The following is a 57,671-nucleotide window of genomic DNA, read 5'->3' as shown; positions in this document are numbered from 1 at the left end:
TTCTCCATGTTTAATGGCTAAATCAATGTATTTGTTTAACAGTTCGCTCATTATCGGGTATAATTAAGTTCCTTTTTCAATTATTCGAAAAGGTAAAAACAATTGGACAAATTCCATAATTATCAATCATTTCCAGTGTCCGAGAAATGAATCCTGTCAAATTAGTATGTGGATATGATTTGCAATCTTCTGGTCTATCCAAATATATTGAACAACTCTTGCCTTTAAGATATTTACATGGGGTATCCTTTAAATATACTATTTCCTCATAATTGTCTTTCTCAACAAATCGAGATACAAAATCTGCTGATGTTAGTTTTTCCATTTCAGATAACCTCTCTATTTCTGAATTAGTCAAACATGGTCTTAAAGATTTACAGCAATTACCACATTTTTGACAATCAATCAGGTAAGTAATATCTTTGTTTAATCGGTGAACATTTTATCAACTTTTTTAAAATCCTGTCCTTTAAGATAAGCTCTGAAATCAAAGTTTTCTTCTTCGTTTTGTACTCCAAGTTGAGCAATCTTTACTATATCCAATTCCAAATGTTTCATTTTAGTAGAATGTTCTTTGCGCTTGCATACAACGTTGTGCGCAGCGCCCTGGGCCGGGTTAATTTGCACGGCTAGGTGGGCGCCGGTTTGCGTAAAGTTAATAAATCAAGGATCTCGGTACCATATCGCCCACCTGGACGGGCAAAATTTTAATGTCCGGCCTGGGCACTGCGCGTTCGTTATAAGCCGGGCAAATATTTATTTTATTTCAAACCTTGCAAGAACAGAGTACTGAAGTTTGATTTTTTCAAATTCTATTGTTGGTAGACGTGTTTCAACCCCATTTGCACTTTTAACAATAATATTAGCTGATACTACTGCAGCTTTCCCTGATAATCTATTTATTATCTGCAAATTATCTAATTCTTGAATATATAAAGCCCTACCCAAAGACTGATCGATAGCCATTACTAATTCATTCGCCTTTTCTTTTGCTATTTTAACTGCATTCAATTTAACTTGTCGCTGTAATTCCTTGATATTTGAGTGATCAACTCTGGAAACAGATACATTCGAAATGCCAAGTTCTGCTAATTTTTGGATTACTTCACCAGCAGTTGCAGCGTCTTTGACTTTAAGTTCATATTCTTTTGATTGGTATATTTTATTTTCCTTAATAAAATAATATTTAAAGTTACTTGCCAGGTCGATGATTGCTAAATCTTTATCTAAATCAATTCCCAAGGTATCCAATCCCTTAATCATTGATTTCTCAAGATTATCAAGGGTGATTTTACCCTTTATATCACTTTCATTCAGAGTTATATTCAGATAAATTTGATCTGGAACTATCTCAATTTCAGCAGTACCGGTGACTTCAATATAATTTTGATCAATAAAATTCTTTTCTCCTGTTTGTGAGAAAGCTAAAATTGAAATGAATAAGCTTAAAATGGTTAAAGTCGGTTTCATTGTTTTCTTCATAATTTGCATGGCTTATAACGTTTTGCAGCTTGCCGAAGGCGGGGCTTTCGTAGCACCAACCTGTCAAGCTACTACTAATGTTTATTCGGAGCCGAAAAGTTTCTTTAACCACGACTGCCCCGCTTTTGGCAAGGTGCTGTTATGGGGCGTAATTTTCAGCTCTACGTTTTTTCTTTTTGCAAAGTCCTCAAGTCTACCAACCCATTCTTTATTTACAGTCGGCTCAGATTCAGTTCTAATTATTTCTCCATTCTTTGTGTGAATCTCGCTTACGCTTGGCTTTGGTGTCAATGCTTCATTATACAGTTTATTCCAAAATATCTCCGCTTTTTCGCGTTGTCCATATCGTTCTAAAATTAAAAACTTTCCTATGGGACTTGTAAGGGGTTCATACTTCCATTCAAAGAATTCAAGCCATTTTTTTGGGTCTGAATACTTTTCATAAAAGGGAACTGCAAAAGTTACAAGGTCTTGATTAATTTGTTCTTTGAGTTTTGAAAAGTCAGTTCGCTTATTCAAGTCATACCATTTGTCACCTTTGTTCATTAAGTGTCCTAGACGTAGCCTAATTTCGCAGTCGTATTCTTTTGGGAATTTAGAGAGTTCTTTGTTGTAAATTTCATAGTAGGTTTCTTTGTCAATTAGTCCAAGATTAAAAACAAAAGTCTTGTCGACTTTAGAGTTCCATTGGCTTTGCTGAACATTAAAGGCTTGTCCGATTCCGTTTATTTCTCTATAATTCCCCCTATTCTTAGGACAGTATTTAATAAATATGTTGTTATTGTTAATATGAGGGGGGTCTGGGGGGAGACTCATAACTTGCCTTTTTTGTTGATAATCCCTGTATGCCTTGATAATCCTCATGCTGCGACCTCCCTTACTTGTTGATAGACGGTAGATGGCGTTTGATCATCAAGGCTTTGGTGCCTTCGTTCGTCATTGTAGTACCGGAAATATTCCTTCAACCCCTGGTAACATTCCAACCCATCGGATGCCGGAAACAGGTACACATGCTCATACTTGACACTGCGCCACAGGCGTTCGATAAAAATATTATCAATGGCTCTTCCCTTTCCATCCATGCTCAGCCGGATCTGAAGCTCGTTCACTACGTACTGGGTAAATTCAGCTGCCGTGAACTGGCTGCCCTGATCCGTATTGATGATCTCCGGCTTGCCGTTTTGCCGTATGGCTTCAGCAAGGGTTTGCCGGCACCATTGGGATGTCATCGTATTGCTTAAGGACCAGTTCACCACATAGCGGCTGAACAGATCGATCACAGCCACCAGATAGAGGTATCCACCCTGGACCGGGATATAGGTGATATCCATGGCCCACACCTGGTTGGGGTGGTCAATCACAAGATTCCTTAGCAAATATGGGTATACATTATGTCCCTTGCTGGGTTTGGACGTATTGGGCCTGGGGCACATCGCCTGTATGCCCAGCAATCCATACAGGCGCTCCACCCGTTTGTGGTTCACCGTATAGCCCTTGTCTTTGCACAGCCATTGGGTCATCCGGGGTACACCCAGCCAGGGATGGAGCATGTGCTTCTCGTCGATCATGCGCATCAGCTCCAGGTTAAGGGGTGTCTCCGGCATGGGATGATAATACAATCCGCTGCGATGGATCTCCAGCAGCTCACATTGCCTGACAACACTCAGGGGATGCGCCTTGTCAACATGCTCTCTTCGCTGAACAGCATCCTGATTCATGACAAGGCTTTTTTTAAAAAATCAATCTCCACTTTCTGCTGTCCAATGATCTTGTACAGCCGCTCTTCTTCTCCTTCTTTCTTCCTGGCTGAATCAGTCCCGTTGCCGAAAATACCACTGGCATGCTCCATAAAGTAACTCTTCCACCGATTGATCTGATTGGGGTGGATCTCATATTTTCTGCCCAATTCCTGGATCGTGTAGCGCTCGCTCAAGGCTTCCAGGACCACCTTGGTCTTAAAATCCGCGCTGTGCTTCTTTCGTGTTTTCATGACCGTGAATTTAAGTAAAATCTACCTTAACTCACTGTCCTAATTTTGGGGGGAATTATACTCTGTAGAAATTATTTCCGTTTTTCTTAAACCCAAGTCCTTGGAAAATAGGTACAACTATTTCCTTTAATAAAGCTTCAAATTCTATTTTAAAGTCTCGGTCTGTCATTTCTTATTATGCCCCATAACGTCTGTGTATATTCATTGAATTTATTTTCAATTTATCAGTATCACAACTGAATATACACACCCAAATATCGGTGTATAAATGCAGTTAATACATTGATAAAATCCCTTCCAAAAAAATATACCATCAACATTTATTCAACAAATGTGAGAGTGAATTTAAAAGAATTTGTCGATAATTTGAAATTTCTTCTCAAAGCCTTAAAGATACAAAAAATTAGATGAAGTGCGAATAAAAAAAGGGAGCCTTTCGGCTCTCCTTTTTCATGCCATCAGGTTTTCATCGGCGAAGGAAAAGTAGGTGCCGTCCGGAGTAATGATCAAATGGTCGAGTACCTGAATGTCTAGCAGGGATCCGGCCTGAATGGCCTTCTTGGTCAGGGTAATGTCAGCCTGGGAGGGTTCATGGTTTCCTGAGGGGTGGTTGTGCGCCAGGATTATTGAACTAGCCGCAGCCAGCAGGGCTGTTGAGAAGATCACCTTGGGATCGGCCACCGTACCGGAAAGGCCACCGATGGAGATCAGGGCGTAGCCGATGACTTTGTTGGCCCGGTTCAGGCAGAGGATGTAGAAGGCTTCACGGTGAGAGAGGTCGGAGCCCCATACATCCCGCAGGATGTTGCTGGCATCCAGGCTGGAGGAGACCTTGTTGCAGTTGGTGTAGGAAACTACTCCGTAGTTCACGCGAAGCTCGCGCACAAAAGTTTTGAATAAGGGCAACAGATAAATATCCAACATTCGAACATACGAAGGCGAGGGTGATTTGAAGGGCGAAGGAGATAGATAAATGGAATTACGAAATCTGATTTCTGCGATCAATTCTACTTTCGCCCTCGCCTTTCAGTTCTACTTCCACTTCGAATGTTCGAATGATCTGAGATCTTCTCCCCGTCCTTTACCGATTTTTCGACGGCGAAGTAACTTTGCGTAGAAATTTTGAATGATGAACAGAAAATGAGGGGTATTGGAAAATGAAGGTTATCCTTTTGGAAGGGCACTAACGTTCCGCGAATATGTGAAGTTGGCCGATTGCATATTTAAGTGAAGGCGGAGCCGGAACCGCATATTCGCTGTTAAATGTAGTGCCAGACCTCCTTGTTTGCCCCCATTCAAAAGTACACGGATGTACTTTTGGGGATTTAATTTAACGACCGACCTCATCTGACGAAATATGCAGAGAAGTTCTTGCTCAGGTAGTATTTTTATTATGTGGTACATCGACTAACTCTTTTGACTATTTTTTTACCCGAAAAGCAGTTGTCCTATCAACCAAATTGATTGTCCAAAATTTGAGATTAATTGCTCGCCCTGTCTCAGGAAGGACTTGCTATCGTCAATGCCAGCGAGGTTTAAAGCATCTTTTATCTTCGAGCTGGTGGGGTGCGCATCACCAATCCGCATATCATATGCACCTACAATTGGACCAAAGACAAGTCGAGCTTTGTCAGACCCTACTTTCTGGGATAATACGTCCTCAAGAAGCTTATTCGAACCGAGTTTTTCCTTCTCTGCATGCATTGAAAGCTTACGGAGTTCACGTACATTGAGCCTATCCGAGAAAACGCGAACAAGTTCTTTCGCTAATCTAAGTAATGATGCCTGATCTCTGCTAGCGAATCGAGAAACGTTTTGCATGATCGAGGCATCAACTATATCGTGAGTAAATAGAGAAATGTGAAACTCTTGATGGAATCCCGCTTCTATCATCCGCAAACTCTCGATAAGCAACCCTTCAACTGCATGTGTAGATGCTGGTTGAGCTTTCACCTGGGCTGATATCAACTCAAATGAAACCTTTCCATCAGGCACTACGTTATTAGCAGACCAAATGTGTTGCTCCCATGCGTCAAGGCGGGCAATATCATAGGCGTATACCGTAATTAAATCCGAGTTGTTAATTCCAAAGTGCGTTACATACCCAGAGGTGGAGCAAATACCGCCTGTTTCCGCCGTATACCATTCAAGAGAAAAGCCTCGAAAACCGAGAAGCTCGTTGACTACGCTAGCGCGGAACCACAACCATCGGCCAATGTTTTCATTGTCTAAATCGGCAGAAGCCATACGCGTTCCGTCAGTCTCTACGATGAATTGCGGAAGAGTCTTATCAGCATCCCCTCGAACACGCACGCTTTGCCCTTGGTGTTCAATCCATTCGTCTCGCCAAAACTCGCCCTCCACCCGTAAACCTTGATAACCACTCCTATATCCCTGTGAGCTTTCATAGTCAGTATTGTCATCGCTTTCCGGACACATCACTGGGGCGTCTTCGTCTTCATCAATATCAGTTCGCCAAACCCGTAATGAAGCCCAACTTCCCCCAAAGACATCTTCCAGACTGCGAATTAGGAGCTCAAATCGCCCGCCGTCTCGTTGTACTTGTAGATCCTTTAGACTCGCGTAAGTGCTGCCTTCAAGTGTCGCGATATTTTCTACTCTTTGACGGTAGTAAGAGAGGCGAAGTGAAAGGTTCCTTGCTGCCAAATAGTCTAGGAGAAATTCTCGCTTGATCTCGATAAGGCGATGATTTCCTTTTTCATCAAGAACCTCACGAGCCACGACAACGAAATTTTCTTCCGGCCTTACCCAGTTTGTCCCATCCTTTATCAGATGAAGCGCAACAACTATATCAGGATTCAGTATCCATAGCCTTCCTCCAACAACCGGTTGAGGATGCTCGAAGACAAGGTGCACTCCGATTGGTTCTTTGTCGCTGTATTGATACTGTTCGATGGACGAGTAGTAACCATCCTCGTAAGCATGCGGCTGCACACTGCAACCGATTCCAATATTACTCCAGTCAAGTCGTTCCACTACTTCCCGATGCTCCGGTGGGAACGCAACAGACCCACATCCAAAAAATTCGCTGACGTAACCTATATCTCGAACCTCACCCTGCTCGTCATTACAGGATGCTCTCAAGGGAACCCAGGTCGCACTAGAAAAGGCTCGGCGAGTTTCTTTTTTTTGGAGAATCCAGTCTTGATTCATCGATAATGATTTATCATCAGCATAGCATCATATTAAGAACTTATTTATAGTAAATCGTAGTATTTGTACATTTCCATCCTCTTCCTTATGTCGAACCTTGAAGGGTTAGACACTACAAATCCGTCTGGCATCACATTTAACACTATAGGATTATATCTGCAAGATTCTCTAAAAGTATATATTTAGCAATACTTCATAAAAATTGCAGATAGAATCGAGTTGTACTAAGCCGCCTGAAGATCAGGATTTACTGTCAGGTCCTTAGTAAATTTTATATATTCAATAGTTGTCCTTTAAATATTGTTCGATGTATTTCAACTTTCTTCTTATAAATTCGACGTCATCACTATCAAGATCTAACTCGTAACTTTCAGAAAGCTTTTTCTTGTATCTATTTTGAACATCAAGGATACTTTCATATACCTCCTTAGGTGTCGCAGGATAATTTGTCTTTTCCATAAGTTACTTATTTAAAACGACATATAAAAAATATTTACTTGATTCTTCCATTTCGCCACCACCTGATTGATCGTTTTTACAAATTTTGGGATAAAGTTTTGAGAATTTATCAATCATTTGATTTTCCAAATCTGTAATTGATCTTTCATTTGAAGATGAACAGATGGGAATGATTTTATCAAATTTATCTTTATAATCTGGCATTTCCAATCGTTCGCTAGGTTTTTTGCCAGTCATTCCAATTTTAAAAGTTTTTGAATCTTTGACCAGTTCATCAATTTTTGTAATTATTTCTTCTTTTGTCATAATGATGTAATTTAATTTGATTAATTAATCTGTTAGAAATTTAAAAACACTACTGCCAACTTCCTAGCGTAGCGCCTTAGCCCGGATTATGAATGCTCCATACGGAGGGATTCGGCGCTCAACGGATTAAGGTTTAAATTCGTATTTCAAAGAGCACCAGCCCTAATTGAGTAACTTGTAAAGTAATCCCGGGCTGTATACTGCGCGTTCGTTATGCATAAACATCTTGATAATAATCTAGAAAAAAGTCATATACTTCTTGCTTAAGAATACTTTTATTCTCTATATCGATCACTCCTCCAACTAAAAATAAGACCTCTTGTTCATATATAGGATGACCACTAACATCAAAGGTATTAGTACTAAGTACGCCATGCTCAATTTCCCAATCTTTCAATTTGGATAGATCAGGTTTATAATTTGCAGGTAGTCCAAATGTTAGCAATGGTTTACATATTACATGAGCAAGGAATTTATATTGCTTATCTTCTGGATCTATATATGTGTAAAACTTATCGACTCTTTTGAATTCTATTTCCTTTCGGAGTAATTTCACTTTGCCTGTATAATGCCAAAATTCAGTACTAACATAAGATAATATATCAACTGGACGTTCAAATAGGTCCTTAATAATCTGTTGATAATTGATTTTTTCCTCAAGGTATTGTTTGTCAATAAAATCAATTTTAAAGCCATTGATAAAAAGGAAATCTGATATTGAATTATATATTTCTATTCTGTCTAGTATTTTTTTCTCTATTCCTTTACGAAGAAACTGGTTTTCCTTAAATATGTTGTCGTTTGAAATAAGACAGACTTTATCTCCGTAATTATATCTTTCCTGTGCAACGGCGACTAATGAATTCCAAATCAAATAATCTCTTGTGTAGTCTTTTGAGGATTTATTTTCCACAAGAAATTCAGTCAACTTTATTGCATCTGTTTTTTTTGATTTAATCTTAAAATGTGGACTGTTTAACTTAGATTCAAATTCGGAAAGTGCATTCCGCTTTTTAGTTTCCAAATTAGGTAATTTGATATCCTTAAAATAAGGTATAGTATTCAAGGACCTTACTATTTGTTTTAGCCTATCAATTCTTTCATTTAAAATTTCTTTAGAAAAATAGTACTTAAATTCTATTGCGACAATATCACTTATAGACATCTCATAGCCAGATGCATAACAAAAATTTGACAGATTAACATAATCAATATGTTCGAAAAACTTAATTCCAAGTTGTCTATAGATATTTGTGTCGAGTACAATAAATCCTGTCATATTAAATATAGGTGGTTATGCATATTACTCTAGGGTTTTATCTGCAAGATACTCAAAAATTAGACATTGAGCAAAACTAAATACAAAATTGCAGATAATATCGAGTTGAACCAAGTTGATTAAGCATCAAGAATAACCGTGGTGGGTATTCAATATATTTTCCACGTTGAAGAAAAGAAAATCCGATTATGATCAGATGATAACCAGGTCAAGCATGGGCGCCATTAATACTAATCAATGATAGGTGTACGCGGTAATTAATAATGAATATCTAAGCTATACGAATAAAAAAAGGGAGCCTCGCGGCTCCTCTTTTTATGCCATCAGATTTTCATCGGCGAAGGACAGGTAGGAATCCGGAGTGATGATCAGGTGGTCCAGCACCTGGATATCCAGGAAACAACCTGCCTGGATCAGCTTTTTGGTCAGGGCTTGATCCGCGGCAGAGGGTTCGGTGTTTCCGGAGGGGTGGTTATGAGCCAGGATGATCGAGCTGGCGTTGGCCAATAATGCGGTTGAGAAAATCACTTTGGGATCTGCCACCGTACCGGAAACACCACCCAGGGAGATCAGGGCGTATCCGATGACCTTGTTGGCACGGTTCAGACAGAGAATGTAGAAGGCTTCACGGTGCGAGAGGTCGGAGCCCCAGACATCACGCAGGATGTTGCTGGCATCCAGGCTGGAGGAAACCTTGTTGCACTCGGTGTAGGAAACTGCTCCGTAGTTCATGCGAAGCTCGCGCACAAAAGTTTTGAATAAGGGTTGTGTGTTCATGGCTAGAAGTTTTGTGCAGCCCGTGAGAGCTGCTGGTTAAAAAAAAATTCAGCCGGAACGACCACGAGCAGGATAACATTAGGTCAAGGAGATGGGTCAGGTTTCGAAGTCATGAGAAAATGAACAGACCCAAGGGGCGGGAATCCAGATGAACATCCATTAACGATTAACGAGGTAGAGGTGAAAGTAGAAATCGAAGACGAGGGTCGAAAGGAATTATGAGTTCAGAAATATTTCTTATCTCGCCATTCCTATGGTAAATCTCCTTCGCCTTTCACCTGGACTTCTACCTCGGCAATCGGTAATGGCTATTCGTCCCGTCCTTGACGAAATTTTAGACTGCGAAGTAACTTTGCAGGATTTTATGAGTAACAAGCAGCGACAAGTTGGCATCAGGAGGGCAACAAGGGAAAACCTGATGGGCAGGAAATTACCAATGGCTGTTTATAATAAGCGGATAATCAGCGCATAGCAACGGGCAAGAATCCTGGGTAAAGGCTCTTTTTGCTTCTTTTTCTGCTCAGAAAAAGAAGTCGCCAGGATTTCGGATCCGGAATTCCAAAAAATAAGCGGCTAAATTCCTCGAATTTAGACGCTTCCGCTGGTTTAAAAGGACTGCAAGTCCTTTTTTATATCCTGATCCCCCGCGCCGCCCTGAGCAGAAACGGTAATTTCCTGGATGAAATTTGCGTGTTATATGTAAACGGGCACAAACCTTCTATTCACAAATTTACCCTCAAATAGCTATATTATATAAAATATTTCTTTGCTATCTTTCTTACTCTTTGAGAAGAGCAGAATTGGGCTTATTGACATTCTGGATGAGGATGGCAGCACTACATTTTATATGGATTATTGGTATGTAGAACTAGCTAATCATCATCCTCAGCCACTTTGATCGGCAACTTAATAAAGAATAATGATGAGAAAGTTTGAGATATTTTAGAAGGCAGCGTCGAAAAAGTAATGACATTATATGACAAAGGGTGTCATTTATTAATGATTAAATCCGGACTGCCATTTATCATAAATATCAATGAATCGAAGAAGAGGAACCAAAAGATCAGTATTTAGCCCCATTAATATTCATAAGAGAACCAACATTGATTTGTAATTCTAGTCCTAGCCTTTTGAGGAGGAATCACGAACAATGATTATTGACGAAAAACTTTTAGGCTAAGATAAGTCGAGAAAATGGGACTACCCAGAACTGCAGGAAGCCATGTGTTAACAAGTCTTTGTATAACTGAAGGGAAAAGTCTCATTATTTAAGGGTCATATTGATATTATATTGTTTACTCCTCTACTTAACAAAGCCACTTCATCATGGTTCTCCCTAAACATCTTTTTTATCAGTATATTTGACTGATAGATTAATTGGACAGTTGTTTTTCTGTTTAATCGTATACAAATGAATCAATTAATACCTCAAACTGGTCAAACTGTAATCATCCGTAACAGACCTGGAATTATTAGAGATGTTGAAAAGTCAAGAACAACCAGTCAAGAAGAAATCCATGGTGTTTGGGTAGATTATATTGACGGTTACACTATACCTGAATCAGAATATATAATCTGGGAAATTGAACACAATCCGAAGATTATTTCCGGATCAAATCTTCCTGATGTCGCTTCCTTGAATATGGTTGATCCCCCAGACTTTTTTCATGCTTATCTCAATAGCATTAGATGGAATGCCATAAATAGAATTGAAAATTTATTTTCAAATTCGGTCGAAGATTATCGTTTGATATCTCCTTGGTATAGTGCTGTTCAGGTTGAGCAATATCAGTTATTGCCAGTAGTAAAGGCGCTTAATATGCCCAGGATCACGATGCTTCTTGCAGATGACGTCGGCTTAGGTAAAACGATTGAAGCAGGCCTAGTTGTGAATGAGTTAATTGCCAGAGGGAAATTACATAGAATATTAATTATTTGTCCAGCTTCATTACAAAACCAATGGGCGGAGGAGATGGAGGAAAAATTTTACCTGGATTTTCAGATTCTAACCCGAAATACAACATTTAATTATCAAAAGGATTTTGGAATTGATAGTAATGCTTGGTCAAGCTTTCCAAGGATAATAACTTCTATTGATTATCTAAGACAAGGCGATGTGCTCGAAAGTTTTCGGTCTGCATCAGATACTTTTAGCAGGGAACATGAAGCTTCTCTACCATGGGATCTACTTATTATTGATGAAGCTCATAATATTTCTTCTCTATATTTTGGGGAAGAAACCGAACGGCTACGAATGATTAAACAAGTTCTGCCATATTTCGAAAATCGCTTGTTTTTGACCGCAACGCCACATAACGGATATACAGAGTCATTTTCAGGTATACTAGAGTTACTAAATCCTTTGGTCTTTGAACAAAAAAGGAAATTAGAAGACAATGATTTCAGGTTTATTGATAAATACGTTGTTAGAAGATTAAAGTCTGATTTTATTGATACTGGGTTGATTAACAAGTTTAAAAAACGTTACATTAATAGGATTGATGATCACTACAAGCTTAATGATTCTGAAAAGGAATTATATGAGGCTCTGAAGCGCTATAAAAATAAAGCTCTATCAATAGTACCTCAAGACTCTCCTAAAAGATTAATGGTGGTTAAATTTCTTTTGACACTTCTAACAAAAAGGTTATTGTCAAGCGTTTACGCTTTTTCAATAACCTGGTGGAATCATTTTGCCGGATCACAGAGTGATGAAATAGATGAAAGAGACATTGACTTGGTATTAAAAAGAGTAGATGAGGATATTTCAGATGATATTGAAAAAGCAAATAGGGAAAATGAAGCGGTCCGAAAAATAGGTTCATGGTTGGCACAAAACAAAGAATTATTAAAAAAAGAAATTAATGAGATTAATGAATTATTAAATCAATTGGGCTGGAATGAGAAAATAATAAATACAGATATATCCAAGGTAAAAATCTTTTCGGAAGATTCGAAATGGATAACCCTTTTGCAGTGGTTGAATAAACGGCTTAAATCGGAAGGAAAATTTAGGGAGGATGAAAGAGTGATAATTTTCACAGAATACAAAAACACTTTAGATTATTTATTACAAAAATTCAAAATTGATGGATTAGAGGAACCAGTAATATCATCGCTTTTTGGAGGCACTGATCAAACTGATAGAAATGATATTAAAACCTATTTTAATGATCCGGAAAGTCCATTAAAAATATTAGCAGCTACGGATGCTGCCTCAGAAGGTTTAAACCTCCAAAAAAATTGTCGCTATGTGATCCATTATGATATTCCATGGAATCCAATTCGATTAGAACAAAGAAATGGCCGTGTCGATCGATTTGGACAAAACAGGGATGTGGAAATTTTTCACTATGCCTCAGATGAGGAAGAAGATCTTCAATTTTTAGAAAGGATTGTGAAAAAAATTCAACAAATTAGAGAAGATCTTGGAAGTGCAGGTGAATTGATCGATAGAAATATTGAAAAGCACTTCATGGGCAATCCTGAGGATAGAGCATCCGCAGGAAAAGATATCGAAGCAATCCAACCAGAATTATTACTCAACGATGATTTAAAGAAAATAACTTCAATCACCGATGAAGAATATACCAGAGTATTTCAAAAATTAAAAGCCACAGAAAAGGAATTGAACCTTACACCGGCTAACGTTGCATATATTGTACAGAATTCTTTTGAACTGGAAGGTGGAAAACTAAGTAAACATCCGATCGAAAATGATGTATATCAAATTGATTCAGTACCCCCAAAGTGGGACAATATCATCAGCAAAACTCTTAAAATAAAGAAGGGAAAGCACGCTGGTGCTCTTTATAAGTTGGTTTTCAATCCTGCTTATTTTGAAAAAGTTGAACACGGATTAATGATTTATTTAAATAAACCGGATGCAAAACTTTTACGTTTAGGCCATCCAATAGTTAAACGGGCCATAGGTTTATTTAAACGTAAAATGTGGAGTGTACCAGAACTTAAATATGAAGAGGGACACTTGAATAAATTCACTGTCAAGAAAGCTGAATTAGTTTCCGGAATTGATCACATCGTTGTAATTCATTGCCTTATTGAATCAACTAATGAATTAAAAGAAACAATTCACCAGGAAGTCATATCAATCCCTGGAGTAATTGAAAGAGATAAGTTTAAAAATATTAACGAGGAACTTTGGAATAATCTAAAATCCAATCAAGGATTGGAACTACGTTCAGATCAATTAAGCGACTGGTTACCACAAATTAAAAATTTATGGATAAATGCTGAAAATGATATAAAATCATACTTAGAAAACCGGGGAAATGAAATTAAAAAAGATTTCGAAAAAAAGCTTCAACAGAATCTTGAAACAGTTAAAAAAGATACTTCTAAACTATATGATGAAAGACTTAAGGAATTAAAAGAAAGACGTGGAGCTAAATACTTGATTAAATTAAAAGGACAAATTGAACAAGAAAAATTAAAGCTCCAACAACAAGTATTATTTGAGGATTTTAATTGGGCCCGCTTAGATAAAATAAGGGAAATGGAAATTGACCTCGAGAAGATTATCAGCGATAGAGTACAATATCTGGAACAAATAATTCAGAGTGAAAAAGATAAAATGATCAAAATAGTAATTCCCCGAAAATATAAGATGCAGTTCTTCAAGCTCTATCCATTAGGGATTGAATTTTTATTGAATAGTAATTTGATGAGATCATAAACAATGGAAGACCTGAATTTTACGTGGTGGACAAAATTACAACATGGTGGAATGATAATTTCACCTGCTGTCTTAAAGGAACTTATACCTCAAGGTTATATATTACCTCCTAAACAGGATTATTATTATTTAAGGGACCATTTCCTCAAATTTAAATCCTGGCATAACAGTACCACCCCAGACAAAAACCTAGCCCCCTTATATAAATGGCTGGATGTTTTATTAGAATCATTTCTTAAACTAAATAACGAACACTGGGAAAAGGAATCACAAATTGCTTTGGGATTTTCATATCAAACATTAATTGGCGAAAATATCAAACCTAACCGCATTTTCTTTCGAAATAACGATGATAAAAAACCAGCTATTGTGCTGTTCATAGATAGAAATCCTAGGATAGGAATGGGTAAGAGCCGGAAGCAATATGGTAAGACCCTGGAATATCTTAGAAACAAGAAAATTAAGCTAGGAATATTGACAAACGGCATTCAAATCAGACTTTGTTATGCAGGTCTTGATCACGACAGTTGGGTAGAATGGAATATCGAAAACTGGTTTGAAGGAACTGAATTTTTAACTGAACTATATGGTTTTTATACACTTTTAGGAGAAAAAGGAATTTATGGAGAAAATGAAAAAGTCTTTCCCTTATTAGATGCAATTGAAAGTTCCAGATCCAGGCAGGGAGAATTATCAGCAATTTTAGGGGAACAGGTTAGACAATCTATTGAACTATTATTGAAAGAATTCAGTAATACCAGGGAAAGATATCCTGATATTACACAAATAGTCAGGAAAAATCCCGATAGGAGTCTTATCAGCGAAGAGGCTGAACTTTCTGCAATTTTTCAGGCTGCAGTGAGGATTATAATGAGGATTGTAGTTATACTATTTGCTGAAGCAAGGCATCTTTTACCAAGAAGTAATGAACTTTATCATCTCAATTATGGTATTGAAGGTTTATTTGAGCAATTGAATAAAGCCAAATCTAATGAATCATCCGACTTCTTAGAACAGAATTCAAACGGCTGGTATCGGCTACTAAGTTTATTTAAGCTGATCTATTATGGCTCACCTTTGCCATCGTTGCAAGTAAGGGAATATCGCGGACAATTATTTCAATCGGGAATTGCAGAAAGCTATGATCCTGTAATAAGAGCATTAACAATATTTGAAGATCAACGTTTTGATTTACCAAATGCTGCTTTATTAAAAATTCTTGAAAAACTAAAATATGGTAAAATAAAGATTAGACAAGGCAGGAAGGCCACTTTTGTTAAAGGACCTGTTGATTTCAGAGAGTTGCGAACAGAATATATCGGGATGATTTATGAAGGTATTTTGGATTATGAGTTAAAAGCTGCTGCGGAACCTATGTTGCTTTTAAACTTTGGATTGCAACCAATTTTACCACTTTCGGTCTTGGAAGGATTATCAGAATCCCAAATTAAAGATTTGTTCGAGAAAATGAAAGAAAAAAACAAAACTGTCACCGAAGAGGAAGAAGAAGAATTGGACGAGCAGGAGGCCGAAGCTAATGATGAAGAAAATGAGGAAGATGAAGTTGAAGGTGTACTAGAGGAAGAGGATCTGGATGAAATAATTAGAACAAATGAAGTTGATGATATTTCGAAAAGAACACAAGCCTGGGCTGAAAAAGCAGTTCTTGCTGTAAAATTGCTTAAAAAGCCTAAACGCGGAGATGATCAATATCTGTTTAACATACATTTGAAGGAAAAAGCAAGTGCCTTAATTATAGAAAGTTTTCGTACAGGTAATTATTATATCAGTCGTTGGGGTGGAACTAGGAAAGGAACCGGAACATTTTATACTCGTCCTCAATTAGCTGTTCCTACAGTCATAAGAACATTAGAACCATTATGCTATACGAATGAAAAGCCACATATTTTGGTTAATTCTTCTTCAGCTATTTCAGAAATCGTTTCGGAAAGGATTGAAAAGTATGAGGCCAAAGCTATTTATCCACGTAAACCTGAAGAAATATTGGGTTTAAAAGTATGTGATCCTGCTTGCGGTTCAGGATCATTTTTAGTGGCTGCAACCAACTATATTACTGAGGCATTATTTGATTCATTGCTGATCAATGCTGATCTTATGAATCCGATAACAGCCAAGAGGAAAATCCTTCCTTTCGGGAAAATCATTGAAAAGCCTGATCCCTTCCATTTTTTACCCTGTCCACCAGATGATGACTTTTTTGAAATAAGGGTTAAAGCAAAACTTAAAAGGTATGTAGTTGAAAACTGCATTTATGGGGTAGATTACAATTCTACTGCTGTCGAATTAGCTAAAATGAGTTTATGGGTAGAAACCATGGACAGAGATTTGCCCTTTGAATTCCTTGACCATAAAATAAAGAATGGCAATAGCCTTGTTGGTGCATGGCTTGATACCTTTCATGAATACCCTTTAGCAGCCTGGTTAAGAGATGGGGGAGATATAAATCACAACACCTCCGTCCATTATGAAAAAGAAGCATGGACAAAAGCCATAAAAAAAAGGTTTAATAGTGTGATTAAAGCCAAAATGGTCGAATTGATTGCAATCAGAGCTGGTCAAAAACAATTCGAATTTGTTGAGGACATTATTAATCCTATTAATGAACACGCTGAGATACTTAAAAATTATAATAGGTTACATACTGCTGACGTATCTATTCATGGATTGGAAGAAAAACAAAAACATTACGAAGAATTATTGAACAGTGCATCATACAAGAAAATAAAATCAAGAATGAATCTTTGGTGTGCATTGTGGTTTTGGCCTGGAGATAAAATCGACTTAGCTCCTGATCCAGTTCATTATTATAATTTATCTGAAGAACAAAATAATCTAACTGGAGTCATTTCCCAGGAGCATAAATTTTTTCATTGGGAAATTGAATTCCCTGATGTTTTTAATGAAACTAGAAGTGGGTTTGATGCAATAGTTGGGAATCCTCCTTGGGAAATAAGCAAACCAAATTCGAAGGAGTTTTTTTCAAATATTGATCCAATATATAGAACTTATAGTAAACAAGAGGCATTAAAACATCAGATTAGGTTATTTTCAAGCAATAAAATCGTTGAATACAATTGGTTGATTTACTCTTCAAACTTCAAAGCATTAAGCAATTACGTGAAGAATACCACAAATCCTTTTGGTGATCAAGATGAACAAGATAATTATAAAATCCCCTTGGCCTCTGGGAAAATAAACCAAACTCATCATTCTACGTGGAGAAAACAAAGAAAAAAGCACATTATTATTACAAAATCATTGCATCCGTATAAGTATCAAGGTAGTGCAGATTTGAATACCTATAAAATGTTCCTGGAATACTTTCTCGCCTTAAAACATATCAATGGGAGGATTGGGACAATATTACCTTCATCAGTTCATAGAGATGATGGAACTTATAATCTTAGGCGCCTATTTCTGGACAACCTTGAATTATTAGTGAAATTTGATAATGAAAAATTGATTTTTAGAGATTTAGAGCATAATTCCAAATTTGATATAATAATCATAGGGAGTGATAAATCCAATTTCTTTTATGGAGCGTTTTTTAGTTGGAAAGACACATCTGTTCTTGAGAATGTTTATGATTTTGCTATTCAGATTCAAAAAAGTGATATTTGTAAAATATCACCTTCAACACTATCAATACCTGATTTGCCTACCTTAAGTGATTATGCGATTGTTAAAAAATTGTATAAAACTGGAAAATTAATTGATCCAAATATTAAACTTGAATCAGAGTTTCATCTGACAAATGATTCAAAACTTTTTACTCAAAGAGGAAAATTGCCAGTTTATCAGGGTAGTATGTTATGGTTATTTGATTATAGATATAATTATTTCGATAACGAGAATAGGAGATATAAGAGAGGAAAACTTGAGACAACAGAGTTTAGACCATATTATCCAATTAATCCAAAGTATTGGGTCAATGAGGAGTCCTATGTAAATAAGTTCCAGAAAAGGCAAATTAATGAGGTTTATCATTATGAATATTACAGAATAGCCTTTAGAATTCAATCTTCATTTTCTAATCAAAGAACTTTTGTGAACTCAATCATTCCAAAGAACTGCTCTGCAGGTAATTCACTGGGCTTAATTTTAATTGAAGATTATTCCAAACTATTGTTACTTTCAATACTATTATCCTCTTTAGTAAATGACTTTAATGTAAGAACAAAAATTTCTTCAAATATTAATAGTTTCTATATTCCTCAATTAGTTCTTCCTGAGTTTTCGCTAATTGAAGAAAAAACAAAATTTATCATTAAAAACGGCTTAAAATTATACGTTACCTCTGAACACTTAGCAGAACTTTGGCAGATAGTTGTTGAATCATTAAACTTAAATCTGCCGAAAACGTGGAACTTAAGTGATTCTGCAATTAATCATTCAGAGAGATTGAAACTACAATCAGAGATTGATGCGGTATGTTTCCATCAAATGAAATTAAATTTTGATGAGGTAAATCATATTCTTTCCACTTTTAAATCTTTGGACAAAAGAGTTCCAGAAGAATATAGATATCAGAACATTGTAAGAACCGCTTTTAATGAATTACAAAATATAGGTATATCAAAATTTATTGTAAATGGGTCACAAGATGTTATACGATTAATTAATGACTTTACGAAAACTGAATATTATAGGATAATTGAATCTAAATCAAATGGAACATACAAGACTCCATCATCAATAAATATAGTGAATGAACCCTTTTCCTCAATTAGTAATAATAAAAGTACTCAGGAGAGTAAAAGTAAAAAATCTGGTCAATTAAAAATGTTCTAAATAGTATGGAAATGGACATTTTCAATCCTATAAAATTCGCGAATAATGTCAACTCCAAGTTTCTTAACTACCAGTTGACAGCTTTCCCTTTATCTGATCCTGATCTTTCTGAACAGGCAAGGCAATTGCTTAAAGGCGGAATCGACTTTAAACCACTGATCAAAGGACCTTATGTTTCTATCAGTCGTTCTTTTAAATGGGGTAGAAACCTGAAAGACCTTGCAAATAAAGGATATGTACATCCGGCTCTACCAGGTTTATCTGATTATCCACAAATGTTCATGCACCAGGACAAAGCTTTGCAGGAAATTTCAAAAGGCCGGCATTGCCTGATTTCCACAGGAACCGGTTCTGGGAAGACAGAAGCATTTTTATTTCCGATTCTTAACCACTGTTTAAAGCTGAGAGATGAAAATGCTTCTGACGGAATTGTGGCCGTGTTGGTTTACCCGATGAATGCACTTGCAAAAGACCAACTGGATAGGTTAAGGTACATGCTTGCCGGTTCGGGAATTACTTTCGGAATGTACATTGGCACTACAGCTATAAATGCAGGGAATATTAAAAATATCCATCGCATGGAAAATGGACAGGGAAAATTAGATTTTCTTGCCCTGAAAACTAAATATCGTGAAATGGAAATGATGCAGGTTTCCCCTGCCGAAGAAAGGCTTACAGAAGCAGAAATTGCTGAACACCCACCCCGCATACTAATTACAAACGTTAAACAATTGGAACTATTGATGACCCGTCCTAAGGACATTAAGATGTTCCTTAATTCTCAACTTCAATTTTTGGTTTTTGATGAAGCACACACCTATTCAGGTATTGCAGGTGCTGAAGTCTCATGCTTAATCAGGAGATTAAGAACATTGGCAGGAAAAGCCGCTGATGAAGTTTGTTGTATTGGCACATCTGCAACAATTGTCGATCCGGATTTAGGTGATACTGCGGGTAAGATATTCGCCCACAGATTCTTTGGAATAGATACCGACAAAATTTCTGTAATCGAAGAGGAGTACGAAACTGAAAAATTCCCGTTGGAGAGGTATAATCCTAACTCACCTAGCCAGGATACCATTTTAATCCTTGAGAAAATACAACTTGCCCTAGAACAATCTAATGATACTCTGTTAGCTGAAGCATATAAAGACTTAACAGGTTCAATATTGTCATTGTCAAACAATGTATATGAATCTCTATTTAATGATTTAAAATCAAATAATTACATCTATTCTTTGTTTACACAACTAGAAAAACCTTTAGGAATAAATGATGTAATTCAGCGTGTTTTAACTCTACTTCTAAGAAAAGACAGAAGTTCAACGGAAAAAAACCGGGCTGAATTATTATGTTATCTGGCACTTGGTTCAGCTGCAGTAAAAGATGACAATCCATTATTAAAGCCCAAATTACATTATTTTGTCAAAGGTTTGGAAGGTGCAGTAATTGCTTTTGAAAAGACATCACCTAATTCCGGCCATAAAATCAGACTATTTCTTTCAAAGCAAGAAGCATCAGAATTCCTAGGATATGACGAAAAAGCTTACCTCCCATTATTCGTTTGTAAAACCTGTGGCCAGCATTATTTTGAATCCTATCACCAATATCTCGATATTGATGGAAAAAATATTAAAGGAGGTCAAGCTGAAGGCAATAATGTTATGTGGGTACCTGCTAATGAACTGCCTGAAAATAGGGTTATTTTAACTGATCGTTTTGTTTCAGAAATTGATGATATTGATGGGAATATTGGGGCACGTCTTGAAAAATCTAGAGAGGAAATATTCTTCTGCCATCATTGCGGAACGCTACAAAAAGACAGGGAAGATAAATGTGCTAATCCTAAATGTAAAAGATATGGTACGATAGTAAAACTTTATATTTTACCAACAGAAAATGGTAAATTAATCGCATGTCCTTCCTGCAAATCAAGAGCAAAAGCTTTTGGTAGAAACATTGAACCCATCCGACCTCTACGAGCTGTAACCGTCTCAGATGTTCATATTTTAAGCCAGAATATGATCAATGCAACAAGAAAAGACAATCAGAAATTAATTGTTTTTTCCGATAATCGTCAGGATGCTGCCTTCCAGGCTGGTTGGACACAAGATCATGCCAGAAGATACCGATTTAGACACTTGATATATCAGTTTTTAAAGGAAAGTAAACAACCAGTATCAATTGGAGATATCGCTGATTATTTATTTCAATTATTCATAGTTGATAAAAGTGTAGGAGTAATCCTGGCTCCCGAAGTTTATGAATTATATAAGCCCGAAGATTATGGGACAAGATTTCCAAACGAATTAAAGTATTATCTCCGAATACAAATTCTAAGGGAATTAGGAACAAGCTTTAATCAAAAAGAGGGACTAGAAGGATGGGGATTACTGAAAGTTCTTTATTCAGGATTGACTTCAGAAAACAATTGGATAAATGAATGGGCTGAGAAATTAGATATCGATGTTATTAAACTTATTGAAGGAATCGCAAGTCTTTTAGATGTTTTTCGAAGAAACCGTTATTTATATGACATCAATGCACCGATATTCAGTAAATCATGGAATGAAGGCGATCTCGAAATTCAGCAAGGATATTTACCCTTAATAATAGGACCCACAAATAGACCGATACCTCCAAAAGGTATTATTGAAAGATCAGTGAATTTTAAAAATCCATACCAGGCAAATTTTAGATCAAAAAGGGGTCAGTCGTTGCCTGAAAATTTCATAAATAAATGGCAAATAAACAGCAATGAGCTTAAAGAGAGCTTCTTAGATGAACTTTGGCAATTTTTAGCACATGATTTAAAATTATTAAAGCCTGTAACATTTTATGGAAAAAATAGTCGCGTATTGGAAGCAAATATTTATCAGTTAGATGCTTCCAGAATAGGCTTAATATCTCAATGGGAAACATATGAGTGTAATGTTTGTCATCGTATCCACTCCCGTTTAAATCCTTCAAACGCTTGTACTACTATGCACTGCAGGGGATCAATAACTATAAAAGAGCCCTCCTTAGAGAACTACAATATTGATTTAATCACTGGTGAATTTTCTATGTTAAAACCTCATGAACATACGGCACAGATACCAGCAGAAATAAGGGAGAAAATCATTGAGCCTGAATTCAAAAAAGTTAACGGTAAATACAATACCCTGTTTGCAACACCCACCTTAGAACTTGGTGTTGACATAGGTGCCCTGGATATGGTCTTAATGAGAAATATGCCCCCAACACCAGCAAATTATTGGCAAAGAGCAGGAAGAGCAGGAAGAAGACATAGGTTAGCGGTTGTTTTCACTTATGCAAGAAGAAGCAAACATGACCTATATTACTTTGAAGAACCAAATTTCATGCTGGATGGAATCGTAACTACACCAAAATTCAATCTTAGAAATGAGGTAATGGTGCGTAAGCATGTTCATGCAGTAATTCTATCTGAAATGTTGAGGCTTTTACAATTGGAAAATCTTCCTAACGGATTTGAAGAAAATGATATTGCTGAAATTGAAAGCAATTTATTTCAAGCTTTCCCACATTTTATAAAGAAATATTTATTTGATACAGCAGGAAATTACTTGATGAAACCTGTAAATGTTGGTTCGCTAAAAAATTTCATTTCAAAGCATGTTGATCATTTCAACATAATTATTAGAAAGGTTTTTGATCAATACTGGCCTGAAAAGGATCGTGAAATAATTAATAATGCAACTTTAACAACCTTCATTCTAGAACTTGGAGATAAACTTCAGGATTTAATCGATCTTCTTCATTTGAGAATGAAGTGGGCAGTAAATCTTCAGGAAAAATACATCCAGTACCAGGCTCAACGATTACTAAATCCTGAAGAGGAGAAAATACTTCAGCGATGTAAATACTACCTGAAAGAGTTAAATCAGGAAAATCAAGATAACTATACTTTAAATGTTCTTGCCAATGAAGGATTCTTACCAGGATATGGACTTTATGATACGGGTATTAAAGCTTTTGCCCATCAATCATTCGTAGCAGAAGGGAATAAACCAGATTTTGATTTATCAAGGCCGTCATTCATAGCACTACGTGAATTTATTCCCGGAAATTTGATATATGCCAATGGTGGGCGATTTCGCAACGTGCTCTACAGGATACAGGCAAACGACAACAAAGACTTTATTAAAACTGTTTCCGTTAATCTTGATAAAAAAGTCATAAATTTTGAATCTGAATCGCAAAATATTATTGCTTATAGTGATCCGAAGTCATTCAATATTCAATCAATTCCAATTAGTGATTCAGATATCCAATATATCTCAAGAATAAGCGACGAAGAAATAAACCGGTTTCAACTGCCAGTAGTAATATTGGGAAAACCTTCTAAATCCAGGAGAAGCGGGAAGGTATTTTCCTGCAATAATTCATCAATTCAACTTCTTTATGGTCAGAGGATCAGCTTGTTTAATTTAGGGCCAAGTGAGCTAATTGTAAAGCAAAAAGGGTATCCCATTTGCACTGTTTGTGGTGCAACACGTTCACCATTTGCATCAAAAGCCGAGATAGATCATTTCCAGGATTTTCATAAAGGACGATGTGGGAAGATTCCTCAATATGTAGCATTCAGAGCTGAGGACAACGTAGATGGAATTCTGCTGCATTATTTTAATGATGAAAAATCAGCGATTAATGTTATAGAAGGGATAATTATGGGTGCTTCCATAAAGCTAGAAATGGAGCGAAATGACCTTTACACTATGATTTTCCGAAATAATGATGACACATATAATGCACTACTTTACGATCCAATGCCAGGTGGATCAGGATTGCTTGATCAGATAATGGACAATTGGAAAGATATAATAGAAATCTCAATTAGATTACTTGAAAACTGCTCCAATAAATGTGAAGAAAGTTGTTATACCTGCATGAGAACATATACCAATAGCTTTTATCACAATATATTAGACAGGCATCTGACCATTACATTGCTCAGTGAATATAATTATAAAGCAATTTTCGAACATGATCTTGAACCACAAGAAGACATCTCTGAAACAGCAAAGGAAAATAAAGGGACTAATAAAGCGGAGTATGATTTGATTAAAATTTTAAAACAATACGGTTTCCCGGAATTCGAAACTCAAAAAAGGATTCAAATTGGTCCCCCATATAACTCGACAGTACCCGATCTCTATTATGAAGATCAAGCCAAAGAAATCTTCCTTGCAATTTATCTTGATGGGCTCTCAAAACGAATTCACGGCAATGAAGACAGAAGAAAAATCGACTTGGTAATTCGTCAACAATTAGAAGCCATAGGGTATGATGTGATTGAAATTGCTACGTCTGATCTTGGAGATCCAGAAGCATTCAAATTAAGTCTAAAAAGGATTGCATCAAAGATGAAGAGAAAGGATATATTGGAAAATTTATCGACAAAATAGTCTTCAATTTAAATATTCGAAAAATTCATAATATGCCAAATTCATTAGAATTTCAGAGATCTATAACTTAAGAACTTAATATCATTAAACACCGAGTTTCAAAGCTTATTGGAAACAACCATCATCCAGGTGAGATTGGAATGTATCGAGAAGCTATCCTGAAAAACATATTAAGGAAGTATCTTCCATCTAATATCTCTGTAGGTACAGGCTTTATTGTTTCAGGATCAGAGGAAAATCAAGTATCAAGACAATTGGATAATATGCTGTAAGTTTTGGGAGGTGAGATATGAGGTGGTGGAGGTGGGGTGAAAAACCATGAGATTATTTTCATTATTATAATACGCCATGTCTGAATTAAAAACCTGTTTCAAGAAGGTCGACTACGAACTGAGCGGCCTGCTGCACTATATCGAAATTGGGGATATCGGGCTGCCGGATATCCAGCGACCCTTCGTGTGGGAAAACACCAAAGTGAGGGACCTCTTTGATTCGATGTACAGGGGATTCCCGGTTGGGTATTTATTGTTCTGGGAAAATGTGGTAGCAAACGGAGTACGTCAGATCGGTAGCGGAGAAAAGGCCCATGTCATTCCAAACCGCCTTATCGTGGATGGTCAACAGCGTCTGACTTCCTTATATGCCGTGATAAAAGGAAAGAAGGTTCTGGATGCCAGTTACAAGTATAGGTACGTTGAAATTGCTTTCAGGCCTCGGGATGGGAAGTTCAGTGTCACTGATGCAGCTATTCGAAGGGATCCTGAGTGGATTAATAACATTTCGGAGATTTGGGCATCGGGAAAATCAAGCCATAAGATCGTCAAAGAATACATCGAGAAAATCAACCAAAGAACGACACTTACTGATGATGAAGAAGAGCTGATCAGCAATAACCTGGACCGGTTGTTTGATATTCAAAAGTACCCATTCACTGCTCTGGAGATATCTTCGATCGTTGATGAAGAAGAAGTGGCCGATATTTTCGTCCGTATCAACAGCGAAGGAGTTACTCTGAACCAGGCGGATTTTATCCTTACACTCTTATCTGTATTCTGGGATGAAGGACGAAAAGCCCTGGAAGACTTTTCACGATTCTCCAGGATTGTTCCTGAATCCGGTACGCCGTCCCCATACAATTATTTTATTAAACCCTACCCTGATCAACTATTGAGGGTGGCCATTGCCCTTGGATTTGGCCGTGGGAAACTGAAAAGTGTTTACCAGATCCTTCGGGGAAAAGATCCGGAGACAGGAGCCTATTCCACACAAAAAAGGGACGAACAATTTGAGATCCTTCAAAAGGCCCAGGATCAGGTTCTGAATCTGACAAACTGGCACCAGTTCATGAGTTGCCTGATTGGGGCAGGATTCCGGGGAGAGGAAATGATCTCTTCGCAAAATGCTCTGTTGTATGCGTATGCGTTTTACCTGATGGGGCGGACCAGATTTCATATCCCGGAACATATCCTGCAAAAGCTTATTGGACGGTGGTTCTTCGCCTCCAGCCTGACAGCCCGATATTCGATGGCACCGGAATCCACAATGGACAGCGACCTTATTCATTTGAAGGATTTGCAGTCCGGGGACCTTTTCATTCAGGAGTTAGAAGAAATGATAGCAGGGGCATTGACTAATGATTTCTGGAATATCACCTTGCCCATGGGCCTGGAAAGTTCCTCCTCACGAAGCCCCATCTATTTCGCATACCTTTCTTCACAGATTCTGCTGCATGCCCCGGTTTTGTTTTCTCATAAAATAATCGCCGATTTGATGGATCCAATGCTCAAGACAGTGAAGAAGCCATTGGAGAAACATCATCTGTTTCCCCGTGCCTGGCTGGAGAATAATGAGAAGATTAAAGACATCAGGATGATCAACCAGATCGCCAATTTCGCATTGATCGAGTGGCCCGACAACATTGACATTAGCGATGGGGATCCCAGAAGATATATACCTGAGATCAGGGGACACGTCAAGGATGAAAACGCCTGGAAGAAAATGTTGGAGTTGCATGCTCTGCCAGAACAGTGGGAAAACATGACCTATCTTGAATTTCTGGCAAAGCGCCGCTATTTGATGGCTCAGATCATCAGGAAAGGATACGAATGTTTATTGTAAATCCTCTCAAACGCTATTTTCCGCCATGAAAACCCTGAAGAAATTACTGCTGAACGATGGATTCATCCTAGTCTTGATCATAATCAATGCCATCGTCTTATTCCTGCAGGGCTTTGACTTTCCGGTACATGTACTAAAAGTTTTATCCATCATTGACAACATTATCACGATGATCTTCGTGGCTGAGTTGTGTGTCAAGCTGATCCAGTACGGGCCTGCAAATTTCTTCAAATCTGCCTGGAACATTTTCGATGCAGTCATCATCCTGCTGGCCGTTCCGTCGCTCTTTGAGTGGTTTACCGGTTTTGGCGGCAGGCCGACTGAATATATCCTGGTGTTAAGGGTGCTGCGGGTATTCAAATTCTTTCGGTTCATCCGCTTCCTGCCAGACGTCCACAAGGTACTGACCGGTTTTAAGAGGGCTATGAAAACTTCAATGGTTATTATCCTGGGATTCTTTGTCTACGGATTTATCGTGGCAGTGCTCTCCTGCTATCTGTACCGCAATACAGCACCCGAATATTTTCATACCCCGCTGAGCTCGTTTTATTCCATATTCAAAATATTCACGATAGAAGGCTGGTATGCAATCCCTGATCTGATAGCAGGACGAACAAACGAAGCTGCCGCAGTCCTAACAAGAATATACTTTGTTTTCATCCTCGTGACAGGGGGTATTTTTGGTCTGTCGCTGGTTAACTCCGTCTTTGTCGACGCCATGGTCAGTGATAACACAGATCCGTTGGAACGAAAAGTTGATGAATTAGAGAAGAAGATTGATAAGCTGCTGGAAATGCAAGGAAAAAGGAAGAATGAAAAAAATTAAAAGGCCACAACGGACGATGCTGTAGCGCTTAATAAGCGGTGGGTAGCGAGCGGTTGACCAGGCCTTTTAATTGATTATTTTGATCAATTCGATTTTCCTTTATTTACGTCTTTGATCACTCGAACTTATTTCTAAATTGCAGCATTGTTTGCATATCCCATGAACCAAACCTACATCTCAAACCTGACCCACTTTCTCGATGAAAACGGCAATATCCCGGAAGTCATCCCTAAAAAGCACAGGCAGTTCGCCTACTTCCTGGCGATGATCGTGGACAATCTGACACATTCCATACTTGATCATACACAGCCACCTCCGGATCCGATACGATGCCATGCCCGGGGATGCAAAGGAATAATCCATAGCACGCTTGATTTGGACGATGATTCAATTGTATGGGAGTGTGATCAGTGTGGGGACTACGGAAGGATATCAGGCTGGCAGAAAACGAAATGGGATAATCTGTGATGATCATCTCACGAACACAAGTGAGTGGCTCTTTTCTGTGATTTAAGTTGTTTTTTTGTACTTGACTTGCAAGAAAAAGAAAATCAATGAGTTATAAACCTGATATCAGTACAAAATGAATTTATCACTTTGTACTGATCCGTTTGAATTTGTGCTGCTTTTATCCTTGGATTGGCCTAAAGGATTGTATCGGTTGTTATAAATTGCACTGGCTTGTACTGGTTTGTACTGATTTTGTACTTTATAAATTATTGAATATTAACAGATTAAAGATTAAAGTACAAAATAACAAAAGAAATAAGAGTTTTTAGGTATACTCTATTTGAAGCGGCTAAAATCAAATTGTCCGATGTACTCTGAGAAAGTCCTGATTTTCAAAATATCATTCCTGTCGAATAACATGTATTCGCTATCATAGACTATAGATTTTTTGCACGAGCCTGATCCTTCGCTCAAGGGCTTTGTTGTTAAATCTTACGAGGTAACTTTCCATCCTTTCCCAATTTACATCCTCCTCCAGGACCACTTCGTTGAAACGAATCTCCGCAATATCCTGCTCTGTATTATAGAAATTATAAATGTAAAGAAAATCCAGGATGGCCTTCTCTCTGTCGGCGATCAGAAAATTCCTGGTCATTCCGTTTACGGTCATTTCTTTTAACTCATATCCGAAATAATATGCCGGGCTTATTGAATAATACTTGTAGGTCCTGCCCAAACAGATGAAGCTTGCTGTCTTTTTGGTGGTGATGGAAGTGGAATCCAGCACATGCTCGGGAATCAATCCGTAAAACAGAAGCGCTTCCTGATGACTGATATAGGAGGGAGCATAAATCGTATTGGCAACAAGATATTGAAAGTCGGTAATAGTGATAAATTCCTTGAAGCAGTACCAGCTGTTCCTCAGCTTCAATATGTATCCCTTTCTTTGCCAGTGCAACAGATTGTCACTGTTAAATCGAGGGAACACCAAACGGATGTGGTAAACAGAAAAAATTCCCTGCTGGGAAAAAGCTTCCCTAAATTGAAGAAAACTTAAATTCATATTAACATATTCCAAAATATCCGCAAATATACGGATAAAATGGAATAAAGTGTTTTGACTAACAGTAAATATTTACCTGATCAGTAGAAAGAATGATCTCAAATGAGGAGGCGGGTATTAATAAATCAATCCTATAGCCAATTCTACTTCTAAAAGGGTACTTCTTCGGTGGGTATTAATTCCTCCGGCTCTTTCACCGTTTCTTTTTTGGAAACTTCAATGTACTCCATCCCATTTTTAATGATCCGCTCGCCATTGAAGCTTTGATTGAAAAAATAATCCTTAAACTGACTAAACGCCTTGAGCTTCTTTTTGAATCGCTGGGCGGAAATAGAAGTCAGATGGATGGATTTAACATCTTCCTTATAATTGTCAAATACTTCTCCTTTAGGTATTTCAACGTTCAGATTCCTGTCATCACTGAAGAATTTTTCTGCCCAGTCAAAGAACGGTTCTCCCATTTCCTGGCGTAACCGCCTTTTTATTAGGTTCAGACCGGGGGCTTCTACTTTTCCGTACTTCATGTAAAACTGGACTGCCCGTGCCATGACATTGTAGAATAAATTCCACTGTTCCTCACCCCATTTGGAGGAGAAGAGATTTACATTGAATTCATCGGCAGGTGAGAATTTTTTATGATAATAGTCTGAAAATGCAATTTTAAACTGCCTCCGTTCATCGGACTCACCATTTCCGTGAAGCGCATGATTGGTGGATAGATAAATCTTTGGCGTCTTTTCTTTAGGCAGGATAAATGCCTGAATGTTCTTTTGATTCACACTAACCTTACCGGTGATTACGGTATAAAAGAATTCAAAATCAACATCCATTCGTACATCGTCAATAAAGATCATATCTGAACGCTCATTTACCAGAGCCCAGATATGTGGATTGTCTGTCAGTTTTTTGGATTTTCCCTCAATGTAGATACTTTTGCAGACCTCATCAAAAGCAAATCCCAGCAACGATTTACCGGTTCCTCCATTGCTTTCACCTACTTCTGAGATACTGTTGTCCATGGCCACAACCGCCCATGTCCGGCTGTCATTCCTGAAATTGTGCAGCAGGTAACCAATGGCTGAGATTTTATTCAAAAAATGAACAACCTCCTCGTATTTCATTTCATTGGTTAACATGCTGTTTTCGACTTTATGGTACATCCGGCTGGTATTTAAAAGAAACCTGAGAAAATGAGAATCATGATCGTCATTGATGGAAAGATGGAATTTTTCGCTTTCGAAGTCCACATTAAATAATGGCTCCACGAGTGTCGGTGAAAAATTTATGACGTTCTCCCTCCAGATATAGCCCTCAAAAGAATCATAAGGGATTTGCTCAATTTCATTACTGGATACTTTCCAGACAAAATTGTTGAAAAACATATATTGAAAATCGGGTCCGCTTCTGACAATGTCGAGTTGGATCAGGTCGATATTTGAAAGAGATGGTTCATTGAGGTACTGGCCACATCCTTTATAAATCATATTGAGAAGGTCTTTCTTATTCAGGGTCTTCACGAAGCTTACAAGGAAATCCCTCATCATATAGGGAAGTACTTCTGTGAGAATCTTATTTTCAATCCTCACATATACATAATCCTTGTCCTTTTCCTTGCCGATCCTACGAAACCGGTAAAAATTATTGGCTGTTAAAAATTGATAGGCATTGTAATAATCAAACTTATAATCAATCAGGTAATTATCTCCTGATTTAGTCGATTTTTCCTGCCAGAACTGGAGATCCTTTCGAAACACGAAATCACCCCCAGGTTTAGTTGTTATAGTAGTCGTATTACCGTCCAGGTTCATCAGATCTCCCCCCTTGTATTGCCATTTTCTGAATTTGAACGTGAAGGGCTCTTCCCCGAGGATATGCTTAAACCGGTCGTAGAATAGAACGGGCCGCCCCTTCTTATCTTCACTGAGCAGGAAATGAGTTTTAATTTTGAACAGAGAGAAATCGGAGATATTCATGATCTCAAAGAAATCCTTTGCCCTGGTCAATGCCATCAAATCCTCCCTGACCAGCTGTTCCCTGCCATTCATCAGGACCAGCAGATCATCCAGTCCCTTGGCCGTTTCTTCAAACTCTGCCCGGATATGGGCCAGGTACACATCCATTTCAAATTCCTTGCTCAACTCCCTGAACGCCCTGACAGCCGTATAAAAAGAGTTCAGCCGGATGAACAGGTCTTTGCTGGGGTAATTGTTCTGCACGTACTTTTCCGAAATGCAATCCGCATCCATCAGGAATATCAGGTTGCGGACCTGGCAGCGCTTAATGAGATCTTTGAAGTCTTCAGGCAGATCCAGCGTTTCCCGGTCTTTGAAATTGTGGATCCCCTGGATACCTGCAACCGGAATTTCGTGCAGACAGGCTTTAAAAGCCTTGAACTCTCCTTCCACGACACCCAGGGTATGAAGCGGCAGATGTTCCCTGAATGATTTAATAATGAGAGGGGGATAAAAGAAGCAGCTTTTCGATCCTTTAGGGCTCATGTATTTGGCATCCCCCTTGACTAAGTCCGGGTGGATCCTGGTACGGTAATAATCCTGCAGCTTGCCCTGGTTCTCAAAGTCTGCCAGATTCCCCTCCAACGTCACATAGTTGATCCTGATATTATCTTTCCGGTCACTCTGAAAGAATGTGGCCTGCTGAGGCGAGTATCCATAGATTATCTGCCGTTCGCTATCGTATTCCAGAGGGATCTGATTGTGTTCAGGGGCGATTCCAAGCTCAGATAATCGCTGTTCGCAATAAGATGCAGTCATATAATGTTATTTTACTGATTTGACAATATTATCGAGCCGTCCTGAAGCCTCTGACATAGTGTTTATTCAGGTGCTTTTCGATGTCAGCGGCCTTGTAATAGATCTTATTGCCAAACTTGGAAAAGGGCAGGGTTCCATTGTCACGGTAGTTCTGCAGGGTCCTCTTACTGACTCTTAATAAATGGCATGCATCATCATTATCAAGCCATGCCTCTTTGGTTCCTTTTTTACCCTGAAGGATCTCTGGATCAGATTGGCCGGTTTCGGTGACTCTGGTCTCAATTTCTTCGAGCTTCTTCATAAGCTCAAGAAAAGCCTTGGATTCAATTGTAATTACTTCCATTTTGTCAGATTTTAATGAATTAAAAAGATTATGGAAGCAAAACTATTGGAGTACTATTGGGCAAAAAAGGACAAGCAAAAGCAACGAAAAGCATTCAGAGGACAAATGAAAAAAAATAAGATGCTGTTTAACAGCATTTTAATTTTTATAAAAAATTCATTTTTAACTTAATATGAAGATAAACAGGGATTTAAGTCAGGGACAAAATGCACCGTGATTTTCAAGGAATAATAGGGGGTGAATCTAATATACAGATATACAGTGACATAAGTTACAGACAAAATGCAACAAGATTTATTTGGAAATAGTAAAGTATTGAGCATCCGGTACAGTAAGAGAAATTTAAGTTGCCGACAAAACTCACCGAGATTTTCAGAAAGAAATCAGGATTTAATTTAACATGCTGAATAACATCATGATAAGCACAGGACAAAATGCAAGAAAATTTTTTTGATCAGAGGATCAGGCGGTCAGATATCAATAATTATATCATTGGCATCATCCAGTTCATCACTCCCAAAATTAGCCAGGTAGGTCTGGGTGGTTTTGATATCCCTGTGGCCCAATCCTTCGCTGATGATGCCAATGTTGATGTTTTTCCGGCTGGCAATGGTTGCCCAGGAATGCCGTGCAACATAGGAGGTCAGGTTGGTCTGGATGCCGCAGGTACTGGCCAGATCCTTCAATGTATCATTGAACCATTGCATATGAAGCGTTATATCCTTCCTGATCAGCTCATGGCTATCTTTCCGGGATATGATGGGAAATATGTAATCGTCTGTTGATTTACCATTCAAATAGTGTGAAAGGATCTTCTTTATGGGATCGGATATCTTAATGTTATATTCCCTGCCGGTCTTGGTCCGTTTATAGTAGATCCGGCCATTCCTGATATTACTGACTTTCAACCGGGCCATATCCGTCCAGTTCATACCCATGCAATAGAAGCTGAAGAAAAAAAGGTTCTGGGCATGCCAGAGTTCCGAGCCCTTTTTGAGTTTCTTATTCTTAAGAATGCGGATTTCATCCTGGCTCAGTGCCCTTTTCCGGGGATTGATGTATTTGAACTTATAGGTTCTGAAAGGATACAGGTCATTTGATGCACACCCTGCTTTTATTGCCCTGTTATATATAGCCCGGATCGTGCGCATATAATAACAGACGGTATTATTACTGTTGTTGTGCTTATAACAAAAGGTTTCGAGCTCTTTGAGCATTGTATAATTCAGATCATCAAAGACGAACTCCTTTTCGTTCCTGAATTTCTTGACAAGACTCAATGCCATTTGATAAACAGCTGCATTACCCAGCTTATTGACCTCTTTCATACGGTCGATTTCCTGCTGGGTAAACTTCATGAATCCAATCTCCTCATAATCATTGCGTAAATGCTTAACCACATCCTCAACAGTGAACGATTTTCCTTTGGCTTCCATATCCAGGATAAATTGCTCTGCCAGGGCATAATCGGATAAAATCCGGTTATTCCATCTCTTGGCATTCGGAAAACCGGGTTTCAGGCGGGAATATTCATCATCCCACTCTTCAGGACGGCAGGAACAACCGATGGCTACATAGCCAACTTTATGGTGAGTGATCCGCAGCATGACCGGATGTTTTCCATTCGCAAGTTTTTTACTGGTAAAAAGTATCGGTTTAATCTTGGACATGGAAGCAAATTTTTACAAATTATTTATACTCTTTTTATTTTAAAAATGAAAACAAATATACGTGAATTGCATGTCTGGTTTAAATATGGTTTAAAGTTTTTTGCGAATTTATTACTTTCGGATGTAAAATTTTGCTTTTAGTCAAATTTTTATATCATTGATAATTAACATGATATAAGAAAACGAAAGAAACTAAAAGTAAATAAAAGAAGGAAATATTATTTTTCAGGGGCATGATCAGGAATATTGTTCGTAAACAAAATTTTTAGCTCGTTATTCCTCTTGCTAAAAAAATCAGCAATGGCCTTTCAACAGCTGACTAAAAAGCAACATCTCCCGGCTTCCTGTGATGATGTCTGAAATTACATCTCGCCTCCTACCCTGATGATCGTCAACGGTTAACTGAACGGATTCTCGATCTCGGGTAATCCCAGATTCCTCGAACGGATGTTGATCAGGTCGATCATCTCGTGGGCCATATCCCGGTTCACCTGCCAGGCCATCGGCAGGACATAGGTAATGGTCTGGTTGATATGGCGCTCATATCGTTCAGGGTCGTAGATGGTCAGGTGCAGATCCAGCAAATTGCTGATGCGGTCGGCCGACTTGAGCAGCTTGGCCCGGTCACTTCCCTGGGTGAGCAACCTTTCCAGGAACACCTCCTTTTTCTCACAGGGATTGCGCGTTACTTCCAGCACAAGTTCCACCACTGCAGGGCCATCCTCGTCAATGAACCGGAGTGCCCGCTGATCGGTATCCTGTACATCTTCCAGCAGGTCGTGAATGACGGAAGCTTTGAGCAATACAGGATCCAGTATCTTGTAGTCGAGGATGATGGCCATGGTGGCCATGGCGTGCCTGAACTGGTTCCCTCCCACTTTGCGTGACACGCCTATCAGCGCTGTGGCTTTTTGTATCCACGGCGCAAGGATGATCTTCGAAAGGGAAAGCATGTCTTCGTTTTTCATGGGAAAAATATTATGACGATGGCAAATCGCTGCGCAACGCGGAAAAGCAAAATTTATCAACAGGGTTCTCCGGTAGATATTGATATCCGATTAACTGATTAACCGATATTTGATTTTGGATTTAAATCCGATATCCGATATCGGTTAATCATTTCATCGTATATCTGCGTGGAGCATACCGGATTCGAACCGGCGACCTCTACAATGCGAATGTAGCGCTCTAGCCAGCTGAGCTAATACCCCGGAAGCGGGTGTGGGAATGGGTGTGGGTGTGAGTGTGTAAAATTATACAATATTTTCATAAATTGACTATTTTTACCGGGATCATTTACTCCCGATCCTTGCAAGTCAGACCAACCAATAACTATAAATAACTTTGAATGTCTAAAAATGACTATGAATGACCACGAATAACTGCAAATAACAATCAATAATCCCAAATATCAACCAATAACCCTTAATCCCATTTATTATGTACGAAAAACGCATTCTGGATCTTTTCCGTGTCAAAGGCGGTGAAAAGATCAATCTTGACGAGGTCGACACCGAGTATGGATTTATGCCGCGCCTTCAGGATTTCAAAAAATCAACAGTGAAGGAGCACCTTGAAGATCGCCTGGCTCAGAACGTCAAAGACCTGGCAGAGATGCAGGACCTCTTCTATGCCAGTGACACGTACGCATTGCTGCTGGTTTTCCAGGGGATGGATGCTGCAGGCAAGGACGGAATCATCAAGCACGTGATGTCGGGGGTCAATCCTCAGGGATGCCAGGTGTACAGCTTCAAGCAGCCCTCGGCCGAGGAACTGGACCACGACTTCCTCTGGCGGTGTTCCCTCCGGCTGCCGGAAAGAGGGCGCATCGGGATCTTTAACCGATCGCATTATGAAGAAGTACTGGTGGTGAAGGTTCACCCCAAGATCCTGAACAACGAGAAACTACCCAACTTCAAGCTGGATGAAACCTTCTGGCAGAAACGGTATGAGTCGATCCGGGAATACGAGCATCACCTGTTCAGGAACGGTACGATCATCCTTAAGTTTTACCTGCACGTTTCAAAAAAAGAACAGAAAAAAAGGTTCCTCGACCGGCTGGAAAATCCGGAAAAATACTGGAAGTTTTCGACGTCTGATGTGGCTGAACGTGCCTATTGGAAAGATTATCAGAAAGCATTTGAAGATACCCTCAGAGAGACATCTACCGATTATGCGCCGTGGTATATCGTTCCTTCCGACCACAAGTGGTTCGCCCGCGCCCTGGTGGCCGACATCATCGTTTCGGCCATCAAATCCCTTAACCTTAGCTATCCGGTCATATCCGATGCACAGATGAAGGCGATGAAAGAGGCGAAACGGATGCTGGAGGAGGAGCGGTAGCAGGCAAATGGTAATTGTCAATTGTCAATTTTCGATTGTCAATTGACAATTTTAAATTGACAATCGACAATTATCGAGCTTTCGTGGTCAGGGCGTAAAAAGATGCACAATTTGAATCTCCGTCGTTTTTTCCGGGATTTGTATGAATCCATAGCCGGGACAGAGCAGGATTTCACATCGGGGAGCCTGGGCCGTGCCATCATGCTGCTTTCCATTCCCATGGTCCTGGAAATGGTGATGGAATCGATCTTTGCCATCGTCGATATTTATTTTGTATCCCGGCTGGGGGCTGATGCAGTCGCCGTCGTCGGCATCACCGAATCGGTGATCACGATCGTGTATGCCATTGCAGGAGGGATGAGCATTGCTGCCACGGCACTGGTGTCGCGCCGTATCGGGGAAAAGGACCATCAGGGGGCATGCAGGGCAGCTTTTCAGGCCATCGTCGCCGCCGTCGCTGTCTCGCTGATCCTGGGAATTCCGGGCTGGTTCTTTGCTGAGGAGGTCCTTACCCTGATGGGATCTCCTCCGGAGGAGGTTGAAAGGTTCTCGGGATATACTTCGTTGATGATCGGCAGTAACATCGTCATCATGCTGTTGTTCATCATCAATGCCGTTTTCCGAAGTGCCGGCGACGCAGCCATCTCCATGAAGATTCTGTTCATCGCCAATCTCTTCAACATTGTGCTCGATCCGGTCCTGATTTTTGGATGGGGTCCTTTCCCGGAGATGGGAATCAAGGGAGCTGCCCTGGCAACCGTTCTGGGACGCGGCCTGGCGGTCGTCTACCAGCTATTCCTCTTATTCCGTGGGAAACACAGGGTCAGCCTGTCGCTGGAATATCTGAACATCAACCTGAAAGAAATCCTGAAACTGTTCAGGCTTTCAATGGGCGGCATTGGCCAGAGCCTGATCGCAACTTCCAGCTGGATCCTTTTGGTCCGCATCATCGCCTTATTCGGCAGCGAGGCTGTGGCCGGATACACCATCGCCATCCGTGTGATCCTGGTTTCCATGCTTCCTTCTTCGGGCATTGCCAATGCCGCCGCCACCCTGGTCGGACAAAACCTCGGAGCCAGGCTGCCTGGCAGGGCTGAACGTGCCGTTTGGACGACCAGTGTCATCAACTTCATCATTATGGGAGGCATCGGGCTGCTGTTCGCTGTCAGCCCCGAACCGTTCATACGTTTCTTCACTCCGGAACAATCCGTCATTGAAAGCGGCTCTCATTGCCTCCGCATCATGAGCTACGGATTCATCTTTTACGGGGTGGGAATGGTGATCGTTAACTCCTTCAACGGAGCCGGAGATACGCTAACCCCTGTCAAGATCAACTTCTTTTGCTACTGGCTGCTGGAACTAACGGTGGCCTGGTTGCTGGCTGTACCGGCCCGGATGAATGAACAGGGAGTTTACTATGCGATCCTGATTGCAGAAGCAGCGATGACCGTCACAGCCGTGCTCATCTTCAGGAAGGGAAAATGGAAACTAAAACAGGTGTAAATATTTGCCTTTCTCCGGATTATTTTGTTCCTTTGATAAAATTTGAATGAATGGACGGGCGCCTTCTTTTTCAGATCCTCCAGCTGGTCATCATCCTGATCATATTCATCTTCCTGATCCGTCATATCTGGGGATCCTTCTTTGACACGGATTACCAGCCCGTAGCCTGGAAGCATTCCGTGAAAATGAAATCCGTTTCCCGGGAGCTGCAAAAGATCGAAAAACAGACTCCCGATAAAGTCCGTTTTTTCAATTTCTGGTTCCAGACCGAACGGATGAAAAAGGAGAACGTTCCGGGTGCGTTTGCCGAACTCGGCGTGTACAAGGGTGAAACAGCGCGGATCATTCACTGGATGGCGCCATCACGGACACTGCACCTGTTCGACACCTTCGAAGGATTCCCCGCGTCGGACCTGAAAGGTGAAACGGGCGAGGCGGCCACTTATTCTCCGGAGCGGTTTTCCGACACGCGACTGGAAAAAGTCAGGAACAAGATCGGGGGCAACGAAAACATCGTTTTTCATCCGGGGTATTTCCCTGATACGGCAACAGGTCTGGAAGAGGAGACCTTTGCATTTGTTTCGATCGATGCGGACCTGTATCAGCCCATCGCGGCAGGCCTTGCCTTTTTTTATCCGAGGCTGTCACCCGGCGGCGTCATCATCGTTCACGACTACAACCATAAGTGGGAAGGCGCCGTGCGGGCAGTGGATGAGTTCATCCAAAACATCCCGGAAAGCCTGGTGTCTGTACCCGATATGGAATCGAGCGTGATGATCGTTAAAATGAAGAATATAGGATGTAGGATGTAGGATGAAATATGTAAAATGAAATATGTAAAATGAAATCCTTCATCAACCTGTAGACCTGTAGACCTGTAGACCTGTGAACCTGTAGACCTGTAGACCTGTAGACCTGTAGACCTGTAGACCTGTAGACCTGTGAACCTGTAACACGAACAACCATGAAAAACCCCCTAATCCTGGAGATCAACACCTGGGTATGGCTGAGTGAACTCACCATCAAATACGACCAGGCGGTCACACTCGTGAATGTTCCTGCGCTGGAATGGGATGAAATCGCACAACAGGGATTTGATTACCTGTGGCTCATGGGCGTGTGGAAACGTAGCCCGGCGGGACTGGAGATCGCCCTGCAGCATCCTGATATCATCCACGCCTGCCAGATGGCTTTACCCGGTTTTACCCCGATGGATATGGTAGGTTCGGCCTACTGTATCCAGGACTACACCATTGATCAAATGCTCGGTGGCCAGGAAGGGATCCTGAAAGCACGAACGGAATTAAAAGCAAGGGGAATGGGCCTGATCCTTGACTTCGTTCCCAACCACGTCGCACCGGATCATCCGTGGACGAGGGAACACCCGGACTATTTCATCCAGGGAATGGAAAACGATCTTCTCCAAACACCCGACGACTTCATCCCCATCAACGGGAGGGTCATTGCCCGGGCCAGGGATCCCTTTTTCCCTCCGTGGCCTGATGTGGTGCAGCTAAACGCATTTTCCGGTGAGCTGCGTAAAGCCTCAGTAAAAACACTCCTTGCGATTGCATCCCTGTGCGATGGTGTTCGCTGTGACATGGCCATGCTGATGACCAACCGGATCTTTGAACAGACCTGGGGAAACAAAGCAGGACCGAAGCCAACCAGTGAATTCTGGATGGAAATCATCCCTGAAGTGAAAAAAATGTTCCCGGCATTCCTGTTCATTGCTGAAGTTTACTGGGAGATGGAATGGGAACTCCAACAGCAGGGATTTGATTTCTGTTATGACAAACGCCTTTACGACCGCCTGCTCCACGACACGGCAGAGAGCATCCGGTTGCATGCATTGGCTGGCCTGGATTACCAGGAAAAACTGATGCGTTTCATTGAGAACCACGATGAGCTGCGCATTTCCTCGCAGCTGGAGGTACCGCGTCATTCCGCCGCTGCCGTCATTTTCGCCACGCTTCCCGGGGCACGGATGTTCCATCACGGGCAGCAGGAAGGATACCAGACCCGAATACCCGTTTTTCTTGCCAAACCGGTGCCGGAGATTCGTAATCACGACCTGCAGGAATTTTACCGGAACCTGCTTCATCTGATCTCGCAAACCCTGTTTCATAAAGGTGAGTGGGCGCTGTGCGCGGTCAACGGCTGGCCTGGAAACGATACGGTCCGCAACCTGCTGGCCTGGTCATGGTCACTGCCTGACCGAAGAGCCCTGGTGGTCATCAATTATTCCGGAATGCAGGCACAGGGACTCGTCAGCTGGCCATGGGCGGATGACCCGGGCAAAGAGGTGATCCTGAGCGATGAACTGCACGATACAACCTACCTGCGGTCAAATAAAGAACTGACCGACTTTGGCCTGTATGTTGATTTGAACGCATGGAATTACCACTTCTTCATTTTTTAACTTCGATATTGGTCACTCCTGCAGTGAACCTCTGATAAAAAAAATGCTATGATGAATGAATCAATCCCCGTTTTGAAAAACCATAAACGATTCCATATGATCAAAAATACTTTATTTATTATATTACTCATTGTCAACATCTTACCTGGCAGTCTTGTAGCGCAGCACCTGGCGGCATTCTCCGACATCCAGAACCATTTTTATGTTTTTGATGCAGGGAAGACCGAACAGCTGGAAAATCTCAAGATCCAGTCCTATAAGGTAGGGGGCAATCATTTAGCCTATATCGACAATGCAGGGGGTTTAAAGGTCTACTACAATGGCGAGGTCTATGAGCTGGACAATGCAGGAGCCGGTATGAGGTATTACGCCACGGACTACCTGCTGGGATACAAATACCTGGATTTTTTGAAAGTCTTCGACCGCGGTAAAATAAAAATACTTTGTACGGCCGTGGAAGGATATGTGGTTCAGGACAGCCTGATCACCTGGTACGACCGGATCAGCAGGACGGTCAATATTTATTATAAAGGAAAAACGGAGACACTGGAGGATGGATTGCTTGACTTTCCGTTCGAACGCCTGAAAAGCGGCGATAATACGCTTGCCTATGTTACGACCGTGGATAATAAATTCAAGGTTTTCTGGGCTGGTGATATCTGGGTGATTGATGAATTCGGGGAATACATCACTTACAAAACAGGAAAAAATATCGTTGCCTATATGGATGAACCACGGAACATTTTCAAGGTCTTTTATAAAGGCGAGGTGTTTGAACTGGAATATTACCGGCCGCAAGCCTTCGAAGTCGGAGACGACATGGTGGTTTACGTTGATGACATGGGCAACCTGAAATCCTTCAACAAAGGCATCACCACCACCCTGCTTCCGAACCGGCCTGAACACTTTGAAGTTAATGATGAAGCGATGATCTTTATCGACCAGGGTTATTTCAAAACACATTGCAATGGAACGGTTCAGATCATCGAACGGTACGTACCGGACAAATATGTACTTGACTGGAATTCAATATCTTATATTGACGATAATCAAAATGTCCAGGTGGTTCAGAATTGTGAAAAACACGTGGTCACCTATGAACTGGTGACGGATCTTGAAATGAACCGTAACCTGATCATGTATAAAACAGGGCCCAATACCACGCGGATCTATTACTTCGGTCAGGTGTTTGAGGAATAGGGACGCCGTGTTGTTAACACCATCCGGTTATTATTTTGCCATACAATAAAATCAATTCTTTCCGTTATCTTAGTAGTTTTGCGGAACTTCCCTGAAGCAGGGATACCTGTGTGTTTTTAGTATGAACCAACTTAATTTTTCGTCCATGAATCCTCCGCGCAAAGTCCATATTCGTTTACGGTCATTGTTCTACTATGCATTGATCCTGTTGTTCGCCAGTGCCGTCATGACAGGGAACAGCGGATGTGCAGGTAAGAAAAAAGCGGGAAAGACCAAGCAGGTGACCACTGTTCACGATGATCCCGACCAGTTGTTAAAGGCAAAAGGCCAGCTGCTGGAGATCCTCAATGATGACGGATCCCTTCCGCTGAGCACGAAAGAGGCTACCCTCGAAGAAATCAAATCACAGCGTTTTCAGGATGCGGAAATCAATAGCCTGATTGATCTTGCCGAACAAAAAATCAACAAAGAAAAAGAGATGGCCAGGAAGCCTGAGCAGGTGATCCCGCCACAGGAGGTTGAAGAAGCAGCAAGAGCCGGCACTTCCGACATACTTGAAGGATTTTTCAACGACCTGGTCAACAACAAGAATTACAGCGCATCAGATACTTTTATCAGCCAGGCGTTGAAAATGTTCGCCAGCGAATCCGTTCCAGTCCTGATCATCATCTCGCAGGAGGGCGGAATGACCGATTACGATGAGCCCACCACCATCCTGAAATACCTGCAGTATCTCGACGACACCAAAAACAACATCAACCGGATCAGCAACATCAAAATCAATGAAGAAGGGTTGATCACTGAATTAGAACTCATTAAAAAGTAATCAATATGAATCCCATAAAAATTCTGTTCATTGCCATTGGACTGGCATTTTGGGGAACCCCAGCGACTGCACAGCCTGAGATCAGTCCCGAACGAAAGGCCGCCATTGATTCCCTGGCCCTTGAGAAAGTTCGCGACCTGAGCAAATACATCAGCATCATCGGCGACAAAGAAACGCCCTGGTCGGAAGCCAACCGGGTCATAGAGCGCACCCTGGAGCTGTTCATGCCCGGAAGCCAGATGGGTGTTTCATCGTTGTTCCTCGACGAAGTCAAATATTACGGCATCAGGGAATACCTGGAACGGCTCATGCAGCTGAACTACGACAAAGTGAAGATCCAATGGTTTAACATTCAATATATCAGCGATTTGGAACAGCAGCCGGATGGGCGTTTCGTGGGGGTGATCACCATTTTTCAGCGGTTTGAGGGGATTACAGGCGATCAGCTGGTCTATAAGGATACCACAAAAAAGGATATTACGGTCTATGTGGAGCGTAAACAGACCCAGATCGGAGGACGCCTGATCGGATTTTGGGATGTGCTGCTGGGCGATGTCAGGGTGACCGAAACCTTGCCATGAGAAAAATCCTTTTTGTTGGTTGGTTGATACTATGGATTGCGCCGGATCTGCCGGCGCAATCCATAGGTAATTACCTGGGTGATGAGGAGATCCTGATGGCCCAGACCAAACAGGTGAACCAGTTCCTTCGGCGTTTCAACTGTGAGGAAAACCTCGATGGGCAGCGGATCTACCCGGAAAACCCGCTTTACAGGGATCCCACCCTTCGAAGCAAATATCTATCGGTCCTCTTTGACAATGAAAATCCTGCCATTACCGACCTTGCCCGGCAGGACTTCATTCATACCGTCATAAACGGGAACAAACCGGTATATCTTGACTTTCACGGAGGAGACTGGTTTGCCGAGGTCGCAACCAAATTTTTCTATCACGGCAGTGAAGTACCGCTCACCCTTTTTCTCCAGCTTCAGGAAGAAAAGGTTGGATCAAAGTGGGTGATTACCAATATCTATTTCGAACCATTCAGCAAGCTTTTTTTCAATTCCGCTCCTGACCAGCTCAAATTTCTTCATCCCTTGAGCCACGAGCTCGACTTTATGAACCTCATCCACGTTTTCAAGAACAAAGATGAAGTTGAGCTGTACACTTCCCGTGAGTACCACCCGGATTTTCTGACCCTTTTCATTTATGAAGTGAAGAATGGAAACCTCTCCTTTAAAACCGTTCAGCAGGTTAAGTTTCACTTTTTCCAAGTCCCCGGATGGTATTTTGAACTGGTTGACTTCAACCGAAAATCCAAAAATTCAGGGTGGCTGATAGCCAATCTCCTCAGGATATCACCTGATGAAAAAGAACTGATGCTGAAATTCATTTACCATGAGTAAAAAGCTACTTTCTGCGCTCTGTGGATTGATCCTGATTTGCATCCTTTTTATTTTCCCTGCCTCAGCACAGGTAAACACCCACGTAAAAGAAACCGGCCAGGAAATGGAATCTTACCTAGTGCAGGTAAGGCAGATGGTTCATTTTGTCGAATCGGCCTTCAATACATTGGGTGATCCTACGGTCACCATCCGGGAAAAAGACATTATCATCAATGAAAGCTACCTGAAATTCTTTCGCGATGAAAAAGTCCAGATCGAAGATGATCTGGATGAAAACCGGCAGGTAGTGACCAATAAAAATGTTCAGGCTTACCTGAAAGACATCAATTTCTTTTTCAAACAGGTCGTTTTTACATTCACCATCGAAGAGATCTCACCTGAAGTGAACGAAGAAGGCCAGATCTATTTCAGGGTTTCCCTCAACCGGAATTTACACGCCGAAACCATTGATGACAGCACCGTCAACACCACGCAGGTCCGCTTCATGGAAATCAACCTGGATCAGGACCGGAAAGATCTCAAGATTGCCAGCATCTATACAACAAAGCTGAGTGAAAATGAAGACATGGCCAACTGGTGGTCGCGGCTTCCCGTCGAATGGAAAGAAGTCTTTTCCAAAGAGATCAGTCAACCCCTATCCACTCCATTGCACCACGTCATCGCCTTTGATGATTCGGCCGTCGTTTTACAACCGGACCCATTGGATCCCCTTCTGGATACGCTCTTCATCAACACCGGTCCCATCTATGAAAGCATCAGGCAAATCTGGTCACTTGAAAAGATCAGCCTCGACGGTAATCCATTGATTAACAACCTCGAACCGCTCAAAAAACTGACCCGGCTGAAGTCACTCTCCCTTTCGCAGACTGCCATTGAGGACCTCACTCCCCTGCGCAGCCTGTCAAAACTGGAGCATCTGAATTGCGCAGCAACACCCGTAAGCTCCCTGGAACCACTACGTTACTCACTGAATATGAGCGATTTAAACATAGAGGATACGCAGATTGATACGTTAAATACCATCGCAGGCTTTAAGAAGCTCAAGGTATTCAATTGCAGCAAGACACTGGTACGAAGTCTCGAACCCCTTGCGGATTTAAGGGAACTTACAAGTCTCCTTTGCCATAACACAGACATCGCCCACTTGGAACCTATTCAGACTCTCACCCATTTGACCCGGCTGGATCTGTCCTACAATACCCGTGTGACATCCCTGGAGCCTGTACGGAACCTGACAGAGCTCAGTTATCTCAACATTGGCAATACGATGATCGGGGACCTTGAGCCGGTGAGAGGGCTCATCGCGCTGCAGTATATGTACATGGACTACACCCCTGTCGACAACCTGGATCCCCTTCTCCCGTTGCCTGAGCTGAAACGCATTTACTGTGATCACAGCAAGGTGACCGGCGAAATAGCAAACATTTTCATGATCAGTAAACCCGCTACCCTGGTTATCTATGAAACAGGCGAACTGACCCGATGGTGGAATTCCCTTAATGAGCGGTGGAAGGAACTCTTTGCGGAGCAGATTGGCCTGGAAGCAGAACCCGAGAAGGAGGATCTGCACCAGATCACGTTGATCCGGCAACTGCAACTAAAAGGTGACAGTCTGATCACCACGCTGGATCCTCTTTCCGTCCTGATCAATCTCGACGATCTGGACATTTCCGGTACGCCTGTCCGTTCCCTGGATTCGTTGCAAAGAAGCATTCACCTGAGGGCATTGTGTCTGGCTGGAACGGAGGTGGCCACCATCGAACCGCTGCGAAACCTGCGGATGATCGAACGGCTGGACCTTTCCGATACACAGGTCACCGATCTGGAGCCGCTTGCACAGGCTCATAACCTCCTTGAACTGAACATCGAAAACACCCGCGTCACATCCCTTCAGTCCCTGACCGGTCTTGAAAAACTGAGCATGGTACGGGCAGATCAGACTGAACTGGGCCAGGATGAAATTTTTTCATTTATGGACAGCAAACCCATTTGCGAGGTGATCTATATGACACCACGGTTGCAGAAGTGGTGGGATGGATTGACTGACGAGTGGAAAAGCATATTCCTGGATGCACTTGATCTGGACGATCCTCCGGGGAAGGAAGAACTGCACAGGGTAATGAACCTGGAAGAGCTGATCCTTGAGAATACGATGAAAATTCAGGACATTGAACCGCTTGGAATGTTAAAACGAATGAAAAGCCTGATCATCAGCGAGACCCGGATCACGGACCTGATGCCCATCAAGGATGCCAGCCGCCTCGAAAAACTGATCTGCAGGAAAAGTCCTTTCAGTGAACTAGCGCACATTGCATCGCTGACATCCCTGAAGCACCTTGACCTTTCGGACACGCAGGTTTCGGATTACACACTGGCCGCACTGCTCACCGGGCTGGAATACCTGAACATCTCGGGAACGCCGGTCAAAAACCTGAAATGGATTTCAACCCTTGCAAATCTTACCGAGTTCGATTTTTACAATACATCGGTAGGAAGTTTGAATGAATTGGTCGAACTTACCAATCTGAAGATCATCCGATGTTACAATTCGAAACTGAATGAGAAGAAGGTAGCCAAATTCAGAGGTCTGCGACCTGATGTTGAAGTTGTTTTTTATTAGACTGATACACGATGAGCCAGAAATTTCTCCTGACAAAAGTGATTGCAACCCTGGGACCGGCAAGCGAATCGCCTTCCATGATCCGAAAACTGATGGCAGAGGGTGTGGATGCATTCCGGTTGAATTTTTCCCACGGATCATTGGAGACCCACGCCACGTTGGTTGAAAAAGTCAGGCAGATCAGCTCTGAACTTGACATGCCCGTAGCCATCATCGGAGACCTGTCCGGTCCGAAGATCCGTATCGGGGAAGTTCCCGAGGGAGGTATTTTGTTGACTGCGGCAAAGATCGTTGAATTTGTGAGTGAAGATGAACTGGCCATCTGCCACGAAGAGGCAGCGCGTGTCATCCTGACCACGAACTACCCTGGATTCATACGGGAAGTGCAGCCGGGGCACCGCATCCTGCTGGATGATGGCGCCATCGCACTGGTATGCAAACAGAAAAAAGAAGGACCCGGCGAAACCCCGAGGCTCATTTGCAACGTATTGAATACCGGGCTGATCACTTCCCGGAAAGGAGTCAATTTGCCCGATACTGACCTGTCGGTTGAGGCCCTCACCGAAAAGGATCACCGGTTCATTGATTTTGCCGTTGAGCACAGGATCGATTTTCTCGCCTTAAGTTTCGTCAGGACTGCAAAGGACATCCATATCCTGAAAGAACGTCTGAGAGAGCTGAACGCCAGATCTGAAAGACCCGGGACCGAAAGGACGCCTCAGGGATCTCACAAAACAGATCCTTTGCGCGACACACAGTTCATTCCGGTGATCAGTAAGATCGAGAAGCCCCAGGCGCTGGTCAACCTGGAAGAGATCATGCGTGAGACCGATCTGGTGATGGTGGCGCGCGGCGATCTGGGTGTGGAGGTGGAACTGGCAGAAGTGGCGGTCCATCAGAAAAGGATCATTCACCTCTGCCACGAATACGGGATACCGGTGATCGTGGCAACGCAGATGCTGCAAAGCATGATCGAGTCACCTTCTCCCACGCGTGCTGAAGTTTCCGACGTGGCCAACGCCATCTTTGATGGTGCGGATGCAGTGATGCTTTCCGGGGAAACGGCTGTTGGACATTATCCGCTGGAAGCTGTCAGGATGATGAACCGGGTCACCGAGAAAACAAACCATTACCTGCGTTACCACGCAGCCCCGCTTGCCCTGCCTCACCATTTCCGGCAGGGAAGGAAGGAAAGTGCCGCCATTGCCCACGGAGTAAAGACCATCGTAGAGGACATGGACATAAAAATGATTATTACATGGACCCATCGTGCAGAAAATGTGGTTTACCTCTCGCAGTATCATATCCCGCTGCCCATCCTCGGATTCAGCAACCACAGGGAAGACCTGAGGAAAATGGCATTGCTGTACGGGTTGATGCCCATCTATATGGAACTTCCCAAAAGCGGAAGTCAGTTCATCCGGCAGGTGGATCAAATGCTCATTCAGCGCAGATGGGCAAAGGCCGGGGACGCTGTCGTATTTGTGCTCGGTGAACCCATCGGGCGGCCCGGCGTTTCCAACCGTCTGGTTGTCCACTACCTGGGCGACAGCGAATAAACTCCTGTACCGTCCAAAGTGCCGATCCTTCCTCAGCTCAGATTGAATCGTTCAGGGTGTTTCCCTTGCCGGCCACGGTAAAAGGCTTCGATCTGCCGGAAATCCTTGTCGTAATCACCCGATGGAATCACGACCTGTCCCAGGCCGCACCTTTTTTCTTTATAATCGAGGAACCCAAGGACAATGGGCACCTTTGCCTTCAGGGCAATATAATAATAGCCTTTTTTCCAGTTGGTGACCAGCTTGCGCGTGCCCTCAGGGGTAATGGCAATAAATAACGATTCGTACTGATCAAAGACATTCGCCACCTGTTCAACCATGTTGTTACTTTTTGACCGGTCGACCGGTATTCCTCCCATCGCTTTCAATACCCGACCCAGTCCATTCCGGAATATTTCCTTCTTGATCAGGAATTTTACCGGAACACGGAGGACCGTGAAGGCAAGGCGGCCCACGACGAAATCCCACATGCTGGTGTGCGGTGCGACAAGCACAACACATTTCCTGATGCCGGCGGGCAGTCCTCCCAACACTTTCCAGCCGAAAAGCGACAGGATCAGTTTTGCCAGAAATTTCATCATAGTTCCAAGAGATCTGTTGATAAATGGTCAAATGGTTAAATGATTGCCCTTCCCTGCTGACCTGAGCTTCGAGGCAAATGCAACGGATATGTAATTGTTCTTTTCACAGCATACGTGCGATGCAAACGAAATGGCCGTACGAACAAGTTTATCCCACACGCTTTCCTCCAGGGCCGGCAGATCATGACGGGATATCCTGCAACGGACCAGCTCATAGATCAATCCCGCATTGAAGCCATCGCCTGCCCCGATGGTGCTGACCGTCTGGATCCCGGGAACGGGATACGACTTCCTTATCCTTTCTGAAAAAAGCAACACATCCCTCCCACCCTGGGTCAGGATCAGCGTTCGTCCGCCAGATGTCCTGATTGCATCGAAGATACGGTCCGGATCGGTCGTATTGAAAATATTACCAAAATCCTCATCGGATCCTCTGACAATATCCGCCTGACGGATACAATCGTGGATATAGGGCCCAACGACGTCCAGTTCCTTCAGGTGAGGCTTCCGGTAATTGGGATCATAGATCCGGATACAATCACAAAGCGATACCAGATCAAGTAACCGGTTAATTCTGAGTCTATTGGCCTCCTTCAAGGCATAAAAGGAGCCATAGACAAAGATATCGCCCGGAGCAAAAACAGGCTCTTTCTCCTCCTGCCGGTCCGCAAGCCGGGAGCCGGGGTAGAAGGTATAATCTGCATCATTCCTGTCGTCGAGGAAAGCGAAGGCCACCCGAACCTGACCCCTGTAACGGGCGATAAATTCGGTCGAAACGCCATTCTGATGAAGGAAGGACATTATGAAGGTGCCAACCGGATCGTCACTGCAGTCGGATATCATCGAAACCGGCATACCTGCCCTGCCAAGAGACACGGCTGTATTTAACTTTGAACCGCCCGGACCAATGAAGAAAGGAGCTCCGTCACGGAAAGCGATATCAAGAATGCATTCCCCTGTTGTGTAGATCTTCTGCATTTCAGCTGATTTGACGGTTGTTCCGCATATTAAAAGTCGATCTCCAACCCCAGCTGATCTTTGAAATGGATAAGATCAGGATTTTTTTCTGCCATCCTCTTATATTTTTCAAGGGGAGTGTAGGGCCGTTGATCCTGTGCATTGGCATAGATCCTAGTGGATAACAGGATACGGTCGTTCTTCAGCCGTGCACGGAGAAAGCCAAGCATATCCTGCTTCTTATCATTCAGTTCATCTTCCTGTACCTTGTTGTCGATCGTCAGCTCAATGGCAAAATCATCCTGAAGTACTGGTTTGCGTTTGGTCAGGGTACTGTGCAGATTAGGGAATGTATCGGCGATCGTGGATGCATAGACCGACCAGGCTTCCTCCAGCTGTATCTGATCAAACGAATCTTCAAACCTGACCGTCGGGTATTCCGGATTATTCCCGTTAGCTGTGTCACCTTCTTTTGAGATAGCAATTTTCTCCTTGATGGACACGCCACAGCCTGTTTTTACGGAACTTCCACGTGCGGGTGACTGCTGCGGAGGGGATTCAACCGGAACTTTAAATTCCTTTGGGACTACCGGGGCGTTAACCGGTTCCGGCTTCTGTTCAGCAGGTTGAACTGTCTTTTCTGCTTGCATTTTGTACCGGTCGTCTTTTCCCGAAAGAGAGCACATCTGCATCAGGGCAATTTCAAGGTGAAGACGCTTGTTATTGCTGACCTTATAGTTCAGATCACATTTATTATTGATATCCAATGCATTAAGCAACAGATCGACCAGGCATTTCCTGCTTTGGCCGACATATCGCTCACGAAGTCCTTCACCTGTCTCCAGTAACTTTGCCGTAGAGGGATCTTTACAGACCAGTAAATTTCTCAGATGCTCTCCCATGCCGATCAGGAAATGCTGCCCATCGAATCCATTATCCAGTATTTCATTGAGGATCAAGAGTGAAGAAGAAATATCGGCTTGCAGGATGCTATCGGTCATTTTAAAATAATAGTCATAGTCGAGCACATTGAGGTTGCTGATCACCGTTTCATAGGTCAGTTGGCTTCCTGAAAAACTCACGATCTGGTCAAACATGGAAAGCGCATCGCGCATGGCACCGTCAGCTTTTTGGGCAATGATCCGCAAGGCATCCGGATCAAAAGCAACCTGTTCGCTCTGAGCTACCGTTATCAGTTGCTGTGTGATATCCTCCACCGAGATCCGTTTAAAATCATAGATCTGGCACCTGGAAAGAATGGTGGGGATGATCTTGTGTTTTTCCGTGGTGGCCAGTATGAACTTGGCATAGGCCGGCGGTTCCTCCAGTGTCTTGAGAAAGGCATTAAAAGCCTGCTGAGACAGCATGTGCACCTCATCAATGATATAGACCTTATACCTGCCCACCTGAGGCGGTATCCTCACCTGGTCAACCAGGTTGCGGATGTCATCCACCGAATTGTTTGAGGCAGCGTCCAGCTCGTGAATGTTGAAAGAGGCAGAGGCATTGAACGAAAGGCAGGATTCACAGGCATCACAGGGTACAATATCGGCAGAAAGATGTTCACAATTGATGGTCTTGGCAAGTATCCGGGCACAGGTGGTCTTTCCCACACCTCGCGGTCCGCAGAACAAAAAAGCCTGGGCAAGCTGATGGTTGCGGATGGCATTCTTAAGCGTGGTGGTGATGGCCTGTTGCCCTATCACCGTGTCAAAGGTCTGAGGTCTGTATTTGCGCGCCGAAACAATAAAATTCTCCATCAGGTGTTTTTTTGGGGAACGAATTGCTTCCAAAAATACTCAATTTTGCTTACCTTGCCCCGTTAATTTTTCAACACATTCACGATAACCGCCACCTGCTGATGATCCTCATCCATACGGAACAACAAACCAACCGCGTCAGGTACATATTCCATCTTTTCTTTCATGATCTTTTCGGCACGGAATATTTGCTGACGTCAGATTCCGGGCATTTTCTCACCTGGTCGGGCCCCAAATTTTCCTATGGCATCCAGCCACTGGAAGACGAACTTTTTATCAGGGCGGTGCCGCTTCTGTTTGAAAAAGGTACGGACAGCCCGGTTCCGGAATGTGTTGAAATCAGCGGATCAAAGGTGCTTTTCCCCATTCAGGATCAAAATTCGGCCTTTCCTTTTGACCTGTTTGCCGCCAGTTTTTACCTGGTCACCCGTTATGAAGAATATGAAACGGTTTACAAAGATCAGCACGGAAGGTTCAATCCCCTTCACAGCATTGCCTTTAAGGAAAATTTCCTTGATAAGCCCGTCGTGAACATCTGGGCGCTGAAGCTGAAGGATATCCTCCTGATTCATTTCCCCAACCTTGTATTCAGCGCCAGATCGTTCAGGTTCCTTCCGACCATTGACATTGACTCTGCATATGCATATCGTCACAAAGGCTTCTGGAGGACAGCCGGAGGTTTCCTTCGGTCGCTTTCAAGGGGTGATCTCAGCGAAATGAAAGAACGCTGCCACGTGATTCAAGGAGGGTTGAGCGACCCTTTTGACACATACGGCTACCTGTCAATCCTTCATAAAAAATTTGATCTTTCACCCTACTTCTTTATCCTTCTGGGAGATTATGGACCCTACGACAAAAACCTTTCCCCCCGCAACAAGCATTTCAGGGAACTGGTGGCCCGGCTGGCCGCGGAGCATACGATCGGCATCCATCCTTCCTATGCTTCACATGATCACCCTGCACGACTGAAGTCGGAAATATTGCGGCTGGCTTCCATCATCAACCGCAAGGTGACCATCAGCCGTGAGCACTTCCTCCGGATCACCATGCCTTACACCTTCAGGAATCTGATCAGTTCAGGCATTGAATGCGATTTCACCATGGGGTATGCCCAGGAACCAGGCTTCAGGGCAAGCATTTGCACTCCTTACCTGTTTTATGATCTTTATGACGACAAATCGACCTCCCTGCGAATTTATCCATTCACGGTAATGGATGGAACCCTCAGGGACTATAAGAACCTCTCCCCTGAACAGGCATCGGAAGTCATCAATGTCCTCATCGGCGAGATCAAAGCGGTCAACGGGATTTTCATCAGCATATGGCACAATGAGACACTGGGTGATCAGAAAAGATGGAAAGGGTGGCGAACAGTGTATGAAAAAATGATCCTTCATGCACTGGATAGTTGATTTGCAGGTGGTTTAATTCCACTGACAGGAAGGCATCGTGCGCTCCATCTTTTGGAGCAGTTTTTTGATCATCATCATCAGTTCCTCACATTCGACCAGCATCACCACACTCACCTCCTCATCTACCAGGTGACTGTCACGGATCAGCCGGATGTGATAGTGCGTCTCCCGGGCATACTCATAGGCAATGGTCAGCTGCACATACTGCTCCTCATCCGATGTGGCATCCTGTCCCACTTCCAGACAGGAACCGATCGATGTCCCCTTGATCAGAATGTGCTTCGACATGACATCTTCCCGATGCTTGTAATGCAGGATCTTGTAAAGTTCAATGATCAGCAGGCTGAAAAGATAACTTTTCCTGACCAGCAACTGGTTTCCTTTCATGGTTTTTATTGTTAATACGATAACCCCCGAAAATGTTACCCTGGTAACCGTACTTTTTTCAAACAAAACATAAAGTTCCATACCTTAGCGGGTACCAACCAGGTCAGTCCACTTGATGATCCATTATCTCCATCATAGCGATATTGATAAAACAAAATGGGATCGGTGTATCCAGGAGTCCTTCAACGGTCTGATCTATGGATATTCCTGGTACCTGGACCTGGTATCGGAGGAATGGGATGCGCTGGTTGAGGATGATTATGAGCGGGTCTTCCCCCTTACCTGGAAGAAAAAAGCAGGAATATCTTATCTGTACCAGCCATTTTTTACGCAACAGCTCGGCATTTTTTCCAGAAGTCCGATAACCGAAAACACCGTTAATCACTTTCTGGCTGCAATTCCTTCCCGGTTCCGACTGATCGAGATCAGCCTGAATTCCTTTAATAAATTGACTCTGCCGGATTTTTCCGTGAGCAGGAACCGTAACCACGAATTATCGTTGAACGAATCCTATGACCGGCTGGCGGCTTCCTATTCCGAAAATATAAAGCGCTCTGTCAGAAAAGCCAAAAACCACGGACTGACTTATCAGTGCACCATCAGTCCGGAGGAAGTGATCAGCCTGTTTCGCCGGAACAGAGGCAGGACGGTGCGCACACTGAAGGAAAAGGATTACCGGCGGTTCCGCCGGCTGGTCTATACATGCATACACAACGGAAAAGCACAGACATGGGGAGCATATAGCCCTGATAACCAATTGTGTGCAGGGATCATTTTTTTGTTTGGCCATAAAAGGGTCATTTTCCTGTTTTCAGGACTGGCTCCCTATGGAAGAGAACACGGGGCGATGCCCTTTTTGATTGATGCATTCATTCAACAGCACGCTCAATCTTACCTTACACTCGATTTTGAGGGATCAAACGATCCCGACCTGGCCAGGTTTTATAAAAGCTTTGGTTCGAAAGAGGTTTTTTATCCTTTTATCCGAAAAAACAAGTTGCCGTGGGTGGTGCGGATGCTGAAAAATCTGCAAGCGGCTATCTGAATTTCCCGATTGCTGATTGCCGATTGCTGATTGCCGATTTATTCCTTCTGACACTGGTCCTTCTTCATAAACGGATACTTGAAATCCGTTGCGGGCAGCAGGTTCTCCTTGATAGTGCGGGGATTTGTCCAGCGAAGGAGGTTCATGAAACTCCCGGCCTTATCGTTGGTTCCCGACTGCCGCGAGCCTCCGAAAGGCTGCTGCCCTACCACGGCCCCGGTGGGCTTGTCGTTGTAATAGAGGTTTCCTGCAGCGTATTTGAGAAGATCACCTGCCCTGGTCAGTGCATAGCGGTCACGGGCAAAGATGGAGCCAGTCAATCCGTAAGGCGAGGTTTCATCGCATAGATGTAACGTCTCTTCAAAACGGTCGTCCTTATAAACAAAGATGGTCAGCACAGGTCCAAAGATCTCCTCTTCCATGGTCAGAAAATGCGGGTCCCTGGTCAGAATGATGGTCGGCTCAATGAAAAAGCCCTCGGTATGGTCACCTTTTCCGCCAAGGATGACTTCGGTATCAGCCGACTGCTCTGCTTTATGTATATAGCCCATGATATTGTCAAAGGATGCCTTGTCGATCACAGCATTCATAAAGTTTTCAAAATCGGCAGGATCACCCATCTTTATCTGGGAATGCATATCGGTAAGCCGTTCCCTGATCTCTTTCCAGAGTGATTCAGGAATGTAGGCCCTGGATGCGGCGGAACATTTCTGGCCCTGATATTCAAACGCACCTCTTATCAGGGCGGTAGCCACCTCTTCGGGATCAGCGGAGGTGTGCACGAAAACAAAATCCTTGCCCCCGGTCTCCCCAACGATCATGGGATAGGATTTATAGCTGGACAGATGCTCGGAAGTCATTTTCCATAACCTGTTGAAGGTGGCATTGGAACCCGTAAAATGAACCCCCGCCAGATGCCTGTCGGCCATGACTGCGTTCCCGATGGAAGAACCCGGTCCGGGAATGAAATTGACCACGCCGTCAGGCAATCCAGCTTCCTGGAAAATTTTCATCAGGTAGTAATTCGACAGTAATGAGGTGCTTGCCGGTTTCCAGATCAGCGTGTTTCCCATGAGCGCCGGAGCAAGGTTCAGATTGGAAGCAATGGACGTGAAATTGAAAGGGGTTACGGCAAAGACAAATCCTTCCAGCGGCCTGTATTCGATCCGGTTGATGATCCCCTTTTCGGAATGGGGTTGTTCGTTGTAAATATCAGAAATATAGTGTCCGTTGAAACGCAGGAAGTCAATGGTTTCACAGGCAGCATCGATCTCAGCCTGGAAAATGCTCTTGGATTGGCCCAGCATGGTCGCCGCATTGATCACCGGACGGTATTTTGTGGCGACAAGCTCCGCAATTTTCAGCATGATCGACAGTCGCTCCACCCAGAACATCGATTCCCATTGCCGGTGGGCTTTCAGTGCAGCTTCAACGGCCAGCTTCACCTCTTTCGGTGAAGCTTTGTGATATACCGCAAGCTGATGCTGATGACGGTGCGGCATCACCACCTGATCAATGTCCCCGGTTCGGATTTCCTTGCCTCCAATGATCAAAGGGATATCCACCAACTCGTTACTCATCTTTTTCAATTCAGCGATCACTCCCTTGCGATCCCTGCTTCCGGGAACATAGGAACGTATCGGCTCGTTTTCGGGGTATTCAAAAGCATAAAGGGCGTTGTTCATCTGTTCTGGTTTTTCTGTTACATAAGAACGCTCAGGGATAGAAATTGTTCACGGCAAAGCCAGTGATTCGTCCCAAACTGTTAATTTTGCCATTTGCGTATAGTTTTGACCAAAAATGATTCAAAACCTCCTACTGCCGATTCGATCGCGATGGCTGCTGTTGGCCCCCGCCATCTTTCTGATGGTTTCAACGGGTTGTCATCCGGCCGGCACGGACAGGGAATCCTCTCCCGAGGCACGGAAACCTTTCCTGATGAAGGGTGAGCTGATCATCTTTCACGCCGGCAGCCTGGCGGTACCGTTCCGGGAGATGGCAACTGCATTCAACGAACTTTATCCCGACGTTCGTATCAAAACAGAGGCCGGGGGAAGCCTGGCAAGTGCAAGAAAGATCACCGACCTGAAACGGCCCTGCGACATCATTGCCGTTTCCGACTATCGGGTCATCGACGAACTGCTCATTCCGGAGTTTGCATCCTGGAACATTAAGTTTGCCGCCAACGAAATGGTGATCGCCTATACGGAAAAATCAAAATACCGGGCAATGATCGATTCGCTCAACTGGCATCAGGTCCTGTTGAAAGAGGATGTCAGGTTTGCACGGTCCGATCCAAACCAGGATCCTTGCGGCTACAGGACTGTTCAAACCTTTCTGCTGGCCGAAAAACATTACCAGAGGCCGGGTCTGGCCGGTCTGCTGAAATCCAAGGACAATCAATACATACGTCCCAAGGAAGTCGACCTGATCGCACTGCTTGAGACCAGCACGGTGGACTATGTTTTCAACTACAGGTCCGTTGCCCGCCAGCATCAGCTGGATTTTATAGGGTTACCGGAGGAGATCAACCTGAAATCACCCGGCCTTGCCGACCTGTACGCCACTGTTTCCACCGAGATCAACGGCAGGGAGCCCGGACAGCTGATTACCCTGACCGGCGAGCCGATGCTTTACAGCCTGACGATCCTGAAGGATGCCCCCAGTGGAACGATTGCGCAGGCATTTGTGGAGTTTGCCTTATCCGCCAGGGGTCAACAGATCCTGGAATCCTGCGGTCAGCCTTCGGTGATCCCTGCGGCTTCCGCGTCGTATGACCAGATCCCTGAACGGTTCAAGGCTTATGCGAGGAGGGAAACGGGAGGCGGTTGACAGCGGAGCGAAGCGACGTCCCGACGGAAGTCGGGATCAACGGTCAGTAGTTGGCAGTAAAACAATTTGACAATCTAACAATCAATTACATAAACTGATTATAAACTTTTTAACCAATGAAGCAACCATGAAACACAGTTTAATTATGATCATCCCCTTCCTCGTGGCATCCTGCACGAACAATCCATCGGTGACAGTGACAACGGTAGGGAATGCAAGGGATACGGCCGATCTGACGAACGATTTCTATGACAACGAGCCGGTTCATGAACTGACCAAAGGGGAATTGATGGTGGATGGCGAAGTCTACCGTCCGGGAAATGTTGACCTGGGTTCGCTCCCCCTCCATTCCGTGATTGTGAAAGAAACCATCCTGTCGGGTGATTCCAACCGGTTTGTGGGAGCTTACCGTTACGACGGTTATTCTCTGTTTGATATCCTGAACCAGTTTGTACCCGATAAGGTAAACAAAGAAGAATTCCCGCCCATCATTGACCTGTATGTGGAGATCACCAACAAGGAAGGTGAGAAAGCCGTTTTCAGCTGGGGCGAGATCTATTACCCTGTCAATCGTCATCAGATCATCCTGGCAACGAAGGTAATGGAGATCGTTCCCTCCAAAACAAAAGACCACTGGCCACTGCCCGGTTCCTGGAAAATAGTGGCAGTCCCTGATCTGATCACGGAAAGGAATCTATCGGATCCGGTGGCCATCACGGTGAAGTCACTGGGGAAATCCTTCCCTGTTGACCGGGATAAAAAATATACCGATGCTGTATCCATCTTCCGGAATGACTCGCTGTTAAGCTCATTTACTATATTACCAACTAATTGTCAATTTATTACATATCCAACCATTTTTTATGGGCGCGGCAGGGGGATTCACAGTGTCACTCCTTTCCAGGGTGTGATGCTCAAAGATCTGTTAGCACAGTATATCCATTCTGCAACGGGTGCCCTCCGTAACGGCTTGGTCACCGTCAAGGGCGCAGATGGTTATCGCAGTGCGTTTACGCTGAGTGAGATCATTAACCGGAACGATCAGTCGGAGGTGATCATTGTCGATGTCGGGGAAGGCGAGGAAGGCGGCCGCTTCAGGCTGTTCCCGAGTGCTGATTTCTTCTCCGACCGTGCCGTCTTCTCCCTCGAGGAAATCCGGGCTGATTTTTAATTT

The 57,671-nt window shown here is 42.6% G+C and carries 42 protein-coding genes and 1 tRNA gene (1 of these 43 only partly in view); 20 read left to right on the top strand and 23 right to left on the bottom strand.

Annotated features, from left to right (window positions below):
- The 12 genes from PKI34_06025 to PKI34_05970 all read right to left on the bottom strand — a co-directional run.
- Positions 1–51: the 5' end (the start) of a hypothetical protein gene (locus tag PKI34_06025; protein HNS17360.1), read on the bottom strand. It extends 300 nt beyond the left edge of the window; only the first 51 of its 351 coding nucleotides appear in the window; the start codon lies at positions 49–51; the stop codon falls past the left edge of the window.
- A 375-nt stretch (positions 52–426) separates the two neighbouring features.
- The gene (locus tag PKI34_06020) at positions 427–558 is read right to left on the bottom strand and encodes a hypothetical protein (GenBank protein ID HNS17359.1); all 132 of its coding nucleotides are present in this window, start codon (positions 556–558) and stop codon (positions 427–429) included.
- 198 nt (positions 559–756) lie between these two features.
- Positions 757–1,482, bottom strand: a complete 726-nt coding sequence (locus tag PKI34_06015) for an SIMPL domain-containing protein (GenBank protein ID HNS17358.1) — start codon at positions 1,480–1,482, stop codon at positions 757–759.
- Between the two features lie 81 nt (positions 1,483–1,563).
- Entirely contained in the window at positions 1,564–2,298 is a 735-nt protein-coding gene (locus PKI34_06010; GenBank protein ID HNS17357.1) for a DUF4304 domain-containing protein, read from the bottom strand.
- Positions 2,299–2,342: 44 nt separating this feature from the next.
- Positions 2,343–3,200, bottom strand: a complete 858-nt coding sequence (locus tag PKI34_06005) for an IS3 family transposase (GenBank protein ID HNS17356.1) — start codon at positions 3,198–3,200, stop codon at positions 2,343–2,345.
- On the bottom strand, positions 3,197–3,472 hold the full coding sequence (locus PKI34_06000; GenBank protein ID HNS17355.1) for a transposase: 276 nt from the start codon (positions 3,470–3,472) through the stop codon (positions 3,197–3,199). The genes PKI34_06005 and PKI34_06000 overlap by 4 nt, the downstream gene beginning before the upstream one ends.
- A 450-nt stretch (positions 3,473–3,922) precedes the next feature.
- Entirely contained in the window at positions 3,923–4,357 is a 435-nt protein-coding gene (locus PKI34_05995; GenBank protein HNS17354.1) for a JAB domain-containing protein, read from the bottom strand.
- Between the two features lie 543 nt (positions 4,358–4,900).
- A complete protein-coding gene (locus PKI34_05990) occupies positions 4,901–6,646 on the bottom strand; it encodes a hypothetical protein (protein ID HNS17353.1) in 1,746 nt (581 codons plus the stop codon).
- 279 nt (positions 6,647–6,925) lie between these two features.
- Positions 6,926–7,105, bottom strand: coding sequence for a hypothetical protein (locus PKI34_05985; GenBank protein HNS17352.1), 180 nt, complete (start codon positions 7,103–7,105; stop codon positions 6,926–6,928).
- A gap of 3 nt (positions 7,106–7,108) precedes the next feature.
- The gene (locus PKI34_05980; protein ID HNS17351.1) at positions 7,109–7,411 is read right to left on the bottom strand and encodes a hypothetical protein; all 303 of its coding nucleotides are present in this window, start codon (positions 7,409–7,411) and stop codon (positions 7,109–7,111) included.
- Between the two features lie 211 nt (positions 7,412–7,622).
- Entirely contained in the window at positions 7,623–8,690 is a 1,068-nt protein-coding gene (locus tag PKI34_05975) for a hypothetical protein (protein ID HNS17350.1), read from the bottom strand.
- 315 nt (positions 8,691–9,005) lie between these two features.
- Entirely contained in the window at positions 9,006–9,467 is a 462-nt protein-coding gene (locus PKI34_05970; GenBank protein ID HNS17349.1) for a JAB domain-containing protein, read from the bottom strand.
- 1,411 nt (positions 9,468–10,878) lie between these two features.
- Here PKI34_05970 and drmD point away from each other — a divergent pair.
- The 6 genes from drmD (at position 10,879) to PKI34_05940 (ending at position 27,816) form a co-directional block, all read left to right on the top strand.
- The gene (drmD, locus tag PKI34_05965) at positions 10,879–14,163 is read left to right on the top strand and encodes a DISARM system SNF2-like helicase DrmD (GenBank protein ID HNS17348.1); all 3,285 of its coding nucleotides are present in this window, start codon (positions 10,879–10,881) and stop codon (positions 14,161–14,163) included.
- Positions 14,164–14,166: 3 nt separating this feature from the next.
- Positions 14,167–18,975, top strand: coding sequence for a hypothetical protein (locus tag PKI34_05960; GenBank protein ID HNS17347.1), 4,809 nt, complete (start codon positions 14,167–14,169; stop codon positions 18,973–18,975).
- A gap of 11 nt (positions 18,976–18,986) precedes the next feature.
- Positions 18,987–24,404 (top strand): DEAD/DEAH box helicase, encoded by a 5,418-nt coding sequence (locus PKI34_05955; GenBank protein ID HNS17346.1) that lies wholly within the window; start codon positions 18,987–18,989, stop codon positions 24,402–24,404.
- A 348-nt stretch (positions 24,405–24,752) separates the two neighbouring features.
- Positions 24,753–26,522, top strand: coding sequence for a DUF262 domain-containing protein (locus PKI34_05950; GenBank protein HNS17345.1), 1,770 nt, complete (start codon positions 24,753–24,755; stop codon positions 26,520–26,522).
- A gap of 25 nt (positions 26,523–26,547) precedes the next feature.
- On the top strand, positions 26,548–27,348 hold the full coding sequence (locus PKI34_05945) for an ion transporter (protein HNS17344.1): 801 nt from the start codon (positions 26,548–26,550) through the stop codon (positions 27,346–27,348).
- Between the two features lie 159 nt (positions 27,349–27,507).
- Positions 27,508–27,816, top strand: coding sequence for a hypothetical protein (locus PKI34_05940; protein HNS17343.1), 309 nt, complete (start codon positions 27,508–27,510; stop codon positions 27,814–27,816).
- A gap of 412 nt (positions 27,817–28,228) precedes the next feature.
- On the opposite strand, the gene PKI34_05935 is transcribed toward PKI34_05940, so the two are convergent.
- The 6 genes from PKI34_05935 to PKI34_05910 all read right to left on the bottom strand — a co-directional run bounded on the left by PKI34_05935 (position 28,229) and on the right by PKI34_05910 (position 34,856).
- Positions 28,229–28,786 carry a hypothetical protein gene (locus PKI34_05935; protein HNS17342.1) on the bottom strand — a complete coding sequence of 186 codons (558 nt, stop codon included), beginning with the start codon at positions 28,784–28,786 and terminating at the stop codon, positions 28,229–28,231.
- A gap of 224 nt (positions 28,787–29,010) precedes the next feature.
- Positions 29,011–31,632 carry a hypothetical protein gene (locus PKI34_05930; protein HNS17341.1) on the bottom strand — a complete coding sequence of 874 codons (2,622 nt, stop codon included), beginning with the start codon at positions 31,630–31,632 and terminating at the stop codon, positions 29,011–29,013.
- A gap of 28 nt (positions 31,633–31,660) precedes the next feature.
- The gene (locus PKI34_05925) at positions 31,661–31,975 is read right to left on the bottom strand and encodes a helix-turn-helix domain-containing protein (protein ID HNS17340.1); all 315 of its coding nucleotides are present in this window, start codon (positions 31,973–31,975) and stop codon (positions 31,661–31,663) included.
- A gap of 470 nt (positions 31,976–32,445) precedes the next feature.
- The gene (locus PKI34_05920) at positions 32,446–33,645 is read right to left on the bottom strand and encodes a site-specific integrase (GenBank protein HNS17339.1); all 1,200 of its coding nucleotides are present in this window, start codon (positions 33,643–33,645) and stop codon (positions 32,446–32,448) included.
- A 398-nt stretch (positions 33,646–34,043) separates the two neighbouring features.
- Positions 34,044–34,613: a hypothetical protein gene (locus PKI34_05915; protein ID HNS17338.1), complete on the bottom strand. Its 570-nt coding sequence runs from the start codon at positions 34,611–34,613 to the stop codon at positions 34,044–34,046.
- Positions 34,614–34,782: 169 nt separating this feature from the next.
- A tRNA-Ala gene (locus PKI34_05910) sits at positions 34,783–34,856 on the bottom strand.
- 229 nt (positions 34,857–35,085) lie between these two features.
- On the opposite strand from PKI34_05910, the gene PKI34_05905 reads away from it, so the two are divergent.
- From PKI34_05905 to PKI34_05860, 10 genes are all read left to right on the top strand, one after another.
- On the top strand, positions 35,086–35,988 hold the full coding sequence (locus PKI34_05905) for a polyphosphate kinase 2 family protein (protein ID HNS17337.1): 903 nt from the start codon (positions 35,086–35,088) through the stop codon (positions 35,986–35,988).
- Positions 35,989–36,090: 102 nt separating this feature from the next.
- A complete protein-coding gene (locus PKI34_05900) occupies positions 36,091–37,491 on the top strand; it encodes an MATE family efflux transporter (GenBank protein ID HNS17336.1) in 1,401 nt (466 codons plus the stop codon).
- 50 nt (positions 37,492–37,541) lie between these two features.
- A complete protein-coding gene (locus PKI34_05895; GenBank protein HNS17335.1) occupies positions 37,542–38,303 on the top strand; it encodes a TylF/MycF/NovP-related O-methyltransferase in 762 nt (253 codons plus the stop codon).
- Between the two features lie 152 nt (positions 38,304–38,455).
- Positions 38,456–39,913: an alpha-amylase family glycosyl hydrolase gene (locus PKI34_05890; protein ID HNS17334.1), complete on the top strand. Its 1,458-nt coding sequence runs from the start codon at positions 38,456–38,458 to the stop codon at positions 39,911–39,913.
- Between the two features lie 96 nt (positions 39,914–40,009).
- Positions 40,010–41,113, top strand: a complete 1,104-nt coding sequence (locus tag PKI34_05885) for a hypothetical protein (GenBank protein HNS17333.1) — start codon at positions 40,010–40,012, stop codon at positions 41,111–41,113.
- A gap of 145 nt (positions 41,114–41,258) precedes the next feature.
- On the top strand, positions 41,259–41,939 hold the full coding sequence (locus PKI34_05880) for a hypothetical protein (protein HNS17332.1): 681 nt from the start codon (positions 41,259–41,261) through the stop codon (positions 41,937–41,939).
- 5 nt (positions 41,940–41,944) lie between these two features.
- Positions 41,945–42,520 carry a hypothetical protein gene (locus PKI34_05875; protein ID HNS17331.1) on the top strand — a complete coding sequence of 192 codons (576 nt, stop codon included), beginning with the start codon at positions 41,945–41,947 and terminating at the stop codon, positions 42,518–42,520.
- Entirely contained in the window at positions 42,517–43,344 is an 828-nt protein-coding gene (locus PKI34_05870; protein ID HNS17330.1) for a hypothetical protein, read from the top strand. The genes PKI34_05875 and PKI34_05870 overlap by 4 nt, the downstream gene beginning before the upstream one ends.
- A complete protein-coding gene (locus PKI34_05865) occupies positions 43,337–45,964 on the top strand; it encodes a leucine-rich repeat domain-containing protein (protein HNS17329.1) in 2,628 nt (875 codons plus the stop codon). The genes PKI34_05870 and PKI34_05865 overlap by 8 nt, the downstream gene beginning before the upstream one ends.
- Positions 45,965–45,975: 11 nt before the next feature.
- Positions 45,976–47,523 carry a pyruvate kinase gene (locus PKI34_05860; protein HNS17328.1) on the top strand — a complete coding sequence of 516 codons (1,548 nt, stop codon included), beginning with the start codon at positions 45,976–45,978 and terminating at the stop codon, positions 47,521–47,523.
- Between the two features lie 32 nt (positions 47,524–47,555).
- On the opposite strand, the gene PKI34_05855 is transcribed toward PKI34_05860, so the two are convergent.
- Genes PKI34_05855 through PKI34_05845 form a run of 3 tightly spaced genes read right to left on the bottom strand, consistent with a single transcriptional unit; the run spans position 47,556 to position 50,821 of the window.
- Positions 47,556–48,104 carry a 1-acyl-sn-glycerol-3-phosphate acyltransferase gene (locus PKI34_05855; GenBank protein ID HNS17327.1) on the bottom strand — a complete coding sequence of 183 codons (549 nt, stop codon included), beginning with the start codon at positions 48,102–48,104 and terminating at the stop codon, positions 47,556–47,558.
- A 27-nt stretch (positions 48,105–48,131) separates the two neighbouring features.
- Positions 48,132–49,082: a PfkB family carbohydrate kinase gene (locus PKI34_05850; GenBank protein HNS17326.1), complete on the bottom strand. Its 951-nt coding sequence runs from the start codon at positions 49,080–49,082 to the stop codon at positions 48,132–48,134.
- A gap of 29 nt (positions 49,083–49,111) precedes the next feature.
- Entirely contained in the window at positions 49,112–50,821 is a 1,710-nt protein-coding gene (locus PKI34_05845; GenBank protein ID HNS17325.1) for a DNA polymerase III subunit gamma/tau, read from the bottom strand.
- Between the two features lie 101 nt (positions 50,822–50,922).
- On the opposite strand from PKI34_05845, the gene PKI34_05840 reads away from it, so the two are divergent.
- Positions 50,923–52,233 carry a polysaccharide deacetylase family protein gene (locus PKI34_05840; protein ID HNS17324.1) on the top strand — a complete coding sequence of 437 codons (1,311 nt, stop codon included), beginning with the start codon at positions 50,923–50,925 and terminating at the stop codon, positions 52,231–52,233.
- 12 nt (positions 52,234–52,245) lie between these two features.
- Here PKI34_05840 and PKI34_05835 read toward each other — a convergent pair whose 3' ends face one another.
- The gene (locus tag PKI34_05835) at positions 52,246–52,620 is read right to left on the bottom strand and encodes a four helix bundle protein (protein HNS17323.1); all 375 of its coding nucleotides are present in this window, start codon (positions 52,618–52,620) and stop codon (positions 52,246–52,248) included.
- A gap of 115 nt (positions 52,621–52,735) precedes the next feature.
- On the opposite strand from PKI34_05835, the gene PKI34_05830 reads away from it, so the two are divergent.
- Positions 52,736–53,665 carry a GNAT family N-acetyltransferase gene (locus PKI34_05830; protein ID HNS17322.1) on the top strand — a complete coding sequence of 310 codons (930 nt, stop codon included), beginning with the start codon at positions 52,736–52,738 and terminating at the stop codon, positions 53,663–53,665.
- A gap of 38 nt (positions 53,666–53,703) precedes the next feature.
- On the opposite strand, the gene pruA is transcribed toward PKI34_05830, so the two are convergent.
- On the bottom strand, positions 53,704–55,350 hold the full coding sequence (gene pruA, locus PKI34_05825) for an L-glutamate gamma-semialdehyde dehydrogenase (protein HNS17321.1): 1,647 nt from the start codon (positions 55,348–55,350) through the stop codon (positions 53,704–53,706).
- 115 nt (positions 55,351–55,465) lie between these two features.
- On the opposite strand from pruA, the gene PKI34_05820 reads away from it, so the two are divergent.
- Positions 55,466–56,497: a substrate-binding domain-containing protein gene (locus PKI34_05820; GenBank protein HNS17320.1), complete on the top strand. Its 1,032-nt coding sequence runs from the start codon at positions 55,466–55,468 to the stop codon at positions 56,495–56,497.
- 127 nt (positions 56,498–56,624) lie between these two features.
- A complete protein-coding gene (locus PKI34_05815; protein ID HNS17319.1) occupies positions 56,625–57,668 on the top strand; it encodes a hypothetical protein in 1,044 nt (347 codons plus the stop codon).
- The last annotated feature ends 3 nt before the right edge of the window (positions 57,669–57,671 follow it).

The sequence above is a fragment of the Bacteroidales bacterium genome (assembly GCA_035342335.1).
GTDB lineage: Bacteria > Bacteroidota > Bacteroidia > Bacteroidales > JAGONC01 > JAGONC01.
Note: the sequence above shows the minus strand (reverse complement) of the source record. Positions and strands in the feature narration are given on the sequence as shown.

What these genes read in the sequence shown, in the direction of transcription:
- PKI34_06020 (HNS17359.1), bottom strand. Translation starts at nt 558, where the DNA reads ATGAAACATTTGGAATTGGATATAGTAAAGATTGCTCAACTTGGAGTA.
- PKI34_06015 (HNS17358.1), bottom strand. Translation starts at nt 1,482, where the DNA reads ATGAAGAAAACAATGAAACCGACTTTAACCATTTTAAGCTTATTCATT.
- PKI34_06010 (HNS17357.1), bottom strand. Translation starts at nt 2,298, where the DNA reads ATGAGTCTCCCCCCAGACCCCCCTCATATTAACAATAACAACATATTT.
- PKI34_06005 (HNS17356.1), bottom strand. Translation starts at nt 3,200, where the DNA reads ATGAATCAGGATGCTGTTCAGCGAAGAGAGCATGTTGACAAGGCGCAT.
- PKI34_06000 (HNS17355.1), bottom strand. Translation starts at nt 3,472, where the DNA reads ATGAAAACACGAAAGAAGCACAGCGCGGATTTTAAGACCAAGGTGGTC.
- PKI34_05990 (HNS17353.1), bottom strand. Translation starts at nt 6,646, where the DNA reads ATGAATCAAGACTGGATTCTCCAAAAAAAAGAAACTCGCCGAGCCTTT.
- PKI34_05985 (HNS17352.1), bottom strand. Translation starts at nt 7,105, where the DNA reads ATGGAAAAGACAAATTATCCTGCGACACCTAAGGAGGTATATGAAAGT.
- PKI34_05980 (HNS17351.1), bottom strand. Translation starts at nt 7,411, where the DNA reads ATGACAAAAGAAGAAATAATTACAAAAATTGATGAACTGGTCAAAGAT.
- PKI34_05975 (HNS17350.1), bottom strand. Translation starts at nt 8,690, where the DNA reads ATGACAGGATTTATTGTACTCGACACAAATATCTATAGACAACTTGGA.
- PKI34_05970 (HNS17349.1), bottom strand. Translation starts at nt 9,467, where the DNA reads ATGAACACACAACCCTTATTCAAAACTTTTGTGCGCGAGCTTCGCATG.
- drmD (HNS17348.1), top strand. Translation starts at nt 10,879, where the DNA reads ATGAATCAATTAATACCTCAAACTGGTCAAACTGTAATCATCCGTAAC.
- PKI34_05960 (HNS17347.1), top strand. Translation starts at nt 14,167, where the DNA reads ATGGAAGACCTGAATTTTACGTGGTGGACAAAATTACAACATGGTGGA.
- PKI34_05955 (HNS17346.1), top strand. Translation starts at nt 18,987, where the DNA reads ATGGACATTTTCAATCCTATAAAATTCGCGAATAATGTCAACTCCAAG.
- PKI34_05950 (HNS17345.1), top strand. Translation starts at nt 24,753, where the DNA reads ATGTCTGAATTAAAAACCTGTTTCAAGAAGGTCGACTACGAACTGAGC.
- PKI34_05945 (HNS17344.1), top strand. Translation starts at nt 26,548, where the DNA reads ATGAAAACCCTGAAGAAATTACTGCTGAACGATGGATTCATCCTAGTC.
- PKI34_05940 (HNS17343.1), top strand. Translation starts at nt 27,508, where the DNA reads ATGAACCAAACCTACATCTCAAACCTGACCCACTTTCTCGATGAAAAC.
- PKI34_05930 (HNS17341.1), bottom strand. Translation starts at nt 31,632, where the DNA reads ATGACTGCATCTTATTGCGAACAGCGATTATCTGAGCTTGGAATCGCC.
- PKI34_05925 (HNS17340.1), bottom strand. Translation starts at nt 31,975, where the DNA reads ATGGAAGTAATTACAATTGAATCCAAGGCTTTTCTTGAGCTTATGAAG.
- PKI34_05920 (HNS17339.1), bottom strand. Translation starts at nt 33,645, where the DNA reads ATGTCCAAGATTAAACCGATACTTTTTACCAGTAAAAAACTTGCGAAT.
- PKI34_05915 (HNS17338.1), bottom strand. Translation starts at nt 34,613, where the DNA reads ATGAAAAACGAAGACATGCTTTCCCTTTCGAAGATCATCCTTGCGCCG.
- PKI34_05905 (HNS17337.1), top strand. Translation starts at nt 35,086, where the DNA reads ATGTACGAAAAACGCATTCTGGATCTTTTCCGTGTCAAAGGCGGTGAA.
- PKI34_05900 (HNS17336.1), top strand. Translation starts at nt 36,091, where the DNA reads ATGCACAATTTGAATCTCCGTCGTTTTTTCCGGGATTTGTATGAATCC.
- PKI34_05895 (HNS17335.1), top strand. Translation starts at nt 37,542, where the DNA reads ATGGACGGGCGCCTTCTTTTTCAGATCCTCCAGCTGGTCATCATCCTG.
- PKI34_05890 (HNS17334.1), top strand. Translation starts at nt 38,456, where the DNA reads ATGAAAAACCCCCTAATCCTGGAGATCAACACCTGGGTATGGCTGAGT.
- PKI34_05885 (HNS17333.1), top strand. Translation starts at nt 40,010, where the DNA reads ATGATCAAAAATACTTTATTTATTATATTACTCATTGTCAACATCTTA.
- PKI34_05880 (HNS17332.1), top strand. Translation starts at nt 41,259, where the DNA reads ATGAATCCTCCGCGCAAAGTCCATATTCGTTTACGGTCATTGTTCTAC.
- PKI34_05875 (HNS17331.1), top strand. Translation starts at nt 41,945, where the DNA reads ATGAATCCCATAAAAATTCTGTTCATTGCCATTGGACTGGCATTTTGG.
- PKI34_05870 (HNS17330.1), top strand. Translation starts at nt 42,517, where the DNA reads ATGAGAAAAATCCTTTTTGTTGGTTGGTTGATACTATGGATTGCGCCG.
- PKI34_05865 (HNS17329.1), top strand. Translation starts at nt 43,337, where the DNA reads ATGAGTAAAAAGCTACTTTCTGCGCTCTGTGGATTGATCCTGATTTGC.
- PKI34_05860 (HNS17328.1), top strand. Translation starts at nt 45,976, where the DNA reads ATGAGCCAGAAATTTCTCCTGACAAAAGTGATTGCAACCCTGGGACCG.
- PKI34_05855 (HNS17327.1), bottom strand. Translation starts at nt 48,104, where the DNA reads ATGATGAAATTTCTGGCAAAACTGATCCTGTCGCTTTTCGGCTGGAAA.
- PKI34_05850 (HNS17326.1), bottom strand. Translation starts at nt 49,082, where the DNA reads ATGCAGAAGATCTACACAACAGGGGAATGCATTCTTGATATCGCTTTC.
- PKI34_05845 (HNS17325.1), bottom strand. Translation starts at nt 50,821, where the DNA reads ATGGAGAATTTTATTGTTTCGGCGCGCAAATACAGACCTCAGACCTTT.
- PKI34_05840 (HNS17324.1), top strand. Translation starts at nt 50,923, where the DNA reads ATGATCCTCATCCATACGGAACAACAAACCAACCGCGTCAGGTACATA.
- PKI34_05835 (HNS17323.1), bottom strand. Translation starts at nt 52,620, where the DNA reads ATGAAAGGAAACCAGTTGCTGGTCAGGAAAAGTTATCTTTTCAGCCTG.
- PKI34_05830 (HNS17322.1), top strand. Translation starts at nt 52,736, where the DNA reads ATGATCCATTATCTCCATCATAGCGATATTGATAAAACAAAATGGGAT.
- pruA (HNS17321.1), bottom strand. Translation starts at nt 55,350, where the DNA reads ATGAACAACGCCCTTTATGCTTTTGAATACCCCGAAAACGAGCCGATA.
- PKI34_05820 (HNS17320.1), top strand. Translation starts at nt 55,466, where the DNA reads ATGATTCAAAACCTCCTACTGCCGATTCGATCGCGATGGCTGCTGTTG.
- PKI34_05815 (HNS17319.1), top strand. Translation starts at nt 56,625, where the DNA reads ATGAAACACAGTTTAATTATGATCATCCCCTTCCTCGTGGCATCCTGC.